Source organism: Vibrio sp. 1CM7H (assembly GCF_023161645.1).
Classification (GTDB): Bacteria; Pseudomonadota; Gammaproteobacteria; order Enterobacterales; family Vibrionaceae; genus Vibrio; species Vibrio diabolicus.
In genome coordinates, this window is record NZ_JALNTV010000003.1 from 478,575 (window position 1) to 536,127 (window position 57,553).

Annotated in this window: 55 protein-coding genes and 1 tRNA gene (1 of these 56 running past the window's edge); 29 read left to right on the forward strand and 27 right to left on the reverse strand. The window is 44.6% G+C overall.

Annotated features, from left to right (window positions below; translation table 11 throughout):
• The 7 genes from MSG33_RS14310 to purF form a co-directional block, all read left to right on the forward strand.
• On the forward strand, nt 1–1,495 hold a 1,495-nt coding region (locus MSG33_RS14310), incomplete at its 5' end, for a FimV/HubP family polar landmark protein (protein WP_282451097.1).
• Between the two features lie 138 nt (nt 1,496–1,633).
• Nucleotides 1,634–2,428: a tRNA pseudouridine(38-40) synthase TruA gene (gene truA / locus MSG33_RS14315; protein WP_047010110.1), complete on the forward strand. Its 795-nt coding sequence runs from the start codon at nt 1,634–1,636 to the stop codon at nt 2,426–2,428.
• Between the two features lie 197 nt (nt 2,429–2,625).
• A complete protein-coding gene (gene accD / locus MSG33_RS14320; protein WP_005397203.1) occupies nt 2,626–3,552 on the forward strand; it encodes an acetyl-CoA carboxylase, carboxyltransferase subunit beta in 927 nt (308 codons plus the stop codon).
• 46 nt (nt 3,553–3,598) lie between these two features.
• Nucleotides 3,599–4,861 (forward strand): bifunctional tetrahydrofolate synthase/dihydrofolate synthase, encoded by a 1,263-nt coding sequence (gene folC / locus MSG33_RS14325; protein ID WP_170891146.1) that lies wholly within the window; start codon nt 3,599–3,601, stop codon nt 4,859–4,861.
• A 14-nt stretch (nt 4,862–4,875) separates the two neighbouring features.
• Nucleotides 4,876–5,469, forward strand: coding sequence for an SPOR domain-containing protein (locus MSG33_RS14330; RefSeq protein ID WP_005397207.1), 594 nt, complete (start codon nt 4,876–4,878; stop codon nt 5,467–5,469).
• Between the two features lie 61 nt (nt 5,470–5,530).
• Nucleotides 5,531–6,022 (forward strand): CvpA family protein, encoded by a 492-nt coding sequence (locus MSG33_RS14335; RefSeq protein WP_005380590.1) that lies wholly within the window; start codon nt 5,531–5,533, stop codon nt 6,020–6,022.
• A 36-nt stretch (nt 6,023–6,058) separates the two neighbouring features.
• Nucleotides 6,059–7,573, forward strand: coding sequence for an amidophosphoribosyltransferase (gene purF, locus MSG33_RS14340; RefSeq protein WP_005397209.1), 1,515 nt, complete (start codon nt 6,059–6,061; stop codon nt 7,571–7,573).
• 67 nt (nt 7,574–7,640) lie between these two features.
• On the opposite strand, the gene MSG33_RS14345 is transcribed toward purF, so the two are convergent.
• Nucleotides 7,641–8,516, reverse strand: coding sequence for a LysR family transcriptional regulator (locus MSG33_RS14345; RefSeq protein ID WP_005397211.1), 876 nt, complete (start codon nt 8,514–8,516; stop codon nt 7,641–7,643).
• 288 nt (nt 8,517–8,804) lie between these two features.
• Between MSG33_RS14345 and MSG33_RS14350 the strand changes: the two genes are divergently transcribed.
• The 7 genes from MSG33_RS14350 (at nt 8,805) to recR (ending at nt 14,551) form a co-directional block, all read left to right on the forward strand.
• Nucleotides 8,805–9,911, forward strand: coding sequence for a response regulator (locus MSG33_RS14350; RefSeq protein ID WP_005397213.1), 1,107 nt, complete (start codon nt 8,805–8,807; stop codon nt 9,909–9,911).
• A 224-nt stretch (nt 9,912–10,135) separates the two neighbouring features.
• Complete coding sequence (locus MSG33_RS23540; RefSeq protein ID WP_005380608.1) at nt 10,136–10,267, forward strand: hypothetical protein; 132 nt, start codon at nt 10,136–10,138, stop codon at nt 10,265–10,267.
• A gap of 27 nt (nt 10,268–10,294) precedes the next feature.
• Nucleotides 10,295–10,687: a YbaN family protein gene (locus tag MSG33_RS14355; protein ID WP_041852909.1), complete on the forward strand. Its 393-nt coding sequence runs from the start codon at nt 10,295–10,297 to the stop codon at nt 10,685–10,687.
• A 162-nt stretch (nt 10,688–10,849) separates the two neighbouring features.
• Nucleotides 10,850–11,395 (forward strand): adenine phosphoribosyltransferase, encoded by a 546-nt coding sequence (apt, locus tag MSG33_RS14360; RefSeq protein WP_005380615.1) that lies wholly within the window; start codon nt 10,850–10,852, stop codon nt 11,393–11,395.
• A gap of 8 nt (nt 11,396–11,403) precedes the next feature.
• On the forward strand, nt 11,404–13,509 hold the full coding sequence (gene dnaX, locus MSG33_RS14365; RefSeq protein WP_248381317.1) for a DNA polymerase III subunit gamma/tau: 2,106 nt from the start codon (nt 11,404–11,406) through the stop codon (nt 13,507–13,509).
• Between the two features lie 82 nt (nt 13,510–13,591).
• Nucleotides 13,592–13,921: a YbaB/EbfC family nucleoid-associated protein gene (locus MSG33_RS14370; protein WP_005380618.1), complete on the forward strand. Its 330-nt coding sequence runs from the start codon at nt 13,592–13,594 to the stop codon at nt 13,919–13,921.
• A gap of 30 nt (nt 13,922–13,951) precedes the next feature.
• Nucleotides 13,952–14,551: a recombination mediator RecR gene (gene recR / locus MSG33_RS14375; RefSeq protein WP_031780610.1), complete on the forward strand. Its 600-nt coding sequence runs from the start codon at nt 13,952–13,954 to the stop codon at nt 14,549–14,551.
• A gap of 51 nt (nt 14,552–14,602) precedes the next feature.
• Here recR and aqpZ read toward each other — a convergent pair whose 3' ends face one another.
• Both aqpZ and MSG33_RS14385 read right to left on the reverse strand, forming a co-directional pair.
• Entirely contained in the window at nt 14,603–15,301 is a 699-nt protein-coding gene (gene aqpZ / locus MSG33_RS14380) for an aquaporin Z (RefSeq protein WP_248381318.1), read from the reverse strand.
• 205 nt (nt 15,302–15,506) lie between these two features.
• The gene (locus tag MSG33_RS14385; RefSeq protein WP_065645052.1) at nt 15,507–16,766 is read right to left on the reverse strand and encodes an aromatic amino acid transport family protein; all 1,260 of its coding nucleotides are present in this window, start codon (nt 16,764–16,766) and stop codon (nt 15,507–15,509) included.
• A 317-nt stretch (nt 16,767–17,083) separates the two neighbouring features.
• Here MSG33_RS14385 and MSG33_RS14390 point away from each other — a divergent pair, with 317 nt between their 5' ends.
• The 3 genes from MSG33_RS14390 to MSG33_RS14400 are packed head-to-tail and all read left to right on the forward strand — an operon-like array spanning nt 17,084 to nt 19,445.
• Nucleotides 17,084–17,464, forward strand: coding sequence for a RidA family protein (locus MSG33_RS14390; RefSeq protein WP_046874501.1), 381 nt, complete (start codon nt 17,084–17,086; stop codon nt 17,462–17,464).
• Nucleotides 17,465–17,479: 15 nt separating this feature from the next.
• Nucleotides 17,480–18,757, forward strand: coding sequence for an L-serine ammonia-lyase, iron-sulfur-dependent, subunit alpha (locus MSG33_RS14395; protein ID WP_031429678.1), 1,278 nt, complete (start codon nt 17,480–17,482; stop codon nt 18,755–18,757).
• Nucleotides 18,758–18,785: 28 nt separating this feature from the next.
• Complete coding sequence (locus MSG33_RS14400; RefSeq protein ID WP_005397228.1) at nt 18,786–19,445, forward strand: PAS domain-containing protein; 660 nt, start codon at nt 18,786–18,788, stop codon at nt 19,443–19,445.
• 18 nt (nt 19,446–19,463) lie between these two features.
• On the opposite strand, the gene MSG33_RS14405 is transcribed toward MSG33_RS14400, so the two are convergent.
• Nucleotides 19,464–19,712, reverse strand: a complete 249-nt coding sequence (locus tag MSG33_RS14405; protein WP_025574470.1) for a YkgJ family cysteine cluster protein — start codon at nt 19,710–19,712, stop codon at nt 19,464–19,466.
• A gap of 126 nt (nt 19,713–19,838) precedes the next feature.
• Nucleotides 19,839–20,087, reverse strand: coding sequence for a GlsB/YeaQ/YmgE family stress response membrane protein (locus tag MSG33_RS14410; protein WP_005397239.1), 249 nt, complete (start codon nt 20,085–20,087; stop codon nt 19,839–19,841).
• A 188-nt stretch (nt 20,088–20,275) separates the two neighbouring features.
• Between MSG33_RS14410 and MSG33_RS14415 the strand changes: the two genes are divergently transcribed.
• Together MSG33_RS14415 and MSG33_RS14420 are read left to right on the forward strand one after the other, a co-directional pair.
• A complete protein-coding gene (locus MSG33_RS14415) occupies nt 20,276–20,716 on the forward strand; it encodes a YcgN family cysteine cluster protein (protein ID WP_005384948.1) in 441 nt (146 codons plus the stop codon).
• Nucleotides 20,717–20,906: 190 nt separating this feature from the next.
• Nucleotides 20,907–22,586 (forward strand): mechanosensitive ion channel family protein, encoded by a 1,680-nt coding sequence (locus MSG33_RS14420; RefSeq protein WP_031780612.1) that lies wholly within the window; start codon nt 20,907–20,909, stop codon nt 22,584–22,586.
• A 68-nt stretch (nt 22,587–22,654) separates the two neighbouring features.
• On the opposite strand, the gene MSG33_RS14425 is transcribed toward MSG33_RS14420, so the two are convergent.
• The 10 genes from MSG33_RS14425 to gap form a co-directional block, all read right to left on the reverse strand.
• A complete protein-coding gene (locus MSG33_RS14425) occupies nt 22,655–22,939 on the reverse strand; it encodes a putative quinol monooxygenase (RefSeq protein WP_248381319.1) in 285 nt (94 codons plus the stop codon).
• Nucleotides 22,940–22,956: 17 nt separating this feature from the next.
• Nucleotides 22,957–23,352: a VOC family protein gene (locus tag MSG33_RS14430; RefSeq protein ID WP_005397245.1), complete on the reverse strand. Its 396-nt coding sequence runs from the start codon at nt 23,350–23,352 to the stop codon at nt 22,957–22,959.
• A 151-nt stretch (nt 23,353–23,503) separates the two neighbouring features.
• Nucleotides 23,504–23,803: a ribbon-helix-helix domain-containing protein gene (locus MSG33_RS14435; RefSeq protein WP_031780613.1), complete on the reverse strand. Its 300-nt coding sequence runs from the start codon at nt 23,801–23,803 to the stop codon at nt 23,504–23,506.
• A 136-nt stretch (nt 23,804–23,939) separates the two neighbouring features.
• Entirely contained in the window at nt 23,940–25,517 is a 1,578-nt protein-coding gene (locus tag MSG33_RS14440) for an alkaline phosphatase (protein ID WP_248381320.1), read from the reverse strand.
• Nucleotides 25,518–25,914: 397 nt separating this feature from the next.
• Entirely contained in the window at nt 25,915–26,274 is a 360-nt protein-coding gene (locus MSG33_RS14445; protein WP_047010122.1) for a hypothetical protein, read from the reverse strand.
• Nucleotides 26,275–26,525: 251 nt separating this feature from the next.
• Nucleotides 26,526–27,473, reverse strand: coding sequence for a ChaN family lipoprotein (locus tag MSG33_RS14450; protein WP_248381321.1), 948 nt, complete (start codon nt 27,471–27,473; stop codon nt 26,526–26,528).
• A gap of 78 nt (nt 27,474–27,551) precedes the next feature.
• Nucleotides 27,552–28,397, reverse strand: coding sequence for a 23S rRNA (guanine(745)-N(1))-methyltransferase (rlmA, locus tag MSG33_RS14455; RefSeq protein ID WP_248381322.1), 846 nt, complete (start codon nt 28,395–28,397; stop codon nt 27,552–27,554).
• A gap of 96 nt (nt 28,398–28,493) precedes the next feature.
• Nucleotides 28,494–30,530 carry a methyl-accepting chemotaxis protein gene (locus tag MSG33_RS14460; protein ID WP_124008378.1) on the reverse strand — a complete coding sequence of 679 codons (2,037 nt, stop codon included), beginning with the start codon at nt 30,528–30,530 and terminating at the stop codon, nt 28,494–28,496.
• Nucleotides 30,531–30,729: 199 nt separating this feature from the next.
• Nucleotides 30,730–31,614, reverse strand: coding sequence for a D-hexose-6-phosphate mutarotase (locus MSG33_RS14465; RefSeq protein WP_012841555.1), 885 nt, complete (start codon nt 31,612–31,614; stop codon nt 30,730–30,732).
• Between the two features lie 158 nt (nt 31,615–31,772).
• Entirely contained in the window at nt 31,773–32,768 is a 996-nt protein-coding gene (gene gap / locus MSG33_RS14470) for a type I glyceraldehyde-3-phosphate dehydrogenase (RefSeq protein ID WP_012841556.1), read from the reverse strand.
• Nucleotides 32,769–33,105: 337 nt separating this feature from the next.
• On the opposite strand from gap, the gene msrB reads away from it, so the two are divergent.
• Nucleotides 33,106–33,516 carry a peptide-methionine (R)-S-oxide reductase MsrB gene (gene msrB, locus MSG33_RS14475; RefSeq protein WP_248381323.1) on the forward strand — a complete coding sequence of 137 codons (411 nt, stop codon included), beginning with the start codon at nt 33,106–33,108 and terminating at the stop codon, nt 33,514–33,516.
• Nucleotides 33,517–33,631: 115 nt separating this feature from the next.
• Here msrB and MSG33_RS14480 read toward each other — a convergent pair whose 3' ends face one another.
• The gene (locus MSG33_RS14480) at nt 33,632–34,453 is read right to left on the reverse strand and encodes a DUF2989 domain-containing protein (protein WP_248381324.1); all 822 of its coding nucleotides are present in this window, start codon (nt 34,451–34,453) and stop codon (nt 33,632–33,634) included.
• A gap of 101 nt (nt 34,454–34,554) precedes the next feature.
• Between MSG33_RS14480 and MSG33_RS14485 the strand changes: the two genes are divergently transcribed.
• Entirely contained in the window at nt 34,555–34,839 is a 285-nt protein-coding gene (locus tag MSG33_RS14485) for a DUF1315 family protein (RefSeq protein WP_005380700.1), read from the forward strand.
• Between the two features lie 105 nt (nt 34,840–34,944).
• Here the strand turns inward: MSG33_RS14485 and ansA are convergent, their stop codons facing one another.
• Both ansA and sppA read right to left on the reverse strand, forming a co-directional pair.
• Nucleotides 34,945–35,958, reverse strand: coding sequence for an asparaginase (gene ansA, locus MSG33_RS14490; protein WP_046874512.1), 1,014 nt, complete (start codon nt 35,956–35,958; stop codon nt 34,945–34,947).
• A 164-nt stretch (nt 35,959–36,122) separates the two neighbouring features.
• Nucleotides 36,123–37,973, reverse strand: coding sequence for a signal peptide peptidase SppA (gene sppA, locus MSG33_RS14495; protein WP_248381325.1), 1,851 nt, complete (start codon nt 37,971–37,973; stop codon nt 36,123–36,125).
• Nucleotides 37,974–38,197: 224 nt separating this feature from the next.
• Here sppA and MSG33_RS14500 point away from each other — a divergent pair, with 224 nt between their 5' ends.
• Nucleotides 38,198–40,210 carry an NADPH-dependent 2,4-dienoyl-CoA reductase gene (locus tag MSG33_RS14500; RefSeq protein ID WP_065645046.1) on the forward strand — a complete coding sequence of 671 codons (2,013 nt, stop codon included), beginning with the start codon at nt 38,198–38,200 and terminating at the stop codon, nt 40,208–40,210.
• Nucleotides 40,211–40,269: 59 nt separating this feature from the next.
• On the opposite strand, the gene MSG33_RS14505 is transcribed toward MSG33_RS14500, so the two are convergent.
• Nucleotides 40,270–41,586: an MFS transporter gene (locus MSG33_RS14505; RefSeq protein WP_248381326.1), complete on the reverse strand. Its 1,317-nt coding sequence runs from the start codon at nt 41,584–41,586 to the stop codon at nt 40,270–40,272.
• Nucleotides 41,587–41,759: 173 nt separating this feature from the next.
• On the opposite strand from MSG33_RS14505, the gene MSG33_RS14510 reads away from it, so the two are divergent.
• Entirely contained in the window at nt 41,760–42,308 is a 549-nt protein-coding gene (locus MSG33_RS14510; RefSeq protein WP_005396515.1) for an NAD(P)H nitroreductase, read from the forward strand.
• 104 nt (nt 42,309–42,412) lie between these two features.
• Nucleotides 42,413–44,380 carry a DNA topoisomerase III gene (locus MSG33_RS14515; RefSeq protein ID WP_248381327.1) on the forward strand — a complete coding sequence of 656 codons (1,968 nt, stop codon included), beginning with the start codon at nt 42,413–42,415 and terminating at the stop codon, nt 44,378–44,380.
• 44 nt (nt 44,381–44,424) lie between these two features.
• Here MSG33_RS14515 and MSG33_RS14520 read toward each other — a convergent pair whose 3' ends face one another.
• On the reverse strand, nt 44,425–44,631 hold the full coding sequence (locus MSG33_RS14520; protein ID WP_005380717.1) for a hypothetical protein: 207 nt from the start codon (nt 44,629–44,631) through the stop codon (nt 44,425–44,427).
• Between the two features lie 183 nt (nt 44,632–44,814).
• Nucleotides 44,815–45,504, reverse strand: a complete 690-nt coding sequence (locus tag MSG33_RS14525; RefSeq protein ID WP_104972009.1) for an SDR family oxidoreductase — start codon at nt 45,502–45,504, stop codon at nt 44,815–44,817.
• Nucleotides 45,505–45,774: 270 nt separating this feature from the next.
• On the opposite strand from MSG33_RS14525, the gene MSG33_RS14530 reads away from it, so the two are divergent.
• Entirely contained in the window at nt 45,775–46,698 is a 924-nt protein-coding gene (locus MSG33_RS14530) for a histone deacetylase (protein WP_104972008.1), read from the forward strand.
• Nucleotides 46,699–46,889: 191 nt separating this feature from the next.
• On the opposite strand, the gene MSG33_RS14535 is transcribed toward MSG33_RS14530, so the two are convergent.
• The 3 genes from MSG33_RS14535 to MSG33_RS14545 all read right to left on the reverse strand — a co-directional run bounded on the left by MSG33_RS14535 (nt 46,890) and on the right by MSG33_RS14545 (nt 49,193).
• Nucleotides 46,890–46,980: transfer RNA gene (locus tag MSG33_RS14535), tRNA-Ser, on the reverse strand.
• A 154-nt stretch (nt 46,981–47,134) separates the two neighbouring features.
• A complete protein-coding gene (locus MSG33_RS14540; protein WP_046874519.1) occupies nt 47,135–48,943 on the reverse strand; it encodes a DUF3413 domain-containing protein in 1,809 nt (602 codons plus the stop codon).
• 22 nt (nt 48,944–48,965) lie between these two features.
• Complete coding sequence (locus MSG33_RS14545; RefSeq protein ID WP_005380722.1) at nt 48,966–49,193, reverse strand: YejL family protein; 228 nt, start codon at nt 49,191–49,193, stop codon at nt 48,966–48,968.
• Nucleotides 49,194–49,278: 85 nt separating this feature from the next.
• Between MSG33_RS14545 and yejK the strand changes: the two genes are divergently transcribed.
• From yejK to MSG33_RS14560, 3 genes are all read left to right on the forward strand, one after another.
• Nucleotides 49,279–50,277, forward strand: coding sequence for a nucleoid-associated protein YejK (gene yejK / locus MSG33_RS14550; protein WP_005396521.1), 999 nt, complete (start codon nt 49,279–49,281; stop codon nt 50,275–50,277).
• Between the two features lie 82 nt (nt 50,278–50,359).
• On the forward strand, nt 50,360–51,676 hold the full coding sequence (locus MSG33_RS14555; RefSeq protein ID WP_248381328.1) for an Hpt domain-containing protein: 1,317 nt from the start codon (nt 50,360–50,362) through the stop codon (nt 51,674–51,676).
• Between the two features lie 104 nt (nt 51,677–51,780).
• Nucleotides 51,781–52,944: a chemotaxis protein gene (locus MSG33_RS14560; RefSeq protein WP_065645115.1), complete on the forward strand. Its 1,164-nt coding sequence runs from the start codon at nt 51,781–51,783 to the stop codon at nt 52,942–52,944.
• An 89-nt stretch (nt 52,945–53,033) separates the two neighbouring features.
• Here MSG33_RS14560 and nhaC read toward each other — a convergent pair whose 3' ends face one another.
• Nucleotides 53,034–54,467 carry a Na+/H+ antiporter NhaC gene (gene nhaC / locus MSG33_RS14565; protein ID WP_005396525.1) on the reverse strand — a complete coding sequence of 478 codons (1,434 nt, stop codon included), beginning with the start codon at nt 54,465–54,467 and terminating at the stop codon, nt 53,034–53,036.
• 430 nt (nt 54,468–54,897) lie between these two features.
• Here nhaC and asd point away from each other — a divergent pair, with 430 nt between their 5' ends.
• The gene (gene asd / locus MSG33_RS14570; RefSeq protein WP_005396526.1) at nt 54,898–56,013 is read left to right on the forward strand and encodes an aspartate-semialdehyde dehydrogenase; all 1,116 of its coding nucleotides are present in this window, start codon (nt 54,898–54,900) and stop codon (nt 56,011–56,013) included.
• Between the two features lie 55 nt (nt 56,014–56,068).
• On the opposite strand, the gene MSG33_RS14575 is transcribed toward asd, so the two are convergent.
• Nucleotides 56,069–56,932 carry an ion transporter gene (locus MSG33_RS14575; protein WP_101911794.1) on the reverse strand — a complete coding sequence of 288 codons (864 nt, stop codon included), beginning with the start codon at nt 56,930–56,932 and terminating at the stop codon, nt 56,069–56,071.
• 35 nt (nt 56,933–56,967) lie between these two features.
• Nucleotides 56,968–57,553, reverse strand: partial view of a YchE family NAAT transporter gene (locus MSG33_RS14580; RefSeq protein WP_005396528.1) — the 3' portion only. 53 nt of this gene lie beyond the right edge of the window; 586 of the gene's 639 nt are visible here — the last part of the coding sequence; the start codon falls outside the window, past its right edge; it ends in the stop codon at nt 56,968–56,970.

Consider the following 57,553-nt stretch of genomic DNA (forward strand, 5'->3'; position numbering starts at 1 on the left):
AGAAGACGCACTGGCGTCCATGGCGGACGAACCTGCGTTAGATGAATCAGAGTCTATCGAGCCTGAGCGCTCTGAAGCTGATTCGGCCACTGAAGCAGAAGATGAATTCAATTTTGATGAACTCGATCTACCAGAGTTCAGCGAAGAAGACGCACTGGCGTCCATGGCGGACGAACCTGCGTTAGATGAATCAGAGTCTATCGAGCCTGAGCGCTCTGAAGTTGAGTCGGCGACTGAAGCAGAAGAAGAACTCAATTTTGATGAACTCGATCTACCAGAGTTCAGCGAAGAGGACGCATTGGCGTCTATGGCGGGCGAACCTGAGTTTGATGACCCAGAGTCTATCGAGCCTGAGCGCTCTGAAGCTGATTCGGCCACTGAAGCAGAAGAAGAGTTCGATTTCGATGAACTCGAACTGCCAGAGTTTAGTGAAGAGGATGCATTGGCGTCCATGGCAGGCGAACCTGAGTTTGATGAACCAGAATCTATCGAGCCTGAGCGCTCTGTAGCTGAGTCGGCGACTGAAGCAGAAGAAGAGTTCGATTTTGATGAACTCGATCTACCAGAGTTCAGTGAAGAAGACGCCTTGGCATCTATGGAAGAAGAGCCAGAATTACCGAGCTCTGAGACTGTAGATATAAAACCAATCTCCGGTGAGGATGAAGAGCTAAGTTTTGACGACCAAGATCTTCCTGAGTTCAATGAGGAAGATGTTCTCGCATCAATGAATGAGAGTGCGCCAGAGACTCCTAATGTTGAAACTGAGACATCGAGACCAACTCTTCAAGCCGATAACGATCATGATGCTTTGTTTGAAGTCTTTGCGCAGCAAAACGGTTTTGATACTGAACCAGAAGTGCAGCCAACGGCGACAGTGGGTGAGCCGCTAAGTGACTTAGATGATGAATCTTCAATGGCTAACCTTCTTGCTGAAGACGCAAGTTCAGAGGTGTTTGAAGGTCAGTTAGACAGTGATACCATCGCAAGCGCAGGTATGGATTTTGAAACCATGCTTGATGTTGGAGATGATTGGGATGGCTTTAAACCAGCTGCCGATAGCGTAAGTTCTACGGAAGATGTGCCTGAGGACCAGCGTGATGTTTGGAATTCGAGTGACGCACTAAGTCAGCCAGAGATCGCGCAAGAAAACTGGGCAGAGCAAAGCGACTTGGATGACTTCGACCCGAAGAAAAATCAATTTATGACGATTGATGAATTGATGGCTCAGGTCGATAAAGAAGGTGGTGAGTTCGAAGAGGAAGATCTGAAGCTTGATGTCGGATTGAACGAGTTTCCAGATGTTATCGGTGAGATCGGCGATGTTGACGTAGATAGCAACGCTGAAGCTGCTGGAAAACTGGACCTTGCTAAAATCTATCTCGAGATGAACGATTCTCAAGGGGCGATAAAATTACTAGAAGAGGCGATTGTTTACGGTGAAGATGATATTCGCCGCGAAGCAAAGAGTCTGATTGATGCCATTAATGGCCGATAAATCAAAAAGGGTAGCGTTAGCTACCCTTTTTGTGTCTCGCTAGTATGATGCTACCTCTACGTCATCCTTGTTGAAACTGGCAACTTGAGGTGACTTGAGTATATACTTCCCGCCCCATTTTAGAGTTCGAAGGTTAAGATGAGAATCGCATTAGGTATCGAGTACAACGGTACAAACTACTTTGGTTGGCAGCGCCAAAGAGAAGTGAAAAGTGTCCAAGAAGAGCTAGAAAAAGCATTGTCCGTCGTCGCTAATCACCCAGTTGAAGTTCAGTGTGCTGGTCGGACAGACGCAGGCGTGCATGGCACGGGACAAGTTGTGCACTTTGATACCAACGTTACTCGAAAAATGGTAGCTTGGACCATGGGCGCAAACGCGAACATGCCGAGCGATATAGCGGTTCGTTGGGCTAAGGAAGTCCCAGATGATTTCCATGCACGATTCTCAGCGACAGCGCGCCGTTATCGTTACATTATTTTCAATCATGCTTTACGACCTGGCATCTTAAACTCTGGTGTGAGCCACTATCATGGTGAGCTCGACGAGAAAAAAATGCATGAGGCAGGGCAGTATCTGCTTGGTGAAAATGATTTTACGTCGTTTCGTGCGGCGCATTGTCAGTCTCGTAGCCCATTTCGAAACTTGATGCATCTGAACGTTACGCGCCATGGGAACTATGTGGTTATTGATATTAAAGCCAATGCGTTCGTGCATCATATGGTTCGTAACATCACGGGTAGCTTGATAAAGGTTGGACGTGGTGAAGAGAGTCCTGAATGGATCAAATGGTTGCTAGAGGCTAAAGATCGCAAACTAGCGGGTGCGACAGCGAAAGCGGAAGGTCTGTACCTGGTAGATGTAGACTATCCAGAAGAATTTGGGTTACCTGAAGTGCCGATCGGTCCACTGTTTTTGCCAGATAATTTGAACTAATTTTACAAACTTATTTCAAAATATCGGTAGTGTTTACATTGAATGTGAGCGGAAAACATACGCTATTTATGATATCAAAAATAGGTACAACCAGTTTTTTATCTACAGTAGCTGCAAGATATGGTTTAATCCGTCGGTATTATGTCGAATTTATATCTTTCGCAATGAAGCGGAAGAGTTGAGAGAAAAGGTCTTCCATGAGTTGGCTTGAAAAGATTTTAGAGAAAAGCAACCTAGTAAGTTCACGCAAAGCTTCTATCCCAGAAGGTGTGTGGACTAAATGTACCTCTTGTGAACAGGTTTTATACCATGCTGAACTAGAGCGTAACCTAGAAGTTTGTCCAAAGTGTAACCATCACATGCGCATGAAAGCGCGTCGTCGTTTGGAAACGTTTTTAGATGAAGGCAATCGAGTTGAATTAGGTACCGAACTTGAGCCACAGGATAAACTGAAATTTAAAGATTCTAAGCGATACAAAGAGCGTATCTCTGCAGCACAAAAAAACAGCGGAGAGAAAGATGCGCTAGTTGTGATGCAAGGTGAACTGCTTGGTCTACCGCTTGTGGCGTGTGCGTTTGAATTCTCCTTTATGGGCGGTTCAATGGGGTCAGTTGTTGGTGCTCGCTTTGTAAAAGCGGTGGATGCAGCAATTGAAAACAATTGTGCACTTGTTTGTTTCTCAGCAAGTGGTGGCGCTCGTATGCAAGAGGCATTGATGTCTCTTATGCAAATGGCAAAAACCAGTGCTGCGCTTGAGCGTCTATCAGAAAAAGGTCTGCCGTTTATTTCGGTTCTAACTGACCCTACAATGGGTGGTGTATCAGCAAGTTTGGCTATGTTGGGTGATATCAACATCGGTGAACCTAAGGCGCTGATTGGCTTTGCTGGTCGTCGTGTTATCGAGCAAACTGTACGTGAAGATCTTCCTGAAGGTTTCCAGCGTAGTGAGTTCCTGCTTGATCACGGTGCGATTGATATGATCGTTGACCGTCGTGAAATGCGTCAGCGTGTGGGTGGTCTAATCGCTAAGATGACTAACCACAAGTCTCCTTTGGTGGTTTCGGTTAACGAATCTCCAAATGAAGAGCCATATTCTGTACCAGAAGCGGACGAAAAAGGGTAAAGTATCAACTAACATAAAAACCAAAGAATTTAATGGTTAAAGTTAGATGACCCAAAACCCAATTCCTCAAGCCACATCTTCATTAGAGATGTGGCTTGATTATTTAGCAAATATTCATTCCTCAGCAATTGATCTAGGCTTAGACCGTGTCCAAGCGGTAGCAAACAAAGCCAATCTTACCAAACCAGCTCCAACCGTAATCACTGTTGCCGGCACCAATGGCAAAGGCTCAACGTGTGCGTTAATGGAAGCCATTTTACTCGATGCTGGCTATTCAGTCGGTGTTTACAGCTCTCCGCACCTGATTCGTTACAACGAGCGTGTACGCATTAATGGCGTCGACGTTGTAGATGCAAAGCACTGTGAAGCATTCGACTATGTAGAAAAGCAGCGTGGTGATATCAGCCTTAGCCTCTTTGAATTCGGTACGCTTGCTGCGCTACGTATTTTCCAAGCAGAGAAAGTCGACGTTGTGTTGCTTGAAGTAGGACTTGGCGGCCGTCTAGACGCCACCAACGTTGTTGACCATGATGTTTCTGTTATTACGAGCTTAGCGATCGATCATGTGGATTGGCTTGGTGATGACATCAATGTCATTGGTTTTGAAAAGGCAGGCATTTACCGTCCAGGGAAGCCAGCAATTTGTGGTCAACCAACGCCACCGGCGACCGTGGCAGCTCATGCTGACGATATTGGCTCTGAGTTCTTCCAAGTTGGTATTCAGTATGATTACCAACTAACTAATAATGGTTGGAAGTGGAGCAGTGGCGCATTTGCGTTAGAGGATTTACCTGTCCCATCGTTACCGCTACAAAACGCGGCAACAGCATTGATGGCGTTGGGAGCATCGGAATTGCAAATCACTGACATAAACATTGTCAATGGCTTGAATAATGCTCGCCTGGCAGGGCGTATGCAGATATTGCATCATGAGCCGGAGATAATCCTTGATGTCGCGCACAACCCGCACTCTGCTGAGTATTTGGTAGAGAAAGTGAAGCACCAATATTTGGGTAAGAATATCCATATTGTAGTCGCGATGCTGCATGACAAAGACATTAAAGCAACCATTGAAGCGCTAACTCCAATTGCAACACAATGGTATCCAGCGTCGCTAACCGGACCGAGAGCGGCGACTGCTGGAGAGTTGTGCCAATACTTACCCGATGGGCAAGTTCATTTTGAAAACCCTGTTGACGCCTTTGAGAATGCAAGAAGCCACGCAAAGCAAGAAGACGTCATTCTGGTGGTTGGTTCATTCCATACTGTCGGAGAGGTATTGGAACATTGGCAATCAAAGAATAAATAAGCAAAGGTATTTTGATGGCAAGTAAATTCCAAAGTCGTTTAGTCGGCACCATCATTCTAGTCGCAGTCGGAGTGATTGTTCTTCCCGATGTGCTAGATGGTAAGAAACTGCACTACAAAGAAGAATTTGCCAGTATTCCTATCAAACCTGAACTTGATAGTGATGTGGAAAACTTCGAAATATTAGAGCCAGTGGAAGACGACATAGCGTTACCGGACTCTCCAGTTGAAGCGGTGGTGCAGGAGCAAGAGGGCGCCCAAGTGGCTGCTTCTGAGCCTGACCCAACGCCGACGCCTAAACCAGAGGTCATCAAACAGCCAGAGCAAGTTGAGGTGGCCACTCGTCCTGTGCAAGAAAAAAATCAATATGAAGATTCTGCTTGGATCATTCAGTTGATGGCGCTTAAGAATCACGAAAATGCGGTCGCGCTTGTCGCTGATTTGCAAAAGCGTGGCTATCAAGCTCATACAAAGAAAGAAAACGAGTTTACGAGAGTGATTGTTGGTCCTGATGTGTCAAAAAGTAAACTTGAACGACAAGTCAAGGAATTACAAAAAATTACAGGCTCGAAAGGTCAATTGCTTAAATTTAAGCCATTAAATCCATAAGAAAACGTTTGCGTCAGCATTTTTTCTGTTAAAATGCGCGCCAACTTAAGATGAAGAAAACATGAATTGGATAGATTTTATCATTTTAGGTGTGATCGGATTTTCAGCTCTGATCAGTTTAGTTCGCGGTTTTGCTAAAGAAGCTTTGTCTTTGGTGATTTGGTTTGGAGCGTTTTTTATCTCCAGCAACTACTACGCCAAATTGGCGGTGTACTTCACCAACATCGAAGATGACATGTTTCGTAACGGAGCGGCGATTGCGGCTTTATTTGTCGCGACCTTGGTAGTTGGTGCAGTGGTGAATTACGTCATTGGTCAACTGGTACAAAAAACAGGGCTATCAGGTACGGATCGAATTCTTGGGATTGTATTTGGTGGTCTACGCGGAGTCTTAATTGTTTCTGCGGTGCTGTTTTTTATGGATGCGTTTACTGCATTCCCAAGCTCGGATTGGTGGAAAGATTCACAGTTGATCCCTGAGTTCAGCCGTATCATCGCCCCATTCTTCGAGCATTTACAAGCAACATCAAGTTTTCTGTCTGGCACTATCTAGTAGTGCCAGCTACTGTCGCAAATCGAGGATTAGGACATGTGTGGTATTGTTGGAATCGTGGGCACAACGCCTGTAAACCAGTCTATTTATGACGCGTTAACGGTGTTACAGCATCGTGGCCAAGATGCCGCTGGTATTTGTACCATAGAAAGCAATCGTTTTCGTCTGCGCAAGGCGAACGGTTTAGTCAAGGATGTATTTGAAGCAAGACATATGCAGCGCCTGCAAGGCGAGGTCGGAATTGGTCATGTTCGTTATCCAACAGCAGGCAGTTCAAGCGCTTCAGAAGCTCAACCTTTCTACGTAAACTCTCCTTTCGGTATTACACTTGCCCACAATGGCAACTTGACCAACGCTAACGAAGTTCGTCAAAAGCTGTTTGAAAAAGATCGCCGTCATATCAATACCACTTCAGACTCCGAAGTATTACTAAATGTACTGGCGCACGAAATTGACTCAGTAAAAGGAAATGTCACGACAGAAGACGTATTCCGTGCAGTCACCAATGTGCATCGCACAATTCGTGGTGCTTACGCTGTGACTGCCATGATTATCGGTCATGGTATGATTGCCTTTCGTGACCCACACGGTATTCGCCCTCTATGTTTAGGTAAGCGTGAAGTTAATGGCAGAGCGGAGTACATGGTTGCGTCTGAATCGGTAGCATTGGATGCCGTCGGTTTTGATTTTGTCCGTGATGTTGCACCTGGTGAGGCAATCTACGCAACGTTTGACGGTGAACTGTACACGAAGCAGTGTGCAGACAATCCTAAGCTGAACCCTTGTATTTTCGAGTTCGTGTACTTTGCTCGTCCAGACTCGTTCATCGATAAAATTTCGGTATACAGCGCTCGCGTTGAAATGGGTAAAAAGTTAGGCGAACGTATTCGTGAAGACTACGCAAATCTTGATATTGATGTCGTTATTCCTATCCCTGAAACGTCGTGCGACATCGCACTTCAAATCGCTCAAGCGATCGATATCCCTTACCGCCAAGGCTTCGTGAAAAACCGTTACGTGGGGCGTACGTTTATCATGCCTGGTCAGCAACAACGTAAGAAATCTGTACGTCGCAAGTTGAATGCAATTCGTTCGGAGTTCAAAGATAAGAATGTGTTGCTGGTGGATGACTCTATCGTTCGTGGTACTACGTCAGAACAAATCATCGAAATGGCACGTGATTCTGGTGCGAAGAAAGTGTACATGGTATCAGCAGCACCAGAAGTTCGATTCCCGAACGTGTACGGCATTGATATGCCAAGTGCTACCGAGCTTATTGCTCATGGCCGTGACAACGATACAATTTGTAAGCAGATTGGTGCTGATGCATTGATTTATCAACGTCTAGAAGATTTGGTTGAGGCAGTCGGTCTTGGAAACCAAGATATTACTCAGTTCGATACATCCGTGTTTAACGGCGAATACGTAACGGGTGATATCGACCAACAATACTTAGACTTCTTAGATGGTCTTCGTAACGATGATGCGAAAACACAACTTGAAATCCAACAAGATTTAGCAAACCTAGAGCTGCATAACGAAGGCGCATAATAGGCGTTTTCTTGAGGCGTAAAAAAAACCAGAGCTCCGGCTCTGGTTTTTTGTATTCGCTATCGAATTAGTGAATGTTGTAAGCGATCACAAAGTCGATAAAGAGACGAACTTTCTCTGGCAGGTGATCTTTGTGGTTGTAAAGCATATAAATGTCGCGCGGGTTTGCACTCCAATCTGGCAGTATGCGTACCAAATCGCCGCTTTCGATGTATTCTTTGATCATGACATCTGGCATTAGCGTGATGCCTAAACCTTCGGAACAAGCACTGCGTACTACATTTAGTGCATTCGCCTGAAAGCGACCACGATCAACGTTTACGACAGACTCGCCTTTGCTATTAATTAAGGTCCACTTGATAAGAGGGTAGCCTTTTAGCAATGAATGGTTAGAGAGCTCTTCTGCGTGGTTTGGTGCTGGATTCGAGGCAAGGTAGTCAGGACTTGCGACAAGAATATCCTTCACTTCGCCAATCTTACGTGCGATCAGGCTAGAATCACGTTGGGGCCCCACTCGAAAAATGACATCCCATTCAGTAGGGTCAAGCTTGTCTGCATTATTTTCTGTCGTTAGTTCGATATTGATGTCCGGATACTGCTTCATAAAGCTGTTGAACATCGGCATCATCATGCGCTTAGTTAAGTTATAAGGCGCCGATATCTTAATCTTGCCTGATGCTCCTCGGCAGTCGTCAGTGATTTCCTCTGCTGCCGTGGTTAGCCTTTGTAGCAAAGGGGAGCACTCATGGTAAAAACGTTCCCCGGCTTCTGTAAGCGAGAGTTTGCGAGCGTGACGGTTCAATAGTCGAAGATTGACAGAGTCTTCTAGCGCTTGAATGCGTCGGGTGATGGTCGCAACCGGGATCATGGTTTTTCGCGAAGTTGCGGTGTAGCTCCCATTTTCGACAACCAGTCGAAACAGGTTTAAGTCATCTAATTTCATATTTCCAGACACATTAAATTACCGATTACGGCTAATTTATAATTAACTTTGTGATCAAAGCTTGCTTTAAGTCAACATGTTGCATCATTTGAACACAGCAACCCTGTTTGAGTAAATACTGTTATACCCCGTAATATTTGTATAAACGCCGTTTTCAAGCTACGTTTTATAACAAGGCGGAACGGCCTCAAGTCTTGCTGCGCAACGTTTCGCCGGATGTAAACACAACAAAAATAATGACTTAATAATAAATCTGTTTTTTGACTTAGCTTTGTGAGGTGTAAAGGTATGTTTAAGACTCACAGTCAAACGGCAATGGTCTCGGCACAGGAAGTGGTTAATCAAAAACTAATTATGTTGGTGGATGATGATCCAATATTTCGTAAAGTAACCAATGCTTATTTAGAAAGTCAGGGTTTTAAAGTAGTAGAAGCTGAAAACGGCCTAGAGGCGCTTCAACAACTCAGGGAATGCCAACCCGATCTTATCTTGTGTGATTTATCGATGCCGGTATTAGATGGCATTGAATTCGTCGAAGAAGTCAGTCTTGAATATCCATACTTGCCGCTTATCGTGGTATCCGGCACGGATGAAATGTCCGATGTCGCGAAAGCGTTGCGATTTGGTATTAAAGATTTTCTTCCTAAACCGATAGGTAATTATGAGCACCTATCTCAGGCGATAGACAATACGCTCGAAGATACCGATAGCCATTTCTCAGAACAGCGAGACTTTTCAAGTCAGTGGTTCCGAGTCGATGACGGTGGCGAAATCCCAGATGAGCAAGAGCTTCACTGGCATCTAGAGTATTTGCAGCAGAACCCGAGTGCTGCAAGAGATTTACTGCATGCTCTATTGCCAGAGAAAGATGCTTCTCAAGGTGATTGGCGCTGCTCATACCGTTTATTGCAATCGACGGACGTTATGCCACTGGTGTTTGATTATCGTTGGTTAATGAACGGGCAATTTGCGTTCTATCTCGTTGACTCTGCTTCCCAGAGTAATGATGGTGTCGCGACGACATTGCTTGTTAGGGCTTTGTTTGACGATTACCTGCGTAATTTGAAGAGTTTCAGTGCTGATCTGAAGGATATGGTAGGGATCATTGAAAAAGGAATCGAGTGTTCAGAGTGCGCTGGTGCGGTTAATGCTGTATTTGGTGTCGCCGATCTGGCTTCGTCCTCCGTTTCTATCCTGCCTGCGGGTTTAGATAGCCATTGGTCTGACGGAAATACTAATCAACATATCGCGGCAGGTAACTGTTTAGGGGCAGGAAGTATGAAAAACTTCATAACCCGAGATTTACCGCTAGGTGTTGCTGGTCAGTTATCCATCGGTTGTTTAGGCTCTTCAAGTTTTAGCTTAAATATTGCCCGGAAATCACGACTGGTATAATTCTGACTTCATAACACAATAAGCAGCGTCTTGGCGCTGCTTATTGTCTTTTTAGAACCACAAAAAACAACAAATGCTCGAACAATAACCTTACTTTTTGCTGGTGTTTAGATTTGGCTGTTTAAGGTATAGTCAACGCCTAAAACAATAATGACCCATTTGTGCAACGATAATTTAACGCTGTGCCTTGGGAGAAGCAAAGTCAACTAGTGAGAAGATACATCATGGCAGACAAAGATTTTAAAGAGCCTTATAATATTTTTTACTTTTTAGGTTTCATTGCAGTACTTTTAATTCCAACACTACCTGCAACGCTAACCTGGCTTCGTGTAATGAATGGTTACGCAGGCTTTTAATCTAGCTATTTTGTACCGGAGTTCACCATTCGTATTAAGCGTTACTTTTTCAATACCGTTGGTGGACTCTGTATTGTGCTCGGCATTGCCGGCATAGCCCTTCCGCTTTTACCCACCACTCCTTTCATTCTACTTGCTAGTGCATGTTTTATGCGTGGTAGCCCCGCATTTCATCATTGGCTACACAACCACAAAACGTTTGGACCGATTCTCGATAATTGGCATAAGCACCGGGCTGTTACTTCAAAAGTAAAACAGCGTGGCGCCATTTTTATTGCACTTAGTTTCATGGTTTCAATCGTTGTTGTTCCCCTTGTTTGGGTGAAAATTGGTCTTTTAGTGATGCTAATCGTTTTACTCGGCTGGTTTATGCGTCTGCCTGTGATTGAGTTGGTTGCTGACAGAGAAGAAAATCACTAAGATTGTAGAGAATAGTGTGCCCGCTCTTCGAGTGGGCGTTTGTATTTTCAGCGCCTGTGACTGTTACGAAAATAAGCACATAGTGGTGAAAACCTATTGTTCGTTGCCCTCGTGATACTGCGATTAGAGAGGGCGATGAGCCAATCTAAGTAAATCGGTATTATGACTACAGAAACAATTTCACTGATCAAATCTAGCATCAAAAGCATCCAAGACTACCCAAAGCCAGGCATTCTATTTCGTGATGTGACGAGCCTTCTTGAAGACGCAAAAGCATACCAAGCGACGATCAACCTTCTTGTTGAACGTTACAAAGATATGGGCTTTACCAAGGTTGTGGGTACGGAAGCTCGTGGCTTTTTATTTGGTGCGCCTTTAGCGCTTGAGCTAGGTGTTGGTTTTGTACCAGTGCGTAAACCAGGCAAGCTACCACGTCCTACTGTTGCTCAATCTTATGAGCTTGAATACGGCGTTGATACACTGGAAATCCATACAGATGCCATCGTTGAAGGCGACAAAGTACTGGTTGTCGACGATTTATTGGCAACGGGCGGCACTATTGAAGCGACGACTAAGCTGATTCGCCAACTGGGCGGTGAAGTTGAGCACGCTGCGTTCGTTATCAACCTACCAGAAATCGGTGGTGATAAACGTTTAGAAGCACTAGGTCTAAACGTATACAGCATTTGCGATTTTGAAGGACATTAATACATTCAATGAGTTATTTAGCTTTAGCGCGAAAATGGCGTCCTAATCAGTTTGACCAAGTTGTCGGACAAAAACATGTCCTGACGGCGTTGGAAAACGCACTGGCGCAAAACCGTTTACACCATGCTTATCTGTTCAGCGGGACTCGTGGTGTGGGTAAAACGAGTATCGGTAGGTTGTTTGCCAAAGGCTTGAACTGCGAAACCGGTATTACCGCGACACCTTGTGGTAAGTGCGATACTTGTCGTGAAATTGATGAAGGTCGCTTTGTCGATCTTCTTGAAATCGATGCGGCATCACGTACTAAAGTTGAAGACACTCGCGAACTGTTAGACAACGTTCAATACAAACCTGCTCTTGGACGTTTTAAAGTGTACCTCATCGATGAGGTACACATGCTATCGCGTCACTCTTTCAATGCGTTGTTGAAAACCCTGGAAGAGCCGCCAGAGTATGTGAAGTTCTTACTCGCGACAACCGATCCACAAAAGCTGCCAGTTACTATATTGTCGCGTTGTCTACAGTTCCATCTCAAACCGATCAGCGTTGATGATATTCATCAGCAACTTGACTACATTTTGGGTCAAGAGCAAGTATCGGCAGAACCAAAAGCACTAGGTATGATTTCACATGCTGCAGATGGCAGTATGCGTGATGCTCTCAGCTTGACCGATCAAGCAATTGCTTTAGGTAACGGTGCGGTGCAAACTGATATTGTCAGCCACATGTTGGGGACGATTGATACCGACCAAGCGATTCACTTACTAGAGTCAATCAGCAGCAAGCAACCTCAACAAGCCATAGATAAAATCCAGCAATTAGCGGCAAATGGTGTTGAGTGGGATGGCTTGTTGCAGCAAGTCGCAACACAGCTTCATCGAATTGCGATGTATCAAGCGTTGCCAGCGTCGCTAGACCGAGCGCAGCCAGATGCAGAAAAGATCGAATTATTGAGTAAAGCACTAAGCCCGCAAGATGTGCAGCTTTACTATCAAATTGCATTGAAAGGTCGTGAAGATCTGACCCTCTCTCCAAATGGGCGAGTCGGTCTGGAAATGATTGTGCTGCGTATGATGGCGTTCCGCCCATCAAGTAACAGTGGGGCAAGTGTTGTTTCCAGTAACTGCGAACCAGCTTCAGCCCCAGTTCAAAGTGTCAGTCAATCAAAGACTGCACCAGCTCAGACAGTAGCTGCTCCTCGAACTCAGCAGCCGAGTCCAGCGCAAAGCTCACCACAAGTTGCTCCTCAACCTTCATCCAATTCACAACCTGAGTATCACGCGAGTGGATATGAGGCGGTTCCGCCACAGTATGATATGGCGCCGCCGATGAGCGAAAACCCTGCACCGCAGCATGAAACGCCACCTCAACAAGTGCAAGAGAGCGTTTCAACACCGGCGCGCGGCGGTCTATGCGGTTTACGTCACCAATTACGTTCTCAGCGTCAAGGCCTACAACAGAACACTCCTCAAAATGGTGGCTCAAAAAAGCCTAAAGCGGCATCTGCACAACCAGAATCGGTTATCGACCGAGTAGCGCAATTGCATGGCAATTCCGCGCAGGTGTCGCCAAACTCAGCTCCGAAGTCGACGGAGCCACAAGTTGAGGAAGCGTATCGCTGGCGTCCAAGCAAGCCTGTTGAGACAAAAGTGAATACAAAACTGACACCTACGCAGCTCAAGCAGGCACTTGAGCATGAGAAAACGCCTGAAATGGCACAAAAGCTCATCGATGAATCGTTAGAACATAATGAATGGGCGAAGCTAATCAGCTTAATGGAGATCCCTAAGCTGGTAGAGCAACTTGCGCTAAACTCTCATTATAGTAAGGAAGGAACAACCGTTTCGTTACTATTGAGAAGCAGCCAAGCTCATTTGAATACTGATAGAGCTCAAGCCGAATTGCTTAAAGCACTTAATACCGTGTTAGGTGAAGAGTGCCACATGAGCATCGAAATAGGGGAGAGTGGAGAAACACCACTTGAACTTAGAGATAGGCTCTATCAAGAGAAATTACAGCAAGCGCTGAATAGTTTAGAAAACGATCCAAATGTTCAATTTATTGAACGTCGTTTTGCTGCAGAGCTTGATAAAGATAGTGTGCGCCCTATCTAATAATCGAATGGAATGGGGTTGAAAACCCAAAAGTATAACCCCATTAATTGATGCAACACCTCATTAAACCAGAGAGATAAACATGTTTGGTAAAGGCGGTATGGGCAACCTAATGAAGCAAGCCCAGCAAATGCAAGATCGCATGCAAAAGCTTCAAGAAGAAATCGCGAATATGGAAGTAACTGGCGAGTCTGGTGCTGGCCTAGTAAAAGTTACTATCACTGGTAGTCACAGCGTACGTCGTGTTGACATCGATGAAAGTTTGATGGAAGACGACAAAGAAATGCTTGAAGATTTGATCGCTGCGGCGTTCAACGATGCGGCCCGTCGTGTTGAAGAAACTCAAAAAGAGAAAATGGCTTCTGTAACTGGCGGTATGCAACTACCACCAGGTATGAAAATGCCATTCTAATCTGCTGATATTTAATTAAGCGGACTTTTAATGCGTACCAGTCATATGCTGGAGCAATTGATGGAGGCCTTACGTTGTCTACCTGGGGTTGGCCCCAAGTCGGCGCAGCGTATGGCCTTTCATTTGTTACAGCGCGATAGAAAAGGCGGTTTGCAACTTGCAGATGCGCTTAGCCAGGCAATGACAGAAATCGGTCATTGTACTGAGTGTCGAACCTTCACCGAAGAAGAAGTCTGTCATATTTGTACCAACCCAAAACGCCAAGAAAATGGTCAAATTTGTGTGGTAGAAAGCCCGGCAGACATTGCTGCAGTCGAAGCAACGGGCCAGTATTCTGGTCGATACTTTGTTCTTATGGGACATTTGTCACCACTAGACGGTATTGGTCCAAGTGATATTGGGCTGGATGTGCTTGATTACCGCTTACGTCGCGGTGATATAGCCGAAGTGATTTTGGCAACAAACCCGACGGTTGAAGGCGAAGCCACTGCACATTACATCGCAGAGCTATGTAAAGAACACCAAGTTGATGCCAGCCGCATCGCGCATGGTGTGCCTGTCGGTGGAGAGCTTGAGCTTGTCGATGGCACGACGTTGTCACACTCGCTGTTAGGTCGACACAGAATTTAATAAAAAGCCGCTGAATTCAGCGGCTTTTTTGATTTTGGGAGTTGGGAACGATTAATCGTTCGATTCTTTACCAAGAAGATTTTTGTAGATAACCGCACCAAGCACGCCACCCACAATAGGAGCAACCCAGAACAGCCATAATTGAGAAACTGCCCAGTCACCCATATACATTGCGACTGCTGTACTACGAGCCGGGTTTACTGAGGTGTTTGTCACAGGAATGCTGATCAGGTGAATAAGAGTCAGACACAAACCAATCGCAATAGGTGCAAAACCTTGAGGTGCACGTTTGTCTGTCGCCCCCATGATTACGATAAGGAACATCATCGTCATTACAACTTCAGAAACTAGCGCAGCAAGCATGGAGTACTGACCCGGCGAGTGTTCACCATAACCATTGGCGGCAAAGCCAGAACCCACAACATCGAATCCAGCTTGTCCTGTCGCGATGACATAAAGAATGCCACCAGCGATCAGCCCGCCGAGCACTTGTGCGATGATGTAAGGCGCAACGTCTTTTGTCTCAAAACGACCGCCAGCCCAAAGACCAACCGTCACTGCCGGGTTCAAGTGACAACCTGAAATATGACCGATTGCAAATGCCATGGTTAAAACGGTTAAACCAAAGGCCAGAGCAACGCCCAGCAGACCAATACCCACGTCTGGGAAACCTGCAGCCAACACTGCGCTACCGCAGCCGCCCAATACTAGCCAGAACGTACCAAAAGCCTCTGCCAAATACTTGTTCATGTTATTTCCTAATTTCTACTTAAATGACCCGCTGAACATAGTCGAGAATTGTCAATTAAGTGTGAGGGAGATCGCGTAAAGACTGCAAATAGGACGGTATGTGGCAAGAGTTCTCAAGGATGAGAGAAAAGCAGGGAGAGGAGAGTTGAATCTTAAGGTTGCCTTGGCCATCACTACCTGAGTAACAGCCAAGGCAACGTAGGTTTTAGCTAAATGCGACGAAAGGTGATACGCACAACAAAATACCAGTCGCAATAATCAAGTAAAGCGACGCGCCTTTGTATTTGTGTAAAGAAGGCACTTGGTAGACAAGGTAAGCTGGAATCAAACAGCCAATCAAACCAAAGATAGGGCTACATACTGATGTGAAGCTCAGAACTGGTAGATTCAATACAATCGCACCCCACGCCATGAGAATCGCAAAGAGAATGATTCCCTTGGTGACTAAGTCTTTATTGATTTTCTCTTCAGGCATGACCTTTTTTAGAGCCAGCATCGCTAGACCTTGGCAAGAATCGCGGAAACCTAAGTACACGCCAAAAAACGCAGTCATTACTGAGAAAATATTCAGCATCAAACTCATTAGTTTTAGCGTCGTGCCGTCCATACCTTGCGCAACCATCGCAAGAGCAGAGATGTTCTCTTCTGCTGCTTTAACCGCTTGTTCATGTGACATCGCAAGCGTAAAGGAAATCGCGTAGAAGAAGACGGTCACAAACAAGATACCGAAAGCAATTTTCATTGCGCGCATGGCTTTAAAGCGAGCAACCTCAATCGATTTTTCTTTTGAGCGGTATGAGATCACCATTGGGCTCAAACTTTGAATGAAGAGAATAGACGTCAGAGTAAACGGCAGTAGCTCAATTGCATCTTTCAAACCAGCGCCTGTTTCTGGAATCGCACCGACATTCGCTACATCCCATTTCTCGATCATCATGACGCCAAGTAATGCAACGGTACAAAGTTTAATCAGTACAAGACCAGTACTGACCTTAAACAAAATCTTTTCACCACGAGATGCAATAGCGACCAGCGCGCACACTAAAGCCAGACCATATAGCGGGTTTTCAGACAATAAATCTTCCGTGATGCCAAAACTATGTAGGAAAGATGCCGAGTCATTGTTGATAGCTGTTGAGTAAACAAAGACCCAAATCACCAACATGATGAAGTAGAGCACACCTAATAACGCCCCCCATTTGTTACCAAGGTAGCCGGAAATGACGCCAGCGTAATCTTGGCACTTTGGTGAACTTGAGAGAGTGTTGATGAAAAGGCGTTGGAATAAGTACATTGCTGGGTAGCCGATCACGGCAGAGGCCAAGAATACCCAAAGGCCCAATACGCCTACTTTTACTGGTAAAAAGACAATACCGGCACCGATTGCCATGCCGATACTCATGATCACCCATCCCCAGTCTGTGCTATCAAACTTGATCGCGGCTTTCCACTCGTCTAGGGCCATGCCTGCTTTTACGTGCGGTGGCTCTTTACCGATAGGTAAGGTTTGTGTAGGTGCTGTCACGCTCATTTTATTGTTTCTCTTGTTAGTATGAATTTTTCTCAAATTTAATTGAGAAAATGTATATCACCAATTTTTTTGTGGAAAATTCAGATAAATTTGAGATCTTGGCGAAGAAGTTCAAATAAATTGGAGTTTTTAACGAATTTTGTGATCTGATCTAGTTGTTTAATTCATATTTAATTGAAAAAATAACGCTAATACGGAAGTTGAATTAGAAACTTCTTAATAAAAAATAAAATTTATGTGAGGATTTGAAAATGAAAAAATTGATTTCATCTGAACACGCGCCTGCTGCTATCGGACCTTATTCACATGGCACTAGCTATGGCGATTTGATTTTTACTTCTGGCCAATTACCCGTTGATAAGGCAACAGGAAAAGTCGTTGAAGGCGGCATCAGTGCACAAAGTCATCAATCTCTTACTAACTTGAAGCACGTTTTAGAGGCTGGTGGTGGCAGTGTCGATACTGTTTTAAAAACAACGTGTTACCTATCGAATATTAATGACTTTGCCGAGTTTAACAAGGTCTACGCAGAGTTTTTCCAACAAGATTGTCCGGCACGCAGTTGCTTCGCAGTGAAAGATTTGCCTCTTGGCGTGTTAATTGAAGTCGAAGCGATTGCTCATAAAAAGTAATACGGAGAACAGAGCATGAACCAGCAATGGACACAATATATCCAAATCATTAAGCAAGTTGTGAAACCTGCATTAGGATGTACAGAACCCATTGCTGCTGCGTACGCGGCAGCAGTTGCTAGAAAAGAGTTAGGCACATCCGATATTGATGCGATAGAGGTGCGTGTTTCAGACAACCTATTTAAAAACTCGATGGGTGTTTTCGTACCTGGAACGGGCAAGATAGGCCTCAAAATTGCCGCCTCAGTTGGTGCATTAGCCGGTGACCCAACAGCAGAACTGGAAGTGTTGGCTCGGATTAATAAGCAGGATGTTGCTGCTGCGCAACAATTGATAGATGAAGAGCGGGTAACTGTAGCGCGCATGGATACGCAAGAATTCATTTATTGCAGCGTAACGCTCACCTCTGGTGACGATGTTGTTTCGGTCACGATCAGTGGCGGTCACACCAACATTATCCAGATCATGCGCAATGGCGACGTGATTTTTGATGCTCCACCGCAGCAACGCGTTGCAACCGCTTCTGTTTGTGAAGGTGTGGATATTTCGATCAAACAAATCTATGAGTTTGCCACTCAGGCGCCTTTTGAAGAGATCAAATTCATTCTCCAAGCTGCAGAGCTTAATACCTTGCTGGCTCAAGAGGGTATCGACCGAGGTTACGGCCTAGAAATTGGACGCACGCTAAAAGGCAACATCGAGCAAGGCTTATTGGGCAATGACTTAATGAGTCGTATACAGATGATGACATCAGCGGCGTCTGATGCTCGCATGGGAGGGGCAACGTTGCCAGCCATGAGCAATTTCGGCAGTGGGAACCAAGGTATTGCCGCTACAATGCCAGTTGTAGTTGCGGCAGAAGTATTCCAAAACGACGAAGAACAGTTGGCTCGCGCGTTGATCATGAGCCATTTAGGGGCTATTTACATCAAATCTTATTACCCACCGTTATCCGCATTTTGTGGCAACACTGTTACCAGTGCGGCAGCTTCTATGGCGCTGGTGTATTTAGCTGGTGGTACATTTGAGCAATCATGCTACGCCATTCAAAACGTCATCAGCGACAGTTCAGGTATGGTGTGCGATGGTGCGAAGTCCTCTTGTGCGATGAAAGTGTGTACTTCGTCGACAACGGCGGTGCGCTCATATTTGATGGCGATGGGTAACCACAGTGTTAAGAATCAAGGTATAGTAGGCGAAGAAGTTGAGCAAACGATAAGAAATGTTGGCTCAATGGTTCGTTTCGGTATGCCGTATACTGACAAATCTATTATCGATATTATGTCGGCCTAACCTCCAGTTTTTGCTAAGGGAAGTAACATTGCTACTAAAGAAACTCACCAAGAGTGATCTCGATATTTTGAACTCTATGAAAAACGTCGTGGATGGCATTGCACGTATGTATGGTGAACACACTGAAGTGGTTCTCCACAGCTTAGATGCCGAAGCGCCGGAAATCATCAAAATCGCAAATGGGCACGTGACGGAACGCAGTGAAGGTGCCCCAATTACCAACTTAGCGAGAATGAAGTTAAGAGAGGGTAAGGACGTTTCTGATTCGTACCTGACGAAAACGTCGAACGGAAAGACCTTGCACTCCATTACGACCATTGTCAGAAATCCAAAAAACAAACCGATTGGTTTGCTGTGTATCAACGTAGATATGGATGCACCGATGCAGGCGTTTTTAAAGGCAATGCTGCCTCAGCAACACACCGAGTGTTGTGTTGGTGGCGCTCGATCACCAGAAACGTTTGCGCGTAATATCGATGAAACCATCATCAGCACGATAGAAACCGTACAAACAGAAGTGTGGGAAAATGAAGCCATTGCGCCTTCTAAACGTAACCGTGAACTGGTGACGCGACTGCACGGCTTAGGCATTTTTAAATACAAAGATGCTGTTTTAATGGTTGCAAACCATCTTGGCATTTCGCGCGATACCATCTACTTGTACTTACGAGAGCTTGGTAACGACTAAACGGGGGCTCTGAATAGATTAAGTAAGTTGCTCTAGCTCAGTGATGTTGTCGAGCGCTTCTTGGTTGGTTTTGCCACACACAACCGGACACGGTTTAAAATCGTGACAAACGTTAGGGCGCTCAGGCTTACCAAACAGCTTACACAAATTATCATCGTTGAGTTGTACGCAACGAACACCTGCTGGTTTGCCCTTGGGCATTCCAGGTATCGGTGAAGAGATACTTGGCGCAATACAGCAAGCTCCGCATCCTAGTCGACAATCCATAATGTAAACCTCTTAAAAATTGAGGGGCAATTATGGTCATTTTGACGTGGATTGGAAGAGTCGCCTAAGAAAAAATAAAAAGGAGCACTCAATAGAGTGCTCCTTTTGGCTTCTAAACCGTTGTGATCATCTCAAGAAGCGGTTGTAAACAAACAGCAGAATAAATGCGCCTAGCGTTGCGGTGATTATGCTACCGATATTTACGCCAGTTGCCCCGCCGAAACCCAGAATACCGCCAAGAAAGCCGCCGACAAACGCCCCAGCAATACCGAGTAGCATTGTCGCAATCCAGCCACCCCCATCTTTTCCTGGCATGAGCCATTTTGCGAGTGCACCGGCGATTAAGCCCAAAATAATCCAAGAAATAATACCCATGAAAACTCCTTAATGCCTTCTTGATCAATTGAGTAATGGAAACTCGTTTAAGGATAGAACAGTAAAGCGAAAGTAGTTGAATATCTCTACTGTTATGTGTGAATGATTCGAGATCTTCTCAAAACTTGAACTTTTGCGTCGAGAGGGGTATAAATCGCCCCCTAAATTCCCTTGGTGAGACCTGAAGTATGAGCACTCCATTTTGGCAAAGTAAATCGTTAGAGCAGATGACAGAAGAGGAATGGGAATCTCTCTGTGATGGTTGTGGTAAATGTTGCCTGCATAAGCTAATGGACGAAGATACCGATGAAATCTATTACACCAATGTGGCCTGTAGCTGGCTAAATAGCAAAACGTGTTCTTGTAAGGATTACCCAAATCGTTTTACTTCGGGTGAAGAGTGCACCAAGCTGACGCGCGAAGACATCGACGATTTTACTTGGCTGCCGCATACGTGCGCTTACCGCCTGTTGGCTGAAAAGCAGCCTTTACCAGAATGGCATCCGTTGATTACGGGCTCGAAATCTGCGATGCACGCGGCGGGCGAAAGTGTCCGCAATAAAGTGGTATACGAGATTGATGTGGTGGATTGGGAAGACCATATTCTGAATCACCCCAATCGCCCGTAGTTAAATTTACACAAGCCTTTCATCTAATAATGAAAGGCTTGTTTGTTATTGGGTTTCTCAACTTTGACGCCCAACTAACGAAATGCTGCTCAGTTTATTATTTAGTGTTGTAAACTTAGGTATATAATTTCAAGGCTTTACACTTCTATTCTTGGTCGTTTTGATCAGAACTGTTCCCTAAGAGGTAAACATGACGTTTCATTTCCCCCAGAAAATACGCCTGACATCTTGGGTGGCATTATTCACGCTTATCCTCGGTATGATGGCCCCGATGGTCATCAATGCGAAAGATATTCAGGATACGCCAGAGCCCTCTGCTGCCGAAACTTCTATTGATAACTTGAATCGAGAAATTGTGGATTTATCCCAAGGTCTCTCGCAAGCGAGTGGTGATGAGCGCGACGCGCTTCAACTGCAGCTGTTCCAAAAAAATGAAGAGTTAAGAAGTCAGTTAGCATCAGCGATTGAACGTGAAACTATCCCTCGCGACAAATTGATCTCCTTGGTTAAAAAGCAGGAAAAATACTCTGAGGACGCCACAAACTATCTGTCGGAAAAAATAAAGAAAGTCGTTGAAGATTTAAATAAAGCCAAGGATGAAGAGAAACTTGCTCTTGTTAATGATTACCGAGAGTTACAGCATTACCTCGATGTCAGCTTCGATTCAAGTTGGCAAAACCTTGCTTGGCTGAAAGAGTTAGGGGCTCAAAATGAGCGCGCAGAAGCGGAACTAAAGGATAAAGTTGATAAACGCATGCGTTTGCTGTCTGCCTCAATTGAGTACTTGAGTCAGCAAAGTGAGATCATCGGCTCTCAACTTTCGTCAAGCCCTGAATCGGAAAAAGCGTCACTGCAGCTAAGTCAGCTTATTACTAAACAAAGACTGAATATTGCGACGGAAAGCCTACGCAATTTAATTTCGATTGGCGATAAAGTCGGTTTAGAAACGTCCGAGTACAAACGCCAAATTTTCGAAGTGACAGGGAATATCACCCACGATTTACTGAATACCAAAGTAGTGTGGTCAATACTGAGCCATTGGTCCAACTCGGCACTAGACTGGTTTGCCGAAAATGCGCCACAGCACATTTTCCAGTTGTTTGTATTTGCGCTGATTTTATTGATCGCTCGTGGGCTCGCGAAGTTAACGCGCAAAGTGGTCAGCAAGGCGGTTTCATCGAAAAACTTAAAGCTCTCACACTTGATGCAGGATTTCTTTATCTCAATGTCCGGCAAGTTCGTGTGGGTGATTGGTATCATGGTGGGCCTATCTCAGCTCGGATTGAACCTGGCACCGATCCTAACCGGTTTTGGTATTGCTGGTGTGATTATCGGCTTCGCCTTACAAGACACCTTGTCCAACTTCGCGGCGGGTATGATGTTGCTTATTTACCGCCCATTTGATGTTGGTGACTTTGTGTATGCTGGTGGCGTGGATGGTAAGGTAAGCCATATGAGTTTGGTGAACACCACAATCCGTACGTTTGATAACCAAATTATTATTGTACCTAACAGTAAAATTTGGGGAGATGTCATTAAGAACGTCACACACGAGCGCATTCGCCGTGTGGATATGGTGTTTGGCATTGGCTATGCGGATGACTTGCTGAAGGCCGAGTCAGTGCTGTCTGATATCATTACTTCTCACCCTGCAGTACTTCGTACACCAGAGCCGATGATCAAAGTGCATACGTTAAACACATCATCTGTAGACTTTATTGTTCGTCCTTGGGTAAAAACTGATGATTATTGGGACGTGTATTGGGATGTGACAAAAGAAGTGAAACTGCGCTTTGACCGAGAAGGCATTTCGATTCCTTTCCCACAACAAGATGTGCATTTGCACATGGTAGAGAAACAAGACGCGTAATCACAGCCAAAACAGTACGAAAAGGCACTCTAGAAAGAGTGCCTTTTTATTTGCATTAAGCGGTGTTTTTACAGTTCGTTAAAGAACACCAATTTCGGTTCGTATTCTAGCAAGTTGTCGATTTGGCTAATCAAAAGAGCAAAGTGTTCTGTTTCACCATGAAGATCGAACGCTTGTTGGTCTTTAAATTGCTCTTGAAAAACGAAGTGGCACGCATTGTCTTTATCTTGGAATAACTGATAACGAACACAACCTTCCTCATTGCGAGTGGGTTCAAGTGCTCGGGTGAGCACTGCTTTCAGTTCTTGTTCTTTTCCCGGTTGTGCCTGGAAGGTAGCAGTCAAGTGAATCATGATGTTTACTCTTTTTGTTATAGGTAACGCCCTTGGCGTTGTAAGAACTCAATTTTGTAACCATCAGGATCAGTCACAAAAAAGAACGTTGCCAAATGCTTTTGTTGGTGATCAAAAGCTTTGATGTCACCCGCTTCAATACCGAGAGATTTTATGCGTTTGTGAGTTTGTTCGATGTCCTCTACGCTGACAGCAAGGTGACCGTAGCCTGAGCCGTGAGTGTAAGGCTCAGTTTGATCGTGATTGTGTGTTAGCTCTAATTCAAAGCCAGTTTCTTCGTTGGCTAGATAGGTCAGAGAAAAACCATCAAAGATGTATTGGTCTTTGATTTCTAGCTCAAGTACGTCGCGGTAAAATTGTAGAGAACGGTCCAGATCGCTGACTCGGATCATGGTGTGAATCATTTTTGTCATGGGTACTCCTTGATAGTCCGCATAGGTTAGCGAGTTCAAAAGGAGTCTGGGTAGTACTCTAGTACGACAAATTAGAACATGCTCAATGGCTTACAACTCTGTTGCATAGCCTATGAGGGTTATTGGTAGGTTGGTCGGTGGTTGGTTGTTATTAAGTGTTTAGTTGTGTCAGTGCTTGACGAATCGTCTCTTTAGGCTGGCGAGCGTAAGTGAGACAGGCGCAGCGGAGTAGGGAGGCAAAGTTGTTTACTTCACCATTGTATTCGAGCGCTTCTTGATAGACCGTACTAATAAACTTAGGAACAGTCATGTTTTGAGCGTTAGCAATTTCCTCAAGAATCGTCCAAAAGCTCGCTTCAAGTTTTACACTTGTTGCGTGACCATCAATACGGATAGAGCGGGTGATGAACTGATAGTTGTCTTGGGGTTGCTTAGCAAATATTTCGCACATTTTCTTCATTCATATAATCAAAGACCTATAATTATTGAGGTTTATTGTTTAAAACGTCAACTATTTTCATGCATAAAAAAACGCTCCCTTACGAGAGCGTTTGAACATCACGAGTCGTGAAGTAAGTGCAAGCCGATTATTTGATTTGTTGCTTTAAGTACTCACCTAACTGAGAGTGGTGCATGATTTTTGATACCGGAAGGATAGTTTCTGCCGGTCCCCAAGCAAATACGTTGACTGGGGTATGCGTATGAGTACCCGTTCCCCATACTGTGTTTTGCTTTGTTGCATGTTCACGAGCTAGCAAGTTGCCACGGTCGTTGTAAGGAAAGAACGCATCAAAGTCATTGATTGTAGGAACGTTCTCTTCGCTTAAGTATTTGTGTCCAGCGAGTCGGTATGGATTTGGTTTACTTGCTAATACGCGTTCTGCTTGCTCAGGCGTAATCGAAAAAGCGCTATTTGCATTCACAATTTCTGCAAACTTCTCTGGTGTTTGAGCTTTCTTATCAAGCGCTTGGAATTCGCTGATCATACCGTAGTAGCTTTTCTTCTGGTTGTATAAACCATCGAGGATTTCGAACTGACCAAAGTTGAAGTTTGGCGCGTAATCTTGATTTTTGAATGCTTCGCCGTCGCGTTTTTGCGGTTTAGGCAAGTTTGCTGATGAGTAACTAAAGCCGAAAGAACCGGTCTCGTGGTCAGCGGTAACAATGATCAGTGTGTCATCACGGCCTTTTGCCCACTCATAAACCGAGTCTACCGCTTCGTCGAACTTGATCATTTCATGCAGCATCGTACCCGCATCGTTACTGTGGCCAGCCCAGTCAATTTGACCGCCTTCAACCATTAAGAAAAAGCCGTCTTTGTCTTTTGAAAGGATGTCGATTGCTTTGGTGGTCATTTCTTCCAGTGATGGCTGCGTACGTTTTGGATCGTTTTTGCTTTGACTGTAGGCAATACCATCGTTCATGCCCGAGTAAGCAAAAAGTCCAAGTAATTTGTCACCTTTAGCTTGTGTGAGCATATCGCGGCTGAAAGCCAGGTTGTAACCTTGGTCTTGCGCCTCAGTAAGCAAGTTGCGCTCATCTTTACGTTTCGACTTTAGGTAGATATTACCTTCAGTGAGCTTTTCAAGTTGCTCGTATGTCTCTCCCTTGTCGTTTGTCGACTTTGGAATCCAATGACGAAGTCCGCCAGACATCATCACGTCAACGCCAGTTTCTAGCATGTCCGCCGCAATACTGTTTTCTAGAGAACGGTGTGGTTGATGAGCGGCAAACGCGGCTGGCGTTGCATGAGTCATACGTGTATCAGAGACGAGACCCGTAGCCTTACCTTTGCTTTTGGCTTTTTCCAAAATGGTTTCAACGTGGTTGCCTTGGCTATCAATGCCAATGACTTCAGAAGCGGTAGGTATTCCTGTTGCTAGCATCGTTGCGGAGCACGCAGAGTCGACGACAATCGCGTCTTCTGGATTGGTCAGTGAAGAGCCAATGACACCTTCTTGAGCGAGTTTATACAAAGCGGTAGTTTCGCCTTTGTAAATCGAGTTAGGTGCGTGTTTGGCGTAAGTCTCTAGTAGACCAACTTGTTGAGGCCCCATGCCATCGCCGATCATCAGAATAACGTTTTTGATTTCGGCTGAGAGTGCATTAAAAGATAGGGTTGATGCTGCCACTGCGGTAACGATTGGAGATACTAAGCGCTTCATTATATTTTCCTTGTTTATTAAAAGCGCTGGCATTAAAACAATGATTTATGACGGTTTTGTGTCGGTAATAAAAGTTTAACTAAATTGTCGTCTTTGCTTGGGTTTGTAGAAAAAGTGAATCAACCTCTAACGTTTGTGAATTTAGAAAGAAGAAAGCCCACAAACGTGGGCTTGGATTACGCTTAGGAGTTGAAAGCATGGACTAAAGTTATCCATTCAGTGCCTTCACAAGAAACCTAGTTTAGGGAGCAATAAACGAGTATGCGTTCTAAGGTCATAAGAGCGGTCGAATTGAGGAGTATATAACCTACGTTTACGACATATCGTTCTTTGACGTATCAAATTATGGGCTGCAGTTAGTGATTTATTCAAATAGGATTTATTGTCGTAACGATTATTAGACCAACGCTAATATGATGCCACCGACAGTGAGGGCAGCAGAAAGGTATTGACCCGCAGAGTATGAGCCGTCTTCTTCTTCCTCGATTTTGTCAGGGTGATCCATGCCAAGTGCGCCATGTGTAAAGGACTCCACTTTTTCACCAACAGATTTATCTTCTGCTTCTACTCTCTTACTGTCGTGTTCGATTTGCTGCAGAGCGGCGAGGAGCGCTTTGCCCTCCGTAGACAGTGTCACCTTATTGTGTTCGACTTTTAGCGGCGAAGCGTTGCCTTCCTCTTGTGCAATACTTGTTTGCTTAGAGGCGACAGATTGTTTGGCATAGCTATTAACAGAAGTGCTTCCTACTGGATTCATCGAATACTCCTTGGAACATCGACACTCGTTCACTGAGTGCGGGTAAAAAGCAGTTATATTACTATCGGCGGCAAATTCTATTTCTGAAGCTATTTGGATAAAAACAGGTCTGCTTTTGCCGCTTCTGGTTTCTATTCGTGATCATTAGCAAAAAATAGACCAGCAGGAAGCAGACCGTTGTCACTCTATGAACTCGGAGCAGTGTGATGATGCAACGCAACGACAAGGTAGTAACTTAAATTGGAGACCAGCTACTTACATTGAAGATCGCTATTGCGCTTAGTGAGGTGTTGATATGCCGCCATGCGGTGAGCATCTTGTACATACCGTACTGGTGGTGCAAGAACCTCTAACTGATAATCAGTATGATCAGCAAGCACATTATCTGTTGGGCTAATTAGAACTACTTTTAAGCTCGGATTGCGGCTTAAGATGGATGCAGCCGTACCTAACCCTTGCTCGGTATGAAACTTGCCCGCGACATGAACAACCTGAGCTCCTGGTGTGGCGGTTAGGTAGTTAACAATAGACTCTGCCATGGTTTCATCCCAAGTTACTTGAGCTGCAAACTGTTTCTCGGTTTGTTCTGGTTTCCCATGATGCATGGATGCCATAAACTTCTCTTTGTATGGACTACTGGCCGTGTTGATGGATTCTGCAATAAACGCTCGCTGCTCATCATCGAGCTTGTTAACGTAGTCTATCCCCTGACGACCAATACATCGGACAATGCCCTTTGGTGCATTCGCAGCAATCACCGGGAGATTTTTCTGCTTAGCAAACTCAACGAGAGGGCGATAGTCGCTCTCATAATTGGGCCAAGCATTGGCTTGTTTCATCAAGTACTGTTCACCGATTTCCCCACGCAGGTAAGCGTCAACAACAGGTTGTTTGTCGCGGGTAAATTGTTCCATTGATAACGCGAGTGGGCGGTCATAAGATGAAAGTTGTTTGAGCATATCGGTTTGAAAGCGATGAACGCCGGCATGTGTGTGCCATTCACCAATAAGAATGACATCTGCTTGTTGCAGCTCTTTTGGTAGTTCGCTTAGAGCGATGTGCTCGCCAGAAGGAGTGTAAAGTTGGTAGTCGTAAAAAGTAGTGACTTCCGCAGAGGTAGGGTGAGAGTTGGTTGATGGAACAGAAGAACAACCAGTAAGTAAGCCAGCAAAGAGCAAGCTTAAAATAGAAAAGCGCATTGAAAAGCCTCCAAAAATGTCCGGATGATATTAATGGAGGCTGAACAATGAATCAATATAAATGATAACTATTTGCGTTTATTGTCTGCCACTATTATTACTGAGTGGACTTTTGCGATATACGCGTAGCATAAAATCAGCCTCACATTGATAGAGTGTAGTGGACTTCAATTCTTCACGAAGTGCATCGGTTGCTTTCCATGCGAATGGCGTCATTTGCAATAAATCGAATGCGGCCCCGTCCTTCAAATTCATAACATAGTTAAGATGTTGTTGATGCTCTAATTCATATCCTTCAATATGTTCTGGCTCTTCACTGTGAAGACGAACATCTTGATAAATGCGTTCACGTAGTTGGTATAAGTGACGGCTTGCAGGTGTCACCGTGATGACCACACCGTTCTCTTTTACAACGCGCTGAAGCTCTTCTGCCTTGCAAGGGGCATAAATGCGCAAAATAGCATCTAAGGATTCATTCGCGAAAGGAAGCCGATGGCTAGAAGCGACGCTAAAGTGACACTGTGTGTAGCGCTTCGCCGCATAACGAATCGCAACTTTTGAAATGTCCAGTCCATATATCGTCGCATCGTCCGTTTGCGTTTGTATCGTTTTCTGCACTTGATCCGTGTAGTAACCCTCGCCGCAACCAATATCTAATAATTGATGATCGGTTCCCTCTGTGTATTTCGCACACAGCTGCGCAACCTCTTGGCGCATTGGGTTGTAGTAATTCCCCTCAAGGAATCGACGACGAGCTTGCATCATCTCTTTATTGTCACCAGGATCTTTAGAACGTTTGTGGTGCGCTGGCATCAAGTTAACGTAGCCTTCTTTTGCTAAGTCAAACTGATGATTGTTTTCGCACTTAAACGTTTTTTCATTTAACGCTAGAGCTTGGTGGCATAAAGGGCATTGATAGTTCATGACGATCTCGAACAGAAAGTAGGGCGGCAAATTCTATCAAAAAGCGTGGTCTCAAGTGAAACAAAAAGAGCCGATGGAATCGGCTCTTATTAAGTATTAGTGGAAGAAGTCGACTTGCTCTTTCAAGTTCCGAGCTTGTTGTTGCAGTTCAATGGCACTTTGCGAGGTTTTCGCGCTGGTGTCGCGGCTTTCTCGGTTTAGCTCACTGATAGAATGGGCATTTGCAGCAATTTCTTGGGATACTTGCGCTTGCTCTTCTGAGGTCGCAGCAATGGCGTCGGCTTGAGACGCTATCGACTGGACTTGTACTGCGATGGCTTCTAATGCTGTACCCGCGTCTTGTGCTTTGTCTAAGACCTGGTTGGCACTGCGTTGGCTGTCAGTCATCATATTAACTGCATTATGAGTAGAGCCTTTTAGCTTCTCAATAATTTCAACTACATCCTGAACTGAGCTTTGTGTACGGTGCGCAAGTGTGCGCACTTCATCTGCTACAACTGCGAAGCCACGACCTTGCTCACCTGCTCGTGCGGCTTCAATGGCTGCATTCAACGCAAGTAGGTTGGTTTGCTCTGCAATCTCATCAATCATCTTCGTGACGGTTTGAATACTCTCACTATCGCGATTGACTTGCTCGATAGCCGCTGCTGATTGATCCAACTGATCGTTAAGTTGAGCAACATCGATACATACGCCTTCTACAATCGCGAGACCAGATTGACTATCGGTATTCGCTGAGCGTACGTTTTCCGCAATGCTTTCTACTTGCTGCGCCACCGATTGAGCAGAAGAGGCCATCTCTTCGATTGCTGTTACCACTTGTTCTACTTCTTCTTGTTGGCGGTCAGCTTGGGTTAAATTGCTATGGGCATCATTGGCAACGCTGTTGGAGTTGCTCTCTACTAAGTCGCTTGTGGAACGGATCTTACCAACAAGTTCATTGAGTTGACTTGCCATACTGGCGACACCCGTATTCAGGTTCGTAATTTCATTTTTTGATGCCTTACGAGACGATGGGACGTTCAAGCTGACCTCGCCGCCCGCCAAGCGAGTCATATAGGAGTTTAGAACGGTCAGAGGTTTTAAGCTGCGATTCAAGAAAAGTGTCAGTACAACAAAAGTAATGATTGCCGCTACCGAAGAAATGATGGCGATAAGTTTGAGTAGTGTATCACTGCCTTTGGTCACTTCTTTGATGAACGTACCACCCAGTAGTTTCCAGTTCCAGCCTGGTACTTCGGTAAACACTAAGTACTTTTCGCCGACTGTTGAGCCGAATTGGTAAGGGTAGAGAATTAATCCGCTCTTTTGTTCAAAAATTTTATGGAAAGGCTTATTACCCTCGTAGTCACGAACTTCTGTGATTGAAGGGTCGGTTGCACTTTTGGTCGGATGGAGTAGGTACTTACCAAGATTGTTGTCGTCGTTGTCGACAATGATGGTATAGCCAGTATCGCCCCATTTAATCTCCTCTAGCGCATCGAATAGCGTTTGTGTTGCTTGATCTACAGGCAAACCAATAAACGATAACCCTGCAACTTTTCCTGTAGCATCTTTAATTGGAGAGTAATAGGTAATGTATCGTTCGCCGTACAACTTTATTTGAGCGTAATATGGCTGACCAGCTTTTAGTTGCTGATAACCTGGGTGGTCGAGACCTAGCGTGGTTCCCACTGCTCGTTGACCTTGTGGATCTTTTAGTGAGGTAGATACACGGATAAAGTCATCTCCCAAAGGCGCGAATAAAGTCGCGATAGCACCGGTATCACGTGTGAAGCTATCGACCAGCTTTGTGTCGTTAATTAAGCTTTCACTGTATTGAGTGATGTTTGGTATTTCGTGACCCATGAAATCAACGGTATAGTTTTCGACATAAACACCGGCAAGGTAGCCATTACGAAAAGTGGACTCGAGCACTTTAGCGGTATGCAGATAAGCATCGAATTGGCCAGCAATGGTTTTTGCCATCGACTCTACTTTAGATTGGTGCTCTTTAAGGGTGCTTTCCAATAGAACATCGGAAGCGTTACGGTAAACAAGCGCAGCAATACTGCTGAAAGCAATGAATAGACACAAAGTGATAACCAGCTTTAACTGGAATCCGACACTTTGATTTCGGTATCTCTCTAACATAGAACAGTTCCTGATATTTTTATTATTTATGAGTTTTGTATCGGCATGCTATCGGTTTATATGATCGAATTTTTTGATATTTATTAATGAAATAGTCAAAAGTGACTGATAACCAATAAGTTAGTTGAGAGAGGACCATCTAGTCGGGGCTTTTATTACAAAAAAGGTCGGGTATTCCCGACCTTTGATCTGGTTATAACTACTGCACTGAAATTACAGTGACAAGTTCATGAGTCTCACCTGGCTGGAGCGTTTTACCTTGCTCGATACTTGGAGCGTGAACAGTAGATTCAACACACAGCATGGTTTGGTAACCATCGTCAGCCATATCAGCCATACCTTGTGCACCTTCTGCCCAAGGGTTCCAAAGTACCGCGGAGTTATGACCATGGTTTTCCACGCTTAATGTACGATTCAGTTCCGGATCTTTTACCAAAATTTTCGCTTCTGGTTGCGTGTAAACGCGATCAATGGTGTCTGTGAGTTGCAGAACATCACCACCTTGGCATACCGCATCAGCTTTCAAGCTATCAATGTACTCGGCACCCATGCCTGTTGTTTGTGCTTGCTTAATGTCTCCAACGTTTAGGTAAGTATGTAACGCGCCAGAGAAGGTCCAAGCTTCGTCATCGATGTTCATGACTTTGAGTGTCACTTTTAGCTCATCGCCAACTTCAACCACCAAACGAGCGTCAAACATATGTGGCCAAATATCGTGGATTTCTTCTGTCGGGAACAGAGCAAGTTCAACAATCACGCCGTTATCGTTCTCGCGATGTTCAACCAGCTCCCATTCAGCAGTACGTGCGAAACCATGAGCCGGTGCTGCAATACGCCCAAACCATGGCCAGCAAACGGGAATGCCGCCTCGTAAGGCTTTTTTCCCGTCGAAAATCGCCTTCTCGCTCATCCAAATCAAATCTTCATGACCAGCAGGAGTGAACGAAACAACGTGACCACCATGTAAGGAGATGCCTGCTGTCGCTTTCTCATGAATAACACGTACTACTTTGACCTGATCAATTTCAACGACAGTAACGTTATCAGATAACACGGTTAGAGCTGGGAGAGTTTTTAAATCCATGTGCTGTTTCCTATCATTGGGGAAAGTAGGGTTTCGACATCCGTCGCAAATACAATGCAACAGCGCCGAGGTATTCTCTCAAATTCCAGATACAAAAAAGGCGACTCTAGAGCCGCCTTTTCTTTAACGAAGTTATTCGCTAATTGCTAACTATCTAATTACTTAGAGATGTGAGCGATTAGGTCTAGAACTTTGTTTGAGTAACCGATTTCGTTGTCGTACCAAGATACAACTTTAACGAAGTTATCAGTTAGAGCGATACCAGCTTTAGCATCGAATACAGAAGTTTGAACTTCACCGATGAAGTCTTGAGATACTACTGCATCTTCAGTGTAACCTAGAACACCTTTTAGCTCACCTTCAGAAGCTTCTTTCATTGCTGCACAGATAGCTTCGTAAGATGCGCCTTCTTTTAGGTTAACTGTTAGGTCAACTACAGAAACGTTAGCTGTTGGTACGCGGAAAGCCATACCAGTTAGTTTGCCGTTTAGTTCTGGAAGAACAACGCCTACAGCTTTAGCAGCACCAGTTGAAGATGGGATGATGTTTTGAGAAGCACCACGACCACCGCGCCAGTCTTTAGCAGAAGGACCGTCTACAGTTTTTTGAGTTGCTGTAGTAGCGTGAACTGTAGTCATAAGACCAGATTCGATACCGAACTTGTCGTTAAGAACTTTAGCGATAGGCGCTAGACAGTTAGTAGTACAAGAAGCGTTAGAAACGATGTCTTGACCAGCGTAAGTCGCGTGGTTAACGCCCATTACGAACATTGGAGTAGCGTCTTTTGAAGGACCAGTTAGAACAACTTTCTTCGCGCCAGCTTCGATGTGCTTACGTGCAGTCTCGTCAGTTAGGAAAAGACCAGTTGCTTCTGCAACAACGTCAACACCGATTTCGTCCCACTTAAGGTCCGCAGGGTTGCGCTCTGCAGTAACACGTACAGTTTTACCGTTAACGATTAGGTTACCGCCTTCAACTTCAACAGTACCGTTGAAACGGCCGTGAGTTGAGTCGTACTTAAGCATGTATGCCATGTAATCTACGTCGATAAGGTCGTTGATACCTACAACTTCGATGTCAGCACGCTCTTGCGCTGCACGGAATACGAAACGACCGATACGGCCAAAACCGTTAATACCTACTTTGATAGTCATTATAGTTGCTCCACAACTTAATTTCTGATTAAAGATAACTGGTAGTAAAATTACAGAATCCAGTAAACATCTGCAAGTGATAATCGGACTTAACTTGTTTAAAGTCAAAAAAAAGCGACGCTTTTTTTAACAATTCTTCGTAAATGTTCGTTTTTTAAACTTTTAACTGATTCTTCTGTAGTCCAGTTGGCGTAATATAACTGGTGAGATAAGTGCTCTTATCAAATTAATTACGCATGGTGTCCTGGTGAGAAAGTATGTGCTACAACTGTTAAGAGAAGCAAGTTTTTTGCTAAAAAAGTCAATACCAAAAACAGTAAAGAAGGAGCAGAAAGTCGTGGAACAAAGCGGGAAAAAAGTGGCGAAGTCAGATGAGCAGTGGCGTGAGCAACTTTCTGAAGAAGAGTTTCGTGTCTGCCGAGAGCAAGGTACAGAACCGCCTTTCAGCGGTAAACTACTGCATAATAAAGAGACGGGTGTTTATGCTTGTACCTGTTGCCATGCCCCTCTCTTTGTCTCTGATAACAAGTATGACTCTGGCTGTGGTTGGCCAAGTTTTGATGCGCCCATCAATGATCAAGCGGTGCGCTATTTAGAAGATCTGAGTCACGGAATGGTACGTACAGAGATTCGTTGTGCCGCATGTGATAGCCATCTAGGGCACGTTTTTGAAGATGGCCCACAGACCACGGGTGAGCGTTTTTGTGTTAATTCGGTGTCGTTAATTTTCAACAAATCAGAACAATAACGACAAAATTGTGCTCGATAGTGTTTTATCCTTTCAATACGATTTGTTGTAAGTAGAAAACAGAGTGTAGTTTGACCCAACGAAAAACTCCCGCCAATTGCGGGAGTTTTTTCGTTTATATCTCTTTGGGTATCATTGCTGGAGAGTAGTTCCCTCTCTCTATGGCTTTTGCCACCGATTCAGCTAATTCATCTAGCTGCTGATATTGCTCTGCATGACTAAAATTAAACATACGCTTGAGCTGCTTTTCATCGGCAAGCGGGACGTCGAATCTTTTTGCAACCATTGCCCACAGATACGCGCGCTCTTTTCCTCCAAGCCCTTGATGAATGCTTGCCATTGATTTGAGAATGATCGGATTAAGGTTGTCTTCATCCGATAAAGACAACGCTTTATTCAGCAGTACTAACGTTTTCTTGGCATCTCGATTAGTATAGAAAGTAGCTAATGCATATTGCATCTCAGCAGTATTTAACTTGGGTGAGCCTTCCATTTGTAAAAATGCGCGACGAGCTTGGATGTCACCCGTTTGAGACCACAAAAAATACAAAGTAGCCGGGTCTTCTGAGCCTTTTAACTCGTTTACGATGCGTTCTAGCTCATCAATACTGTGTACCAAAGCGTTAAAACGCTGTCTCTTGAGAGCACTTTGATCAATAGGTGTGATCTGAGAGGCGAGTTCTAAGCATTTTCTATATTCAGCGACCAGACCGTATTCGATGATTTGGTTGGCTTCTGATGGTTTTTTCAATTGCTCAAACCGATGCCATACTAAGTTTGTTCTGGGAACTCGACATTGCCCGTCATCCATATTGAGCTGTTTGCAGCGCAGCTCTGGTGTTTTTTGGCACAACTCTTCGGTTGTCACGTTACCTTCGAAACAGCCCGTTAGTGCGAGACTTGTGAGGCTGAGAAGTAACCAGTGTGTTCTTTTCATGGCTTTGCTTGTGATCCGTTACACCAATTCATTTTCGTATTCTTGACTCAGTTTCTTAACCCGTTATGTTCTGTAAATAGAATGTAATAAGAAGGTACATTATGGACGCAGAACAACTATTACAAGCGATGACTCCAGAAGTTTATGATCGCTTAGTCTATGCAGTAGAAACGGGAAGATGGCCTGAGGGTACAACACTTTCTAAAGAGCAGCGAGATTCGTGTATGCAAGCTGTGATGTTGTATCAATCAAAACATAATACTGATGCGCAGCATATGACGGTTGCAGCCGGCGGTGAAATCAGCTTTAAATCGAAGCAAGAACTTAAAAAACAATTTAGCGGAGAAGAGAGCGACATTGTTCGTGTCAATCCAAACATTGATTAAGTGAACCTTTGATTTTTACAGGGTGTCGTTTACCGCTACTACTTTGACTTTAAAAGAAAAAAGCCCAATCTCTATTGGGCTTTTTAGATCGTAGTAAGCTTGAATTTACAGGCTCATCTCACCACGCAGTACTTGCTGCATTCTCTCTTTCACTTCTTCGTAAGAAAGGTTTTGGCTTAGAAGGTAATGCAGTTTTGCTAGTGCCGCTTCTGGCGTCATGTCAAAGCCGCTGATAACTCCAGAGTCTGCCAGTGCACAACCCGTGGCGTAGCCGCCCATATTCACCTTACCTGCCAAACATTGAGTTAGGTTCACGACAATAACGCCGCGCTCAGAGGCTTCTTTTAGGTGGCCCAGTAGCTCAGGGTTTTGAGGCGCGTTGCCCACACCAAAAGTCAGAAGAATCATCGCATTCACGGGCTGACGAAGCGTGTTTCGGATAACTTCGTGTGAAATGCCTGGGTACATGGTGATCACACCGATTGGTTGTGGTGTGATGTTGTGAACCTTAAATTCACCTTCTGGTTGTGCACCAACGGTTACGCTGTTGCTTACTTGAATATTGATCCCGGCTTCCAGTAGTGGAGGAAGGTTTGGTGAAGTAAAGGCATTAAAACCGTCCGCATGAGATTTTGTGCTGCGGTTACCACGCATCAACTGATTATTGAAGAACAAAGTAACTTCGTTGATCGGGTAGTTTGCGGCAATATGCAGAGCATTCAATAGGTTTGCTTGACCGTCAGAACGCAGCTCTGCGAGAGGGATCTGTGAACCCGTAACAATCACTGGCTTGCCAAGGTTTTCAAGCATGAAAGACAATGCAGATGCTGTGTATGCCATGGTGTCAGTACCATGTAGGATGACGAAACCATCGTATTTGTCATAGTTGTCACGAATATCATCCGCAATCTGCTGCCAGTCGGCAGGCGTCATATCTGATGAGTCAATCAGAGGGTCGTATTCGTGGATAGTGTAATCCGGCATTTCAGGACGGTGAAACTCTGGCATGCTTGCTAGTTGCTTTTCCATAAAGCCAGCAACAGGCACATAGCCGTGATCCGATTTTTGCATTCCGATGGTGCCACCGGTGTAAGCGATGTAGATGTGTTTTCTAGTCATCGTTTTTTCTTTCATGTAGGGGAACAGAGGCGGGGATTATATACCTAAATAACCTTGAGATGCGAGGCTATGCGCACAGCATCAGAAAGTCATCTGAGGAGATGTTGAGCGTAATAAAAAGGGCACCTCAAGTAGAGATACCCTTTGTAATATTAATGAAAAAGCTACTGCACTTGGCAGTTCAAACAAAATGCGTATTGACCTTTAGGATCGTTAAAGCTTTGTAGCAAGCTTGCGTCTTGCTCGAACTGTTGAGCTACGGGTTGAAGACTTTTTGGTAGCAAGCTGGTTGCATCGATACCTAGAGAGACTTTCACCTGTTTCATGAACTCTTGTAAAAATAGTTCAGTAGGAGAAAGAGGTTCTTCTACCCAGTAAATGCCGTAATCGGTCACGTTCGCAAGTTTCGCCGCTAGCTCTACAGCATCATCAAAGTCACCCATCTGGTCGACAAGACCAAAGGATAGTGCATCTTGACCAGTCCAAACTCGACCTTGAGCGACGTTGTCGACTTCCTCTAGAGACATATCTCGATTCTCGCCAACCAAAGAAATAAAGCGCTTATAACCGTGCTCGATACCTAATTGGAATACTTGAGACGCGCCGTCAGAAAGGCCAGTGGTAATACCGTCACCAGAGAACGGCGATGTGCCAACGCCATCAGTATTAATGCCTAACTTACTAAAGCCTTTTTCAAACGTGGTGATGACGCTAAAGATACCAATGGAACCCGTCAGGGTTGTTGGCTGAGCAACGATCTTGTCTGCGCTCATTGAAATCCAATAACCACCAGAGGCAGCCAAACTCGACATGGATACAACAACTGGCTTGCCTGCTTGTTTTAGTGCTTCTACTTCGTTGCGAATCACCTCAGAGGCAAAGGCACTACCCCCAGGGCTATCTACTCGCAACACGACCGCTTTCACCTTTTCATCATTGCGTGCTTGACGCAACAAGCTTGCGACGGTATCACCACCGACAGTACCACGAGGTTGTTGACCATCCATAATCGCGCCACTTGCTAGAACAACGGCGATATCGTGCTGAGGTAGTGTGTAATCAGGGCGAATCGTGGCGAGGTAGTCGTAGTAACCAATCGCGTTGTAGCTGTCTTTGCCGTCACTACCAAACTGCTTTGCAAATAGAGTGCGAATGTCTTGGCGTGTCGCGAGTTCATCAACCAAGCCCAGTTTAACCGCTAGCTGAGCAAGATCACCGTCCACTGACTTCATTTCGTCAATCAGCTCATCCATGGTTGGGTTAAGCACTTTCGCATCAATATTTCGGTTTGTCGTTACGTCATCAACAAAAGCACTCCACAATTGAGTAACCCAACGTGTTGCAGACTCTTTCGCCGCATCGGACATGTCATCACGAATAAACGGTTCGATAGCGGATTTATAAGTACCTACGCGAAAAACATGAGTAGAAACATCAAGCTTTTCCAATAACGTTTTGTAGTACATTGAATAGGCACTGTAACCTTTAATCAATACGCCGCCATCCGGTGCCAGGTAAACTTTATCAGCGTAACTTGCCAAGTAATATTGGCTTTGGTTGTAGAAATCACCTACAGCGTAAATTGGTTTACCTGACGCTTTAAATTCGTTCAACGCTTTCGCGATGTAACGTAATTTCGTGAGATTTGTTTCTGGCATGTCTCGCAGTGCTAGCACTAATCCAGACACTTTAGGATCGTCTTTCGCGTAGCGAATAGTATCAACGATATCGAAAAGGACGTTTTCTTTCGGTAACTCATTGCCCAAAAGGGAACCAGCAAAAGAGTCCATTGGATTTACATAGCGTCTTTGTTCGACAATCGGACCTGAAAGATTCATCACCAATGCCGACTCTTTTTCGACGACGGGTTGACCGTCTCCGGTATAAGTAAAAGCAAAGTAGAAAACGGCAATCATCAGCAAGAAGATCAGGTTTGCCAGTGCGAGTCTGATAAAGGTGATGCTCTTCCATATCCCTTTAAATATCAAACCAATAAATTTGAAGAGTTTTTTCATCTTGTCTCCATAACGAGATAGTTACGCCGAGTCTAACAAAGTATGGGTTCTTATCTCTAAGATCTCAAAAGATAACATTTTTTTAGCTTATCACGACCACTCAACAATTGGCATATTTTCACGCGAGATTGATCGGTGTTACAAAAATGTAAACGCTTGTTTGATTTTTTGGTTGAGCGGGCTTAATCTGGTCAGACCATGATAATAACAATGGATGTTAAGTGATGTCTGCCATGTACCCAAACCTATTAAAGCCACTGGATCTCGGTTTTACACAATTACGAAACCGAGTCCTGATGGGATCAATGCACACGGGCTTAGAAGAGCACAAAGAAGGATTACAGAAGCTCGCCGCTTTCTATGAAGAACGCGTGAAAGGCGGTGTTGGATTGATTGTCACCGGAGGTTTTTCTCCTAACTTACGCGGTCGTTTGCACCCGTTGAGTGCTGAGTTCAGCAAGCCAAAGCATGCCAAGGCCCACAAAGTTGTGACAGAAGCGGTGCACAAGCACGGTGGCAAAATTGCCCTACAAATTCTCCATGCTGGGCGTTATGCCATGCATCCATTCTCGCAAAGTGCGTCTGGCATTAAAGCGCCAATTGCAAAGTTTGCTCCGAGTGAAATGAGCGACCGCCAGATAAAGAAAACCATTGATGCCTTTGCGAACAGCGCTGAGTTAGCCCAGCTTGCAGGTTATGATGGCGTCGAGTTGATGGGCTCGGAAGGTTACCTGATAAACCAATTCTTATGTAAGCGCACGAACATGCGTTACGACGAATGGGGTGGTAGCTACAAAAAACGTATGCGTTTTCCGCTAGAAATTGTCAAAGCGGTTCGTAAGGCGGTGGGTGACAAGTTCATCATCATTTTCCGTCTCTCTATGCTGGATCTTGTCGAGCAGGGCAGCACATTTGAAGACGTTATCGAATTGGCGAAAGCGCTTGAAGAGGCTGGCGTCACGATTATCAATACGGGTATCGGTTGGCACGAGGCTCGAATTCCTACCATTGCGACTCAAGTACCACGCGGTGCGTTTACGTGGGTTACGGAAAAAGTTAAGCCTCACGTTTCGGTTCCTATTATCACATGCAACCGTATAAATACGCCAGATGAAGCAGAACGCATTTTATCTTCAGGTCATGCTGACATGGTTTCGATGGCTCGCCCATTCTTGGCCGATCCTTACTTTGTTGCTAAAGCTGAGCAGGAAAAAGCGCAGCTCATTAATACATGTATTGGATGTAATCAGGCATGTCTAGATAACGTGTTTAAAGGTAAGCGCGCCAGTTGCTTAGTGAACCCACTTGCGTGCTATGAAACCGAAATTGTTGTTGAACCAGCCTTTAAGAAGAAAAACATTGCCGTTGTTGGTGCAGGCCCTGCGGGCTTGGCTTGTGCGACTACACTGGCTGAACGTGGCCATAAGGTTGATTTGTTCGAAAAGAACGACCGCATCGGTGGTCAGTTCCGTCTTGCGATGCAGATCCCTGGTAAGGAAGAGTTTCGAGAGACGATACGATATTTCGCTAACCGTATTGATGAAACAGGCGTGAATCTGCACTTATCGACGGAAGCGAACTATGACTTACTCACAGAATACGATGAGATAGTGATGGCATCGGGTGTTGAGCCACGTAAAGTCAATATTGATGGAATTGATAACCCAGAGAAAGTCGTCGACTATCAAACTCTCATTCGAGACAAAACGCCAGTCGGTGAGAAAGTGGCTATCGTTGGTGCAGGTGGTATTGGCGTAGATGTCGCGACCATGCTCACAGAGCCAGTTGGACAAACGTTGGATGACTGGTTGCATGAATGGGGAATCGACAAAGAGATGTCTCAACCGGGTGGTTTATACCCTTACCCTGATGCGGTCAGCGATAAAGAAGTCTGGGTACTTCAGCGTCGTAAAGGTCGTGTAGGTAAAGGTCCGGGTAAAACGACAGGTTGGATCCATAAACGTACCCTTGAAAAACGGGGCGTACATTTAGTCGGTGGCGTGTCTTACGATAAAATTGATGATCAAGGTTTGCACATTCATGTAGATGGAAAAGAACAATTATTGAACGCGGACAAAGTCGTTATTTGTGCGGGGCAAGAGTCTGTTCGTCCATTTGAAGATAAATGGTCTGAACTTGGAGAGAAGATTCATATCATTGGCGGAGCTGACCATGCGGGTGAACTTGATGCTGTGCGTGCGATTCGTCAAGGTGTTAAATTGGCGGTAAAACTCTAGTCTTTCAAGGTGTGTTTACTATGAAAGCTGCGCTTTGAGCGCAGCTTTTTTGTATAGAACTAGTCACTGATTTCTGGCAGTTGTTTGGCCATTACCACGCCAGCAAAAGTAATAAAAGAGAACACTAACACCACTGCTGAAAGGCTCAAAAAGTTCGACATAACACCAAGAGAACTCATTAGAAGCAGCATTATTCCAACCACCGTGTTACTCACGGCTACATAGCTTGTCCGCTTGTCACCTTCTGCGATATCAACTAAGTAGGTTTTTCGTCCGACTCGTATTCCGTCGTGGGCAATACACACACAAAAGTAGAGCAGAGGAATCACGAATAGGAAGCTTTGGCTAGCGGTGACCCACGTATCGTAAACAAATAAAACAACGCCAAGTAGCGCGCTCATCGTTGCGCCGATGACCATAACACTGCGGCTAGAGCGATCGGACATTCTTCCCCAGAAAGGACCTGACACAAAGGAGGCCAAGCCACTCGCAAACATAAAGAGAGCTAGCACCCAGAGCTGTCCACCGAGAGATTGCTGTGCCAGCACAACGTAGTACGGTGCACTCAGCGCAGAACATAAAAATAGTGTCCGCGTGATAACGAATCGACGAAAGGTCACGTCTGTTTTAAGTAACGCGAGTTGTTTAAATGCCTCAAGGACGCCATTTCGACCACCGTCTACCTCACCGGCATACTCATTAACTCGTGCATAAACTAATGCCGCAATAAGCCATATGACGCCCGCTAACCCTAAACTCAGACTGTAAAAGCGCTCCGTCGGCTCTACGTCCCATAACCAGGCCAGTGCCAGAAGGCTAGCGAAAAGTAGTGTAACAAGGCCAGCAGCGCTTGAAGACCAGCCGTTGACTTGACCTCGTTGGTTTTTAGGGATGGTTTTGCCCAACACATCTTTTGATGCGACGGAATTTAAACCGCGTGAGAGACTGAAGATCACAAGACATGCAATTACACCATAACCCGCAGCAGCTCCTGTCAGAGTTAATGCGACCAATCCGATCGCAAATATGGAAAGAGCCTGCAAGATGCTGCCAATTACCCAGACCCATTTTCTTACTGGAATGCGTCGGATGTAGTGCGCGATGCTAAGTTGTGGGATAAGGGAACCTGATTCACGAATAGGAACGAGCCAACCAATTAAGTAAACCGGTGCCCCGAGACTTTGTAGTATCCACGGCAACGTGACTTTGGGGTTGATTAACGCATCGCCGACCTTCGTTAAAAACTGAGCAAGAATGATTTTAAGAAAGTTGCCGGGAACTTGATGACAAGCTGATTCAGGAATCGCCTTACAGGCACGGGCATCTTCGTCATTAACGATCTTTTCGTAAATGCTGTTTTGTTTATCCTTGTTCATCAACCTGCCTATGTTCAACTTATTCATTTCGCGAATAAATTAACATTAAATCCAGTTTGATGTTAAGTGAAGCACGTTATCAAGCCCACAGAAAACCGGTTGTTATTCGTAGGAACAGATTGTGCTAAAGTGGCGTAAACAAAATAACAACGATATTCGATAAGGACTCTTTCATGGACGCTCTCGATCTTTTGCTCAATCGCCGATCTATCGCGAAGTTATCTGCGCCTGCACCAGAAGGTAAAGCGCTTGAGAACATCATTCGTGCAGGCCTTCGTGCGCCTGACCATGCGGGATTAACCCCTTGGCGTTTCGTTATCGCACAGGGCGATGGTTTGAAAAAACTGTCAGATATCTTGGTAAAAGCCGCAGAAGCTGAAAATAGTGATGAAGCGGTGGTCGAAAAGGTGAAAAATGCGCCATTTCGTGCGCCAATGGTGATCACGGTGATTGCTAAAGTAACGGAACATGAGAAAGTGCCTGCACTAGAGCAACACTTATCTGCGGGATGTGCCGTACAATCCATGCAGATGGCAGCAGTAGCGCAAGGCTTTCAAGGGTTTTGGCGCTCAGGTAAGTGGATGTTCCATCCAGAAGTTCATCAAGCGTTTGGTTTAGAAGGTGACGATGAGATTGTTGGTTTCTTGTACCTAGGTACGCCTGGTTGCACACCGATGAAAGTTCCTGAGCGTGACCTTTCTCAGTTTGTTGAATTTCTATAACTGAAAACTTAAACAAACTTGACTGTTTATTTATACAGTTTTTCTTGATTTATTAGGGCTACATTCGTTAATGTGGCCCTAATTATATTTATTTCCAAAACGTTATGTCTCGTCTGTTTATTGCTGAAAAACCAAGCTTAGGCCGTGCGATTGCCGCTGCACTGCCAAACCCTCAAAAGAAAGATCAAGGATTCATCCGCTGTGGGAACGGGGATATCGTTACTTGGTGTATCGGCCATTTGCTCGAACAAGTCGAACCTGACGCTTACGATGAGCGTTATAAAAAGTGGAATATGGCAGATTTACCAATTGTTCCGCAGCAATGGCAGCTCAGACCGAGGAAAAGCGCAAGTAAGCAATTAACAGTTATTCGTAAATTGCTCAAAGAAGCTAACGAAGTCATTCATGCAGGAGACCCAGACCGAGAGGGTCAGCTGTTAGTTGATGAAGTTCTCGACTATTGCAAGTTATCTAAAACCAAGAAGGAATCCACACAGCGTTTGCTGATTTCCGACTTGAACTTACCTGCGGTTAAACGCGCACTCAGTTCTATGCGCAGTAATCGCGAGTTTATCCCACTTTCAGTTTCTGCATTGGCCCGCTCTCGGGCTGATTGGTTGTATGGCATGAACATGTCTCGTGCTTATACCTTGCTTGGTCAAAAAGCAGGGTATCAAGGTGTTCTCTCGGTAGGGCGAGTGCAAACGCCAGTTCTTGGCTTAGTGGTGCGTCGTGATGAGGAAATCGAAAACTTTGTACCGAAGGACTATTTTACCCTACATGCTCTGATTCCGTATCAAGATGCCAATGGCACTTTTGATATTCGTGCTCGTTGGAAGCCAAGTGAGGCATGCAAGCCTTGGCAGGATGAAGAAGGGCGAGTGTTAAACCGTAAGTTAGTGGAAAACGTTGCAAACCGCATTGCAAATCAACCCGCGAAAGTGACGGAGTCGGAACAGAAGCAAACCAAGCAATCCGCACCACTACCTTATTCATTATCTGCTTTACAGATCGATGCAGCAAAGCGCTATGGCATGAGTGCGCAACAAGTGCTAGATACTTGTCAGGCATTGTATGAAAAGCACAAGCTGATCACTTATCCACGTTCAGATTGTCGCTATTTACCGATGGAACACTACTCACAAGCAGGGACGGTGACAACAGCTATTGCGAATAACGCAAAAGAGTTGCAAGGTGCCGTTCAGGGAGCAGACTTAACATTAAAGTCCAAAGCCTGGAACGATAAAAAAGTGGATGCGCACCATGCGATTATCCCTACACCAAAACAAGCTAATGTGAATGCGCTTTCGGGCAATGAGATGAAAGTGTATCAATTGATTGCGCGCCAGTATCTCATGCAGTTTTATCCGGCGGCGGTTTACGCAGAAGCGAAATTAGTTTTCGATATCGCTGGTGGTACGTTTATCGCGAAAGGTCGTCAGTTAGTTTCGCCGGGTTGGAAAGCGCTAATGGGCAAAACTGACAAGGAAGATGAAGGTATTGATGCCGTACCACCGTTACCAGAAGGCACCGTGTTAACTTGTCGTGAAGGGGAAATAAAAGACCGAAAAACCGAGCCACCAAAGCACTTTACCGAAGCATCGCTGTTGCAAGCGATGACCGGGATCGCCCGTTACGTTGCGGATAAAGAACTGAAAAAAATCCTTCGTGATACTGATGGGCTAGGTACGGAAGCGACTCGCGCTGGTATTTTGGACACGCTGTTCAAACGCCAACTGCTCACGCGTCAAGGTAAATCAATTCTCAGCTCTCCTGCGGGAAGAGGTCTCATTCATGCCTTGCCACAGGATTCAACGTACCCAGATATGACGGCCCATTGGGAGCACCAGTTACAAGGTATGGCAGAGAGGAATCAGGCATATCAGCCGTTTATGCAAGCACTAGAGCAACGCATTGATGGCTTGATGGCACAAGTAAAAGCAGGGCCGATCCCTGATTCATTGCGTCATCTACCCAAGGTGGAACGTCCTGCGTTTAAACGTAAAAAGCGTAGTTATTCAAAGAGTGGTAGTGCGACTAAATCCCGTGCAATCAAAGGTAAGCGGGCATAGGACAAGCGCGGCGTAATTAAACACCGCGCATGCTTGAAAATAGATTACTCGAACAGGTCACCGTGGTTTTGGATCGCGCCTCTTACTTCACCTTGAGTTAACACGCGTTTGTCCAGTACCTCTTTCACCTGGTTGCCCAAGTCAACTAATGTATCTCGATTCGCTTGAGTTTGGCGTTTACCAGCACTTCTCAAGCAGTAGTTTAGCTCGTGCTCTTCGCTAAAATTAACCAAATCCCTATCTGCTGCCATCGTGCCTTCTCCTTAATTGTTCTACTTTTTCATAAGTCTGGATTGGATATAGATAAATTCAAGTTAGATTGCGCGAATTATGCTGGTAGATCGCCGATGAACATTATGTTTGCCAACCAAGTCACGATTATGAAGCCTAGCTTAGATGTTATTTGGTCTATTGATGGTTGTTTCTTAACGCCGCTACCAAGGTAGTTCAGTACCATCGTAGTTAATAAATCGACCTGAAAGTTGCGGTGTACTCAGCTCTATCACGTTCGCTAGGCCCTGCGCGGAGGCTTGCGTATCTATCAATGCATTTGGCCCGCCCATTGCCGTTTTTACCCAACCAGGATGAAGCGCTAAAACGGTAAATCCTTCAGGTGTTAAATCATTGCTCAAGCTTTTAACAACCGAGTTTAGCGCCGCTTTCGATGAACGATAAATATAACCGCCACCGGACGTATTTTCGGTCATGCTCCCCACTTTTGATGAGATACAAGCAATCTTTTTCATCTTGCCTTGTTGTAAGCGAGGGTAACAGAGCTCAACCAGTTTTAACGGTGCAATTGTGTTTACTTCGAAGACTTTACGCCATTCTTCTACGTCAGTGTCTCCAAAGCCATATCCCTTGGGGCCGTAATATCCTGCATTATTGATGAGTAAGTCGATGGCAGGGAGTTTATCGGCAAGCAGAGCGACTTGTTCGTAGTGAGTGACATCCAGTTCGTGCAAAACTAGATTGCTGTAATGTGAGGCTAGAGTTTGTAGTTCAGAACTGTTCTCCAAGGAACGGCTAGTAGCGTGTACTTGATGGCCTTGCTTTAGGTACAGCTCAGTTAAGCTAAGGCCAATGCCGCGATTTGCTCCGGTAATAAAGACGGTTTGACTCATACAAACACCTATATTTTTTGATTTCAGTTGAAAGTCATTGTGTTAGCTAAGCGCAATAAAATCAACCAACCACCACGCACCAACAACGAGAGATGAAAATAGGGACAGAGCACAAAGAGAGCCAAACAGTGCACCGAGAATAGCAAAGAAAGTAGAATCCATATGTATATTAAATTTAATTGATATTGAAAATCATTATCAATTAAATTGCTTTTTATTCAACCCTTGAAGTTGATACTATTTCGCTACGATTGTTATTAAGAATTTCTCATGCTGCCATTTATCTACCACCCGATTTATTCTCAACTTGAGTTGCCAGAGGGGCATCGTTACCCAATTATGAAATACCAGTACCTCTATGAATCGGTATTGGTGCATATGGAGAAAGATAACTGGAAAGAACACGTGCAGTTTTTCCAGCCAGAAGCATTAACTGTTGAGGAAGTAAAACGTGTTCATGACCAGGAATACGTCGACTTGCTAGTGAATGGAAACATGCCAGCTGCGAAAATGCGCAGAATAGGTTTTCCTTGGAGTGAGTCTCTCATTACCAGAACGCTAACTTCAGCAGCGGGCACGGCTTTGACCGCAAATAAAGCACTTGAGTATGGTGTTGCCATTCATTTGAGTGGCGGGTATCACCACGCACACAAAGAGTTTGGCAGTGGTTTTTGTTTATTTAATGACTTAGTGATCGCGGCCAGGCAAGCGCTCGAAGTCGAACATGTCGATAAAGTATTGATCATTGATAGTGATGTTCACCATGGGGATGGAACAGCAACTTTGTGTCACGATGAGCCAGATATCATCACGCTTTCTTTCCACTGTGACAAAAACTTTCCGGCTAGAAAGCCTCAGTCTGATCTAGATGTGCCTTTGGTGCGAGGAACCGGTGATGAGGATTTTTTAATAGCGTTTAAGGAAGTGGTCGATATGGCGCTTAATCTTCATCGTCCTGATTTGGTTATCTACGATGCTGGTGTTGATATACATCAAGACGATGAGCTTGGATATTTTGATGTGTCGACGCAAGGGATTTTAGAGCGTGATAGATTTTTAATGCAAACAATGAAATCGCGAGGTATCCCTGTCGCAGCTGTCGTCGGAGGTGGATATCGAACGAATCATTCAGACCTCGTCCCAATCCATTTGCAGCTCATTAATGCCGCTAAAGAAGTTTTTGTTGGTAAGTAAATACAACTAGACGTGAGTATCAACCTGATTCATAACGGGACACTGGAACGAAAAGGGCGCTAATTTTCTAATGGGTTCTTTCTGAATGTGGCGATTGCTTGGCTTGTATTCAAGGAGGGATTTGTACAAATCTTTTCAAATCTGGATATACGAAAAAGCCCGCTAATTTCTTAGCGGGCTTTTTCTAAATGTGGCGGAGAGATAGGGATTTGAACCCTAGATACGCTATTAACGTATGCCGGTTTTCAAGACCGGTGCTTTCAACCACTCAGCCATCTCTCCGTTGTTGAGGCGCATAATATAAGGCTTTGAAAATGTTGTAAACCCCTAGTTGAACTGATTGGATGTTTACTGCGCAAATTTGTGGTTTGTGTTGTTTAAATAAACAAAAACTCCCCAAAAAGGGGAGTTTGAATAGTATATGGATTGCTAGGTATTAATCGTTTTTAGAATAAAAACGCTGTAACTCAGTTAAACCTTGCATCAAAACTGGCAACTTCGGTGCATCATCTCGAAGTCGTTTGTAATTTTTGTCATACAACTTGTAGTTGCCAAACTTATCGATCACTGTGGTTTGTGAGCTAGTAATTAAGGCAAGCTCACGAGTGTCACCCGCTAGGATCCAACGGCGACGACTTTCGTCAAATAGGTTACGACCACTACTGTAATCATATGGGTTGGAAGATACACCGAGCATATCCTGCAACAACGTGACCGAAAGGTCCAAGTGGCTTGTGCTGTGATTAAATTCACCAGCCAACATTCCTGGCCATTGGATTACCATAGGAACTTGTAACTGATAACGGCTGTAGTTGCTGTTTGCGCCCCAGCTGTTCGTATTGGTTTCGTTAAACTCACTACCGTGATTAGAAGTGATAATCACGATGGTGTTTGTCAATAGTCCATTTTTTTCAAGCTCATCAATAATACTAGCGACGGTTTTATCCGCTGATTTCACCGCATATTCATAAGCTTTTTTGAAGCGATCACTTGCGGACATTTCTTCGTCATTATTTGAAGGGATCGATTCAAAATTATCAACGGTGGTGACTTCGATGTAACTAAACCATGGTTGACTCGCTTTCTCTGTTAACCATGTATTCCAGTTCGCGATAGATTGCTTATCGGTATGAGCTTGTGTGCCATCGAGGTCTTCCGCTAGTTTTAAGTCGCGGAAAATAATCTCTGAGTAGAGATCATCTTCAAACCCGCTGCCACTGAATAGGCCGAAGTTGTAACCCTGATCTTTCAGTACATCGAGTAACACTGGCGAAGCACCTTGCGCCTTGATGCTTGAGGCGTAACTGGTTGGTAAGCCGTAGAACAAACCAAAAGCCCCGTAAGTATCATTACTTGAACTGTAATGATTACGGAAGTTCTGATTGTTTTCGGCAAACTCATAGAGGTTAGGCATCTCTTCTGGATTCAGCGCGTCTGCACGCAGGTTATTTACGCTGATCATCAACACGTTGAGCTTATTGACTCGACGGTTAAACTCTAGCTTTTCTAGAGGGTAATTGACTAACTCTACGTTGCCTTCATTTTCCGCTAAGCGTTTTAGGTATTCCTCACGGTCAAGTAGACCATGTTTTTCCATAAAGCTCTTCGCCGTCATCGGATAAGACAATGGGAAGTTTGAACGCTGACTGGTAATTGGATTGTAGAAGTATGCATCTGCCCAAATATAAACCAAATGGCTGGTCATAAAGCTGAGGAAAAATACAGCTGCTAGAGGACGTCCTACGTGCTTATGAGATAGTTTGCGCTGTTTTCGCCATACCCATTCGGATAGAGCGAGCTGAATAAGGAAGATCAGCGGCATTACAACAAACAGATGTTGTAGATCAGTGCTGAGTGCACTTTTATCTTCGCTGAATAGTAACTCCCAAACGACAGGAGTTAAGTGCAAATTGATCGACTGATACGCTTGGGTATCAATCAATAATATGGTTTGCCCAACGGTCGCGAAAATCACTGCCACCAAACGGAACAATTTCCGTGATGGCAGGATAAACGTTAACGGGAATAGAACGAGCAAGTAAAGCGCGAAAACTAGAAAGCCAAAGTGACCAACCCAAGAAACCGCCAGATAAAACTGACCAAGTAACGTCTCGGGCCAAGGAGACTGAACAATGTAGCGTGTGCCTATCAACATCGATGCAACGATATTGAAGAATGCAAACCAGTGACCCCAACCAACCAGTCGAGATACACGTTCGCCGTATGAGTTTCCGCTGTCTACCATGTATGTGTTCTATTGTCCGTTATTAGTGTGTTTTTGGTGTTTCTAAAGAAGACATCAGCGCCTGAGCAAATTTTTCAGCAATCGCTTTGCGTTGTGAAGCAGCAACACGTTGATTTAAGACATTGGTTGCGATATTTCCGGCAATCATTAGCGTCAACTCAGGAGAAGCAGCGTGTTTTTCAAGAACTGTTGCTACTTCAGCAAGAATTTTCTCTACTTGCTCGTCAGTATATTTAGATGTAATCGGCATAAAGACTCTAATAATGATAGTAAAAGCGGCTTATGATAACCTACAATGCCCATCAACTAAAACCTTGTAGCAAGATAAAATCACTATGAGCCTTCATCTTTCAAACGTTATTCTGCATCAACTGTGCAAAAACGATCAGGACGAGCTAGTTGTAAACTTTCGTCCAGCATCATTAGAGAACGATGCATCTACTGAAAACTTAGTCGCTGAGCTTCACCGAGTATTCCATTCTAAAGCTGGTAAAGGTTTTGGCTCTTTCCAGTCAGACAGCGAATTTCAATTTTGGCTTCAAGAAATGCGCAAAGGAGAGCGAGATTTTTACGACTTCTCACAAATTAGTGCAAATCGCTTGAAAGAAGAGTTGATTAAGTACCCATTTGCGGATGAAGGTATTTTGGTTTTCGCTGAGTATCAGAGTTTAGCAACGGACTACTTGTTCATCGGTATCTTACCAATGAACCAAAGTTTAAAAGTGACCGAAGGTTTGGACATCAGTGCGACGGATTACCTAGATATCACCAAAATGGATATTGCGGCACGCATTGACTTGTCGAGCTACGACACTGACAAGGAATCTAATCGTTACTTGCAATACATCAAGGGACGCGTTGGCCGTAAAGTGGCGGATTTCTTCCTAGATTTCCTGCAAGCGGACATCGGCTTAGATACTAAACAACAAAACTTAGTGTTGATGCAGGCAGTGGATGATTTTTGTGCTGACTCGAAGCTAGAAAAGCAAGAAGTGAACGAGTACAAGAAACAAGTTTACGATTACTGCAATGAGCAAATTAAATCCGGTGATGAGGTTCAAATCTCAGAGCTTTCTGGAGAGCTTCCTCCAAGCCAAGATGGCACAAGCTTTATGGATTTCACCAAAGAGCAAGGGTACGAGCTTGAAGAGTCTTTCCCTGGTGACCGTGCGACGGTTCGCAAACTGACTAAATTTGTTGGCGCTGGTGGTGGCTTGAATATTAGCTTTGATAGCCTATTGCTTGGCGAGCGTATTTTTTATGACCCAGAGACGGATACCTTAACGATTAAAGGTACGCCACCAAATCTAAAAGATCAGTTGAGTCGCAACTAAAACCATATCGTCAAATTAAGAGAGCCAATGGCTCTCTTTTTTTATGTGAATAAGAAACATCCATAGTATATGCTTGTAATTAATGGAGATATGCGAGGGGCGAGTGTTGCTGAAGCTAAAAGAAGGAATGAGGCGGTTTGTTTGGTTCTGGTTCGTTTTATGGTGTGTTTTAGCGCTAGGGATTTGGTTGCAAGCCAAACAAACGATTCAAACCATTTCAACAGTGAATGAGCTAGGAAGCAAAGTCGAAGAAGTCAGACATTTTTTTAACTTCGATCTGCCTTATCGTGTTAAGCACGTCGACCAAGTTTCACTAAAACTTCAGTTAGCCTATGCAGTTCGCTTACAGCTTGAAAGTGAGTTTTCTGAAGGCAAAATCACACCAGATATTACTCAATTGCTTTATGCGACCGATCGATTTTTAGAAAGTGCTCGAGCCTTTGTAGGGAGTGACAGTGAGCTTGTATCATTGGCTGAACAGTTGCGAAGAAGCCGCTCCCGAGCTGAAAACTCTGAGCAAATTCAATCAATGTACTATCGCTTAGGTGCACTTGTTTTGGAGTCTATTTTTAGTGACTCAGCAACGAATAGCGATACTTATCGTGATTTAGACCGACTTTTTATTGAGTCGGACACGCTTTCTCCTCAAGAGCGAAGTGCTTTTCAGCGTCAACTTGCCCATACTTCAAGCGCGCTATCTGCCAAGGCGCAAGGCAGCTATCTAGTTAATCAACTGCTTAATCCTGATTTCCCGAACCAGTTAACTTCGATAAATGACCAGTTGGAACAAAAGTTGATGACCTTTGTTACTTGGTTGTCAGTAATCAGTGGTTTATTTCTTTCTCTTATTTCATGGGGGCTTTTCTCCCAAAGAACCGTTCAGCCGCTAATACCATCAAGAGCAGAGGATAAAGAGTCTGAGCAAGTTGGTGGGTCTTATGTTGTTTTTTCTGCTCAGTCCGAAAGCGCTCAAAATAGCCAAGTTAACGAACAGAGTCATAATGAGCCGAACTCATCACAAGTGGAAGTCGTGGAACGTGAGCCGTATATAGATATTAATAAGATGCTGGACTCGCTATCGGGAGATGAAAGCGCGGTGCGAATGTTACTTGAAGTCTTTATTCAGGATCACTCTAGCGATGGTTCAAAAATGCATCGGCTATTAGAAGAAGATAAAGAGCAAGCGCAAAGAGCGGCTCATAGTCTTAAAGGGGTCTCGGGAAGTTTAGGGGCAATGCCATTGCACTGCATTTCGGGTGATATTGAGCTGTTGATTAAACAAGGGCAAAAAGTGCCGGAAGAGAAACTGACACGTTTAGATGATGTCCTAAAGCAAACCATACTTTTCGCTAACCACGTTCTCAATAGTGAAAAGATACAAGAAGCGCTAACAGATTGATATTGCTCTGACTTACAATCATCAGAGTTGGGGTATTAAAGGCCCGAACTATATGGCTTAGTTCGCTTTATTCCTGTTCCATACAATTTGTTAAAGGTACTTTCATGTCCGTTCGTCGATTGTCTTCAATGATGTTGATAGGGTTGGTTGTGATGCTTTCAGGGTGCTCCCTGTTAGAAGTGAAAATCGAGAGTCAAACCGTCCCTCTTACCAAACAAGAGCTTAATATGCGTCTCCTGACTCGTGAGTATGCGCAACAGTTTTTTGCTCAGGTAGAGCAAGCTGCTGATGCATTGCACGATCAATATGAGCCGCATGATAAAGTCCATCAATCTTATATTTTGCTTTGGAAGATAAATGCTGAAGAAGGTCTTCAAGCCGCAGCATACCAAGTCTCGCCAATGGCAGCACTGATTGATACTTGGACTTTTACGCTACAGATGGATCAATTCTTTACGACTGGCCCTGGTAATGAACTATTTGCGACAGATGAGGCAAAGTTAGTTTCTGCTCACTTAGCGAAAGAGGTGGATAAACTGGCTCAATCTCTGTTGAAACAAGAAGCGTACATCAAGACACAAGCGTTTGTTGCAGAGTTCGTTAAGCAACATCCATTCGCGGACTTAAGTATGATCAGGACGCCAGCTTACCGTGGGTGGTTAGATGCGAATCAAATTAGCGAGGAAGAGGCAGTGACTACGCTAGGTACAATGCCAGAAGCATTAGGGGATGTCTCGGATCGTCTAAGCCTTGTATCAGAACAGACCCCCAAAATTATGACTTGGAAGGCGCAGTTATTAGCATTAAATAGCTCTGCCAGCATCGAAAAAGTTAATGCTGCGCTAAATAGCCTACAAGTTACGGCTGATTCGATGAAGGACTTTATTGATAACAATCCAGAGTACATGCGCTATTTGGCAGAGCAAATGGCGGTGGAGTTACAACCTTTGGTTGACGATATTGACCAAAAAACGCAAGCGCGTTTATCTCAATTGGGTGAGGAGCGCCAAGCTTTAGAGCTGATGGTAGCCAGAGAGCGCCAAGAAATCGCGCAGATCATTACCCATGAGCGTGAGAAGTTTGCTCAAGATATGGACCGAGTCTCGCAGGAAGTGGTCAGTTTAGCGATGACCAAGCTGATTGAGCTCGTTAAAAGTACCATTATCTACTTCATCTTGTTCATTGCCGTTATATTCTTTGCACCACTTGGCTTGGGCTATTGGTTTGGTAAGCGTGCAGCAGTGAAAACGCAAGTCAAACAAAGTTAACGTTTGGTTGAGATATAAAAAAGAGCGCTCATGCGCTCTTTTTCTTTGTCTTTCACTCGGAAAGAGAGATTCTTCCTATCTATGCGAACTTAAGCGGTTTGCTGCTTCAGTTCGCCTTCTGCTTGTTCAACTGCTTCCGCTGTTGGTTCGCATTTATCAACAAACCAACCCATGTAGGAACTGATGATGGTCACAATGATACATACAAAGCTTAGCCACATGAACGGTGCATAAGACAGTGTCGCAACACCCAGAATACTTGCCATGTAGATACCGTTGTCACTCCAAGGGACCATACCTGAGGTTAATGTGCCGCCGAACTCTGCGTTACGAGACAAGTTCTTACGTTTGTAGCCTAGGCGATCGTAGTTCTTCGCACAGATTTTTGGTGTCAGGATAAGTGAAACGTACATCGCTGAACCAAATACGTTCCCCATAAAGGCTGTACCGATTGTACTTGTTGCCAGTGAACCTGCACTTTGAACGCGTTTTTCAAACAGCTTAGCGATAGTTTCTAACACACCCACTTTATCTAGTAGACCGCCAAAACCAAGGCCGAATACGATAACAGCAACCGAGCCAAGCATTGAAGACATGCCGCCACGGTTAAGAATTGAGTCAATGAAATCTACGCCTGAAGAAATCGCAAACGGAGCCCAAGCGGTGTTGAACGCGGTTAGGAAGTCCACATCTTGAATCATTACTGCCCAAATAATACCAAGCAGAGAACCAAAACTGATCACTGGGAATGAAGGCATACGCATTGCTAGAAGTGACAATACGATGATCACAGGAACAAATGAGTAAGGGGTGATGTAGAATTGCTGCTCCATCGCTTTAATTACAGAGTCTACCTGGCTCATGTCAACTTGACCTGCGTAGTGGAAACCAAATGCAGTAAACATAATGCCTGTAATAATGTAGCTAATGAGTGCGATCGGCAGCATGCCTTTAATATGTTCCATCACTTCAACGTTAGACATAGATGAAGCAAGGATGACGGAGTCCGATAGAGGCGACATTTTGTCACCAAAGTAACAACCTGAAAGCACCGCACCAGCTGTAATTGGTGCAGGAACGCCAAGGCCTTGGCCAATACCCATCATCGCAATACCAGCAGTACCAGCAGCGCCCCAAGAGGTGCCAGTCGCTAGCGCAGTCAATGAACAGATGATCATGGTTGCGAGCAAAAAGATAGAAGGGTGAATTGCTTTAAGGCCGTAGTAAATGATGGTTGGAACAATACCACCAGAGATCCACGTACCAACAAGCGCGCCAACGGCAAGAAGAATTAAGACGGCTCCAAGTCCATTGGAAATGCCATTTAGTGCAGCTTTTTCCAGATCTTTGTACTGATGACCAAGCTTAATGCCTAATATCATGATAATGAACCAACCGATGTACAGCGCTAGCTGGATCGGTAGGTCTAGCTTGGCAGTGAACGAAAATGCCAGCAGTAGAAATAAACCGAGCGAGATAAATACCTGTATCAAGCTTGGTAGGCGTGGTGTAACTTGCTTCATATGTGCCTCTGTCAATCTTGGAGCAATAGAGGAAGGCGCTCCTTGTTGTAATCGCGCATAACATACATTAACAAAAATTATATTTCGAATATTTGGTGTTTTATCTTGATGTTCGTCGGCAAAAACGTTTGCTTGTGAAATTAACTGTTAGTTTGTTTTAACTTTTTTGGTTTTAAATGTTGTGTAATGTGAAATTATTGTGCTTCATGTGTTATTTTATCACTGAGTGGTAAGACCAATTTGGAGTAACAGTGCTTTCCCTACTTGAAAAATGGCCGAAATCGCAAACCAAACACTAAAAAATCTCGTTTAACACGAATTTTCATAGGAAAAGGTTAAAAAATAGGCTTATTTACAAAATAGGGGTTGAGATTTTGATGCGAAAAATTAACTATGGGGTAGGTTTTTTAATACATGGAGAGTTAATACGATGAGAGTTGGTTTAGTTGGTTGGCGCGGTATGGTTGGTTCAGTCCTTATGCAGCGTATGGTTGAAGAGAAAGACTTCGACCTAATCGAACCAGTATTCTACAGTACTTCTCAAGTTGGTATTCCTGCTCCTAACTTAGGAAAAGACGCAGGCTTACTGCAAGACGCGTATGATATTGAAAGCTTAAAACAGCTTGATGCGGTAATTACATGTCAAGGTGGTAGCTACACAGAAAAAGTTTACCCAGCACTTCGACAAGCCGGTTGGAAAGGCTACTGGATTGACGCCGCATCTACGTTACGTATGGCGGAAGATTCCATCATCACGCTTGATCCTGTGAACTTAAAGCAAATCCAACAAGGCATCCACGGTGGCACGAACACATTTGTTGGTGGTAACTGTACGGTTAGTTTAATGCTAATGGGTCTAGGTGGCTTATTCGAAAAAGGCCTTGTTGAGTGGACAAGCGCAATGACATACCAAGCCGCTTCTGGTGCTGGCGCGCAAAACATGCGTGAACTGATCTCGCAAATGGGCGTTATCAATGACTCTGTAAGTTCCGAACTTGCAAACCCATCAAGCTCTATCCTAGATATTGATAAAAAAGTTGCAGACACAATGCGCAGCGGTTCTTTCCCTACCGATAAATTCGGTGTACCACTAGCTGGCTCGCTTATTCCGTGGATCGATGTGAAACGTGATAACGGTCAGAGTAAAGAAGAGTGGAAAGCGGGCGCAGAGGCAAACAAAATTTTGGGCTCACAAAGCTCGCCTGTGCCAATCGATGGTACTTGCGTCCGTATTGGTGCGATGCGCTGTCACTCTCAAGCACTCACTATCAAGCTTAAGCAAAACGTCCCAATGGATGAAATCGAAGAAATCATCGCCACTCATAACGACTGGGTTAAAGTGATTCCTAACGATCGTGACATTACTGCGCAAGAACTTACACCTGCAAAAGTAACAGGCACTATGTCCGTACCAGTAGGTCGTCTACGTAAGATGGCAATGGGTGATGACTTCCTAAATGCTTTCACTGTTGGTGACCAACTACTATGGGGCGCAGCAGAACCATTGCGTCGTACGTTACGCATTATTCTTTCTGAGAAAGCATAATCACATCAATCTTTGTTTGATGACAAAATAAAAGAGCTCCCTAGGGAGCTCTTTTTTATGCTTCGTCTTCTCCACGAACAACGCGTTTATCAGGATCGGCCAGTTCACTACCACAGTGTTTACAGTAAGTCGCATCAGAGTCGTGCCCGGCGTGAGAACAGTTCGGACACTTCACTAATACTTTGTGCGATTGCATTTCTTGGTGAAGCTCTGCTGTGAAAATACCAGTAGGGACCGCCAAAATTGAATAACCCAACAACATGGTGAGTGAGGCAAGCCCTTTTCCGAGATCTGTTTGAGGTACCAAGTCACCATATCCAACCGTTGTGATGGTCACAATAGCCCAATAAATACTTTTCGGAATGCTAGTAAATCCGTTTTCAGGCCCCTCAATGACAAAAATCAACGACCCAAAGATCGTGACCATAATGGCGACAGAGCTAAAGAAGATAAAAATCTTTCTGCGCGCCATCAGTAGAGAGCGTAAGAGGATGTTGGATTCTTGAAGATAGCGGACCAACTTGAGTATGCGGAATATTCGCATGACTCGCAGTGCTCTTATTACGCCCATAAAGGAGGCTGAAGGGAAAAACAGTGCTAAGTAAGTAGGTAAAATCGCGAGTAAATCAACGATGCCATAAAAGCTTTTCGCATAGGCGGCTGGTTTTGGAGAGCAATAAAGCCGGAGAAAATATTCAATAGTGAATAAACCGGTAAAAGTGTACTCCAAGTATTTCAGCTCTTTTGCCCACTCGGCGCGTACGGATGGTATTGAGTCTAATACCAGCACGATTAGAGAACTGATAATCGCGATAATGAGTGCAATATCGAAGGTTCGACCAGCTTTGGTATGAGTACCAAAAATGGTGACATAAAGAGTATGTTTGAGAGAGTCAGTCGTCATGACAAAGCGATCCATTGTTGAATCGCTCTATCATACAATTTTATAGAAACTCAGGCTAATCCTGGAAATAAGTTGCGTAAACCATTGGCGATAAACTCAATACCCAATGCGCCTAATATCAAACCCATGATACGGGTAATGACGTTGATACCAGTTTGGCCCAAAAATCGCACGATCAGTGGGGCAGAGCGGAACAACAGCCACGAGCATAGACAGAACAAGCCAATTGTAATGCTGATGCCTACCGTATCAAACATGCTTGGGTAGCGTGCACCGTAAACAATAGTCGAACTGATTGCGCCTGGTCCTGCCATTAGCGGCATCGCAAGAGGAACAACACCGATCTGCTCGCGACTCACGTATTCTGATTTTTCCTGTTTGTTTTGTTTATCTTCCCCCAGTTTACCGCTCATCATCGAGAACGCGATGCTAAGCAGCAGTAGCCCACCTGCAACACGAAACGAATCCAGAGAAATGCTGAACATATCTAATAGTAACTGGCCAGCAAAGAGCGAAATGATCAGGATGATCGCAACAGCCACGTTCGCTGTGGTTGCCGTATTGCGCTTTTCGTCTGGTGTCATATGTCCGGTTAGTGACACAAACACAGGCATGATACCAACAGGGTTTACTGCG

What these genes read in the sequence shown, in the direction of transcription:
- gap (WP_012841556.1), bottom strand. Translation starts at nt 32,768, where the DNA reads ATGACTATCAAAGTAGGTATTAACGGTTTTGGCCGTATCGGTCGTTTC.
- recR (WP_031780610.1), top strand. Translation starts at nt 13,952, where the DNA reads ATGCGTACCAGTCATATGCTGGAGCAATTGATGGAGGCCTTACGTTGT.
- nhaC (WP_005396525.1), bottom strand. Translation starts at nt 54,467, where the DNA reads ATGAAGCAAGTTACACCACGCCTACCAAGCTTGATACAGGTATTTATC.
- MSG33_RS14525 (WP_104972009.1), bottom strand. Translation starts at nt 45,504, where the DNA reads ATGAGTCAAACCGTCTTTATTACCGGAGCAAATCGCGGCATTGGCCTT.
- MSG33_RS14430 (WP_005397245.1), bottom strand. Translation starts at nt 23,352, where the DNA reads ATGACAAAAATGATTCACACCATGATCCGAGTCAGCGATCTGGACCGT.
- MSG33_RS14440 (WP_248381320.1), bottom strand. Translation starts at nt 25,517, where the DNA reads ATGAAGCGCTTAGTATCTCCAATCGTTACCGCAGTGGCAGCATCAACC.
- MSG33_RS14520 (WP_005380717.1), bottom strand. Translation starts at nt 44,631, where the DNA reads ATGGCAGCAGATAGGGATTTGGTTAATTTTAGCGAAGAGCACGAGCTA.
- rlmA (WP_248381322.1), bottom strand. Translation starts at nt 28,397, where the DNA reads ATGAACTATCAATGCCCTTTATGCCACCAAGCTCTAGCGTTAAATGAA.
- MSG33_RS14345 (WP_005397211.1), bottom strand. Translation starts at nt 8,516, where the DNA reads ATGAAATTAGATGACTTAAACCTGTTTCGACTGGTTGTCGAAAATGGG.
- MSG33_RS14480 (WP_248381324.1), bottom strand. Translation starts at nt 34,453, where the DNA reads ATGAAAAGAACACACTGGTTACTTCTCAGCCTCACAAGTCTCGCACTA.
- MSG33_RS14350 (WP_005397213.1), top strand. Translation starts at nt 8,805, where the DNA reads ATGTTTAAGACTCACAGTCAAACGGCAATGGTCTCGGCACAGGAAGTG.
- MSG33_RS14505 (WP_248381326.1), bottom strand. Translation starts at nt 41,586, where the DNA reads ATGAACAAGGATAAACAAAACAGCATTTACGAAAAGATCGTTAATGAC.
- dnaX (WP_248381317.1), top strand. Translation starts at nt 11,404, where the DNA reads ATGAGTTATTTAGCTTTAGCGCGAAAATGGCGTCCTAATCAGTTTGAC.
- accD (WP_005397203.1), top strand. Translation starts at nt 2,626, where the DNA reads ATGAGTTGGCTTGAAAAGATTTTAGAGAAAAGCAACCTAGTAAGTTCA.
- MSG33_RS14425 (WP_248381319.1), bottom strand. Translation starts at nt 22,939, where the DNA reads ATGATTCACTTGACTGCTACCTTCCAGGCACAACCGGGAAAAGAACAA.
- MSG33_RS14460 (WP_124008378.1), bottom strand. Translation starts at nt 30,530, where the DNA reads ATGTTAGAGAGATACCGAAATCAAAGTGTCGGATTCCAGTTAAAGCTG.
- MSG33_RS14575 (WP_101911794.1), bottom strand. Translation starts at nt 56,932, where the DNA reads ATGGATCGCTTTGTCATGACGACTGACTCTCTCAAACATACTCTTTAT.
- folC (WP_170891146.1), top strand. Translation starts at nt 3,599, where the DNA reads ATGACCCAAAACCCAATTCCTCAAGCCACATCTTCATTAGAGATGTGG.
- MSG33_RS23540 (WP_005380608.1), top strand. Translation starts at nt 10,136, where the DNA reads ATGGCAGACAAAGATTTTAAAGAGCCTTATAATATTTTTTACTTTTTA.
- MSG33_RS14530 (WP_104972008.1), top strand. Translation starts at nt 45,775, where the DNA reads ATGCTGCCATTTATCTACCACCCGATTTATTCTCAACTTGAGTTGCCA.
- truA (WP_047010110.1), top strand. Translation starts at nt 1,634, where the DNA reads ATGAGAATCGCATTAGGTATCGAGTACAACGGTACAAACTACTTTGGT.
- yejK (WP_005396521.1), top strand. Translation starts at nt 49,279, where the DNA reads ATGAGCCTTCATCTTTCAAACGTTATTCTGCATCAACTGTGCAAAAAC.
- MSG33_RS14450 (WP_248381321.1), bottom strand. Translation starts at nt 27,473, where the DNA reads ATGCGCTTTTCTATTTTAAGCTTGCTCTTTGCTGGCTTACTTACTGGT.
- MSG33_RS14500 (WP_065645046.1), top strand. Translation starts at nt 38,198, where the DNA reads ATGTCTGCCATGTACCCAAACCTATTAAAGCCACTGGATCTCGGTTTT.
- asd (WP_005396526.1), top strand. Translation starts at nt 54,898, where the DNA reads ATGAGAGTTGGTTTAGTTGGTTGGCGCGGTATGGTTGGTTCAGTCCTT.
- MSG33_RS14555 (WP_248381328.1), top strand. Translation starts at nt 50,360, where the DNA reads ATGGAGATATGCGAGGGGCGAGTGTTGCTGAAGCTAAAAGAAGGAATG.
- MSG33_RS14545 (WP_005380722.1), bottom strand. Translation starts at nt 49,193, where the DNA reads ATGCCGATTACATCTAAATATACTGACGAGCAAGTAGAGAAAATTCTT.
- MSG33_RS14540 (WP_046874519.1), bottom strand. Translation starts at nt 48,943, where the DNA reads ATGGTAGACAGCGGAAACTCATACGGCGAACGTGTATCTCGACTGGTT.
- MSG33_RS14485 (WP_005380700.1), top strand. Translation starts at nt 34,555, where the DNA reads ATGGACGCAGAACAACTATTACAAGCGATGACTCCAGAAGTTTATGAT.
- MSG33_RS14335 (WP_005380590.1), top strand. Translation starts at nt 5,531, where the DNA reads ATGAATTGGATAGATTTTATCATTTTAGGTGTGATCGGATTTTCAGCT.
- MSG33_RS14405 (WP_025574470.1), bottom strand. Translation starts at nt 19,712, where the DNA reads ATGGATTGTCGACTAGGATGCGGAGCTTGCTGTATTGCGCCAAGTATC.
- MSG33_RS14435 (WP_031780613.1), bottom strand. Translation starts at nt 23,803, where the DNA reads ATGTGCGAAATATTTGCTAAGCAACCCCAAGACAACTATCAGTTCATC.
- MSG33_RS14560 (WP_065645115.1), top strand. Translation starts at nt 51,781, where the DNA reads ATGTCCGTTCGTCGATTGTCTTCAATGATGTTGATAGGGTTGGTTGTG.
- MSG33_RS14395 (WP_031429678.1), top strand. Translation starts at nt 17,480, where the DNA reads ATGAACCAGCAATGGACACAATATATCCAAATCATTAAGCAAGTTGTG.
- MSG33_RS14390 (WP_046874501.1), top strand. Translation starts at nt 17,084, where the DNA reads ATGAAAAAATTGATTTCATCTGAACACGCGCCTGCTGCTATCGGACCT.
- MSG33_RS14330 (WP_005397207.1), top strand. Translation starts at nt 4,876, where the DNA reads ATGGCAAGTAAATTCCAAAGTCGTTTAGTCGGCACCATCATTCTAGTC.
- MSG33_RS14415 (WP_005384948.1), top strand. Translation starts at nt 20,276, where the DNA reads ATGAGCACTCCATTTTGGCAAAGTAAATCGTTAGAGCAGATGACAGAA.
- ansA (WP_046874512.1), bottom strand. Translation starts at nt 35,958, where the DNA reads ATGACTAGAAAACACATCTACATCGCTTACACCGGTGGCACCATCGGA.
- MSG33_RS14445 (WP_047010122.1), bottom strand. Translation starts at nt 26,274, where the DNA reads ATGAATCCAGTAGGAAGCACTTCTGTTAATAGCTATGCCAAACAATCT.
- MSG33_RS14385 (WP_065645052.1), bottom strand. Translation starts at nt 16,766, where the DNA reads ATGGCCCTAGACGAGTGGAAAGCCGCGATCAAGTTTGATAGCACAGAC.
- aqpZ (WP_248381318.1), bottom strand. Translation starts at nt 15,301, where the DNA reads ATGAACAAGTATTTGGCAGAGGCTTTTGGTACGTTCTGGCTAGTATTG.
- MSG33_RS14510 (WP_005396515.1), top strand. Translation starts at nt 41,760, where the DNA reads ATGGACGCTCTCGATCTTTTGCTCAATCGCCGATCTATCGCGAAGTTA.
- MSG33_RS14410 (WP_005397239.1), bottom strand. Translation starts at nt 20,087, where the DNA reads ATGGGTATTATTTCTTGGATTATTTTGGGCTTAATCGCCGGTGCACTC.
- apt (WP_005380615.1), top strand. Translation starts at nt 10,850, where the DNA reads ATGACTACAGAAACAATTTCACTGATCAAATCTAGCATCAAAAGCATC.
- purF (WP_005397209.1), top strand. Translation starts at nt 6,059, where the DNA reads ATGTGTGGTATTGTTGGAATCGTGGGCACAACGCCTGTAAACCAGTCT.
- MSG33_RS14370 (WP_005380618.1), top strand. Translation starts at nt 13,592, where the DNA reads ATGTTTGGTAAAGGCGGTATGGGCAACCTAATGAAGCAAGCCCAGCAA.
- MSG33_RS14515 (WP_248381327.1), top strand. Translation starts at nt 42,413, where the DNA reads ATGTCTCGTCTGTTTATTGCTGAAAAACCAAGCTTAGGCCGTGCGATT.
- sppA (WP_248381325.1), bottom strand. Translation starts at nt 37,973, where the DNA reads ATGAAAAAACTCTTCAAATTTATTGGTTTGATATTTAAAGGGATATGG.
- MSG33_RS14465 (WP_012841555.1), bottom strand. Translation starts at nt 31,614, where the DNA reads ATGGATTTAAAAACTCTCCCAGCTCTAACCGTGTTATCTGATAACGTT.
- MSG33_RS14420 (WP_031780612.1), top strand. Translation starts at nt 20,907, where the DNA reads ATGACGTTTCATTTCCCCCAGAAAATACGCCTGACATCTTGGGTGGCA.